The sequence below is a fragment of the Pseudomonas izuensis genome (genome assembly GCF_009861505.1).
In the GTDB taxonomy this organism is placed as follows: domain Bacteria; phylum Pseudomonadota; class Gammaproteobacteria; order Pseudomonadales; family Pseudomonadaceae; genus Aquipseudomonas; species Aquipseudomonas izuensis.
In genome coordinates this window covers 1-56664 of sequence record NZ_WTFT01000040.1, presented here as the reverse complement: position 1 = coordinate 56664, position 56664 = coordinate 1, and the positions used below count along the sequence as shown (strand labels likewise).

Below are 56664 nucleotides of genomic sequence, written 5' to 3'. Positions count from 1 at the left end.
CGGGCACTGAGTTGCGAGTTATGTCGTTACTTGCACTTCAATAAAGTGTGTTTACAAGCGGCACGCCGAGCAAGGCGTGCCGCGGTTCAATCAACCTTTCCAGACCTGCGGATTAACCAGATCCTGCGGACGCTCGCCCAGCAAGGCGCTGCGCAAGTTGCTCAGGGCACGGTTGGCCATCGCTTCGCGTGTTTCATGGGTGGCCGAGCCGATGTGCGGCAAGGTCACGGCGTTTTTCAGCTGGAACAGCGGCGATTCGGCCAGTGGCTCTTTTTCGTACACATCCAGCCCGGCACCGCGAATCCGGTTGTTTTGCAGCGCTTCGATCAGTGCCGGCTCATCCACCACCGGGCCGCGCGAGATGTTGACCAGGATGGCACCTGGCTTCATCAACGCCAGTTCGCGATGGCTGATCAGGTGTCTGGTTTTCTCGCTGAGCGGCACCACCAGGCACACGAAGTCGGCTTCGGCCAGCAGTTCATCCAGGGTACGGAACTGCGCACCGAGCTCCTGTTCCAGCTCGGTCTTGCGACTGTTGCCGCTGTAGATGACCGGCATGTTGAAGCCCAGGCGGCCACGGCGGGCAATGGCTGCACCGATGTTGCCCATGCCGACGATGCCCAGGGTCTTGCCATGGACATCACAACCGAACAACGGTGCGCCGACGGTGGCTTGCCATTGCCCGGCCTTGGTCCAGGCATCGAGTTCGGCGACGCGGCGGGCACTGCTCATCAACAGGGCGAAAGCCAGGTCGGCGGTGCTTTCGGTGAGCACGTCGGGGGTGTTGGTCAGCATGATCCCGCGTTCGCTCAGGTACGCCACGTCATAGTTGTCATAGCCCACCGAAACGCTGGACACCACTTCCAGTTTGGCCGCGTTCTCCAGTTGCGCACGACCGAGTTTGCGACCGACGCCAATCAAGCCGTGGGCGTGGGGCAGGGCTTCGTTGAACTGGGCATTGATGTCGCCGTTTTTCGGATTCGGCACGATGACGTCGAAGTCTTGTTGCAGGCGTTCGACCATTTCAGGCGTGACGCGGCTGAAGGCGAGGACGGTTTTTTTCATGGATGCAGGCTCGTCGGTGCAGAGGAGAATGCTGAGCACGCTAACATTCTTACCGGGATTTGTGCGAGTCGCTTAACAGCAGCTTGCGGCGCTTCATCCAGTTATACTGCCGCCTTTCGCGGCTCGCTGACCGGGCCCGACACATTACGCATCACCCGGAGCTTTCATGACTTCCCCGAAACAACCGCCGGTCGCCGACACCTTGAGCGACGAGCAGGCAGAGCTGCCAGACAGCGTCGACTCCAGCGCCGACGGCGAAACCAAAGCCGCGATCCCGGCATTCAAGTTCCCGTTCAAACCGGGTGAACTGGCAGGCGCCAAAGGCTCCAACCAACCGTGGTACAAGAACGGCGCCAAGAACGGTCACACCAAGACGCCAGGCATGGCGCCGCCGGGGACTCGGCGGTCGATGGGCAAGCGTTAAGCCCAAGATTATGCGGTGATGGTACCGCCGTCATCGCGAGCAAGCTTTGCTCCCACAATGAATTATGAAGATGCTCTGTGGGAGCAAAGCTTGCTCGCGATGAGGCCATCACAGGCACCAAATCCTTCGGATCAAGCCGCCCGCAACGAAATAAACCCATAGTTCGCAGGCGCATCCGTCACTACCTGCGCACCAGCCGCCACAACCTGCCCAGCGATGTCCTCACCCGATACATGAAACAGCCACTCGCTGCTCCACTGCGGCAATGTCTGGCCGTTCAGTTCATCGAAGATCCTGGCGAATTCGTTCATGTCCGGTAGATAAGCGGTAAACCCGTCACCCTTCAGCGCTGTCGTTCGAATCCCCAGCAGCGCGCACATCGCGTCCTTCATCTGAATGTCATCGCGATCCGCCTGACGGGAACGCTGGATCAATTCCGACAGGTCTCTGTCAACCAATTCACCACCGACTATCAGCTCCGGCCCTTTTTCCCACGACTGGGGCGGACATTCCTTCACAGCGGTGTTCAGGGGGATGTGCGGATTGATTTCCATCGGGTAGATGCGGCACACCAGCGGCCGGCGCTCGTAGATGCGGCACAGGTTGTTTTCGTCAAGATTCCGGCAGGCACCCAAGTTGTAAGCGGCAAAGGTGATGGCGACATACGCCTCGGCATCGGCGCTGCGGACCATGGCCGAACGACGTTCGGCATGTTCGCGTTGCTGCACCGGCAGGCCCAGGCCATTACTCAGGAAGGCTTCCACCAGCACGATCACTTGACCGCCGTCGGCTGCCCACATGCGGGCTTCGGGCAGGGTCAGGGGGACATGGTGGTCATTGCAGCATTTGCCACAGCCTACGCAGGAAAACGTCGTATTCATTGAGCGGTCAGTCGCATCCGGGAGCATGAAACGGCGACAGAATGCCACCGCAAAGACCCCAGCCGAAGCAAGTTATGCGCCACTCACTGCGCCTTGGCGGCCGCACGGATGGAGTCCCATTCGGTGACGTACGCGGTTTTGCTCTGTTTGTTGTAGAGGCACAGCTCGGTGCCTTGTGCGCCTTTCATGTGTTTTTGCGGGTACTGGCCTTGCAGCAGGAGGGCGGTGTAGCCGACGCGGTCATCGAACTGCGCGGCGTTGCCGACAGGTTTGGCGTTCTTCAGGCCACTGGCCTTGGTGCAACTGGCGAGGACGGCTTTGTCGTAGGCGGCCCAGGCGTCCGGGCTGGAGGCATGGGCCTGGGTGGCGAGGGCGATGAGGCAGAGGAAGGTCAGGGTTGCGGCTTTCATGGTTCGGGATCCTTGGGTGATGTCCAAGGCTGGAGTATGCCTGATGGATTGATGGCGCTTGAACGGGCCTCTTCGCGGGCAAGCCACGCTCCCACAGGTTTCGCGTCGTTTACAAATATTGCTGTGGGAGCGTGGCTTGCCCGCGATGGCGGTGGGTCAGGCGGGAACCAATTCCCGGCGGACCGCATACATCCCGACACGCTCATACAACCGCCGCGCCCGCAGGTTGTCTTCCAGTACCTTCAAATCCACAAACCCTTCCCGGCGCTGCTGAAACACCTTGAAAGCATGCAACAGCAGCGCGCGACCCAGTCCTTGTTGTCGGACTCGCGCATGCACCACCAGATTCTTGATGTAAGAACTCGTCCAGCACTGGCACACCGCAACCACGCCGTCGGCATCCAGCAGGATGAAGCACAGCTCGGGATCGTATTCGGGGTCGCTCTCGAACTGACGCTGCCACAGCGCCGATTCCGGCACGCGACCACCACCGTCGCTGTAACCCGACTCCATCAAATGATGCACGGCAGCGGCAAGTTCAGGACGATAGTGGGTCAATTGAATGCCGGATGGCCAGCGGATGGCGGGCACCACCTCGGCGAGGTCGCGCCGCATCAGCCAGCAATAGTCCCCGGCCAAGCCTCAATGTCCTTGTTCGGCCACAGCCTTGGCCGCGTCGATCAGGCATTTGGTCAGTTCCGGCGAAGAGAACTTGGTCAACACCGCGTTCGCGCCGGCCAAGCGGGCCTTTTCGCTGTTCATCGCGCTGTCCAGCGAGGTATGCAGCAGCACATAGAGGTGCGCGAAATCCGGGGTTTCGCGCAGGGTGCGGGTGAAGGCATAGCCGTCCATTTCGGACATTTCGATGTCGGAGACGATCAGGTTGATCTGCTGGGCAGTACCTTGCAGGTCCAGCAAGCAATCGATGGCTTCCTTGGCACTGCGCGCCGTGTGGCATTGCAGGCCGAGATTGCGCAGGGTATGCACGGATTGCTGCAACGCCACCTGGCTGTCATCGACCACCAGAATCCGCGCATTGCCCAGCACTTCGGCGTCTTCCATGCTGAGCTCGGTCGGTGCCATGTCGATTTGCACCGGAGCGATGCCATGGATGACTTTTTCGATGTCCAGCACCTGCACCAGCGTGCCATCCACCGAGGTCACGCCGGTGATGTACGAGCGCACGCCGCCGGAGCCGAAGGGCGGCGGGCGGATGTCGGTGGTCAGGCAGTGGACGATCTTGCTGACGGCCTGAACGTGCAAGCCCTGTTTGGAGCGGCTGACATCGGTGACGATCAGGCAGCCTCCGTTCGGATCTTCCAGCGGGCGCTCGCCGATGGCGCGGCTGAGATCGATCACCGACAACGAGGCGCCGCGCAGGGTGGCGATGCCTTTTACGTGGGGGTGCGATTCCGGCAGTTTGGTCAGCGGCGGGCAGGGGATGATTTCACTGACTTTGAGCAGGTTGATCGCCATCAACTTGCCACTGCGCAAGGTGAACAGCAGAAGCGAAAGTGAATCCGCGCGGCCTTTGGTGGAAGACATAAGTACCTTCTGTGGAAAAAGGTGATGGGCGACCGCGAGGATCGCCAAAAGCTATCAATGCCGGGTTATCGACTTGTTGGGGGCAGGCTTTAGCAAATCAGGTGAATGGTAGACCGCCATCGCGAGCAAGCTTGCTCCCACAGGTTTTTTGAGCGCTCACAATCTATTGTAGGAGCGAGCCTGCTCGCGAAGAGGTCCTCACTTCATCCCCAGCCTTTTGGCCATCCGCCCAAGGTTCGCCCGATCCAGGCCTAGTTCACGCGCCGCGCTCGCCCAATTATGGTGATGCCGCTCCAGGCACGCACCGATCAACTGGCGCTGATAGTTTTCAGTGGCCTCGCGCAAATCCCCGGTCACCAACGCCACAGCGGCCGCAGCCGGCTGCTCGGCGGCGACTTCGACACTGCCGTTGGGCAGGTCCAGGTCGGCTGCGCTCAAGCTAAGGATTTTCGGCCGTTCCTTGCAGTTACCCAGGGCCTTCAACGCACTCCGGCCGATCAAGTGCTCCAGTTCCCGCACGTTGCCCGGCCAGTCGTACGCCAGCAACGCCACCTGGGCGTCGCTGCTCAGGCGCAGGCTGTTGAGGCCCATGCGCGAGCGGTTCTGTTCCAGGAAGTAGCCGCTGAGCAGCAGTACATCGCGGCCACGGTCACGCAGGGCCGGCACTAATAGAGGGTAAACGCTGAGGCGATGATAGAAGTCGGCGCGATAGCGGCCGCTGCGCACTTCTTCGGCCAGATCGCGGTTGGTCGCCGCGATCAGCCGTACATCGACCTGATGTTCCTTGTCCGAACCCAGTCGCTGCAACTGACCGCTTTGCAGTACGCGCAGCAATTTGGCCTGGACCGTCAGCGACAGTTCGCCGACTTCATCGAGAAACAGCGTGCCGCCATTGGCCAGTTCGAACTTGCCGCGTCGATCATTCATCGCCCCGGTGAAGGCGCCGCGCACGTGGCCAAACAACTCGCTCTCCACCAGCGTATCAGGCAGCGCGGCGCAGTTGAGGCTGATGATCGGCTTGTCGGCCCGGGGCGAGGCGGCGTGGATGGCCTGGGCCACCAGTTCCTTGCCGACCCCGGTTTCACCGGTGATCAGCACGGTCAGGTCGCTGCCGCCCACCAGATTGATCTCTTCCACCAGCCGTTTGTGCGCCTTGCTCTGGCCGATCATTTCGCGGTTCTGCTGGCCGCTGGCCTGGCGGTAGACCTCGGCGCGCTGGTGCTCATCTTCGACGCGATTGTTCAGGCGCTCGATGCGCTCGGCGGCATTCACTGTGGCGGCGGCGAGGCTGGCAAAGGCTTCCAGGGCGTCCAATTCGATCGGTTCGAATTGCCCGGGATCGAGGGCATCGAGGGTCAACAGGCCCCATGGACGCTCGTCGATGAACAGCGGGCAGCCCATGCAGTCGTGGACTTCCAGATGGTCGTCCAGGCCTTCAACCAGACCGTCGTAGGGATCGGGCATGTCGCTGTCGGCGGCGAAGCGGGTCGGGCCGTGGCTGCTGAGCAACGCTTCGAAGCGCGGGTGTTCACTGACCTTGAAGCGGCGACCAAGGGTGTCGGTACTCAAGCCGTCGACGGCCAGCGGCACCAGCCACTCGCCATCGAGGCGCAGCAGGGCGGCCGCATCGCAGGGCAGCAGGGCGCGCATCGCTTCGAGCAAGCGTCGATAGCGCTCGCCTTCGGGGAGTTCGCGGGACAGGTCCGAGACCAGTGGCAACAGGGCGGTAAGCAGGGATTTTGCAGTCATAGTGACTCCATGTAGTCGGTGTGACTATAAAGCAACCTGTGTCGATATGACTATCTTGTTGTTAAGTTATTGATTTATATCGATAATTTATTTGGCACGGAAACTGATAAGCATAGGGCAATCGTTGGGAAAATCTCGTTGCTCAGGAGTCACTTTATGCTTAGCGTTCAAGACCGTGCCATCGTCAAATCCACTGTGCCGCTGCTGGAAAGCGGTGGCGAAGCGCTGATCACTCATTTCTACCGCATGATGCTGTCCGAGTACCCGGAAGTCCGTCCGCTGTTTAACCAGGCCCACCAGGCCAGCGGCGACCAGCCACGCGCACTGGCCAATGGCGTATTGATGTATGCACGCCACATCGACCAGCTCGACCAGTTGGGCGACCTGGTGGCCAAGATCATCAACAAGCACGTTGCCCTGCAGATTCTGCCGGAACACTACCCGATTGTTGGCTCCTGCCTGCTGCGTGCAATTGCTGAAGTATTGGGCGAAGAGATCGCCACCCCGGAAGTGATCGCAGCGTGGGGCGCGGCTTACGGCCAACTGGCCGATATCCTGATCGGTGCCGAAACCAGCATCTACGACCAGAAAGAACAGGCACCGGGCGGCTGGCGCGGGGCGCGGGATTTCGTCGTGGTGGCCAAGGTCGAGGAAAGCGCGGAAATTACCTCGTTCTACTTCGAACCTGCCGACAAAGGCCCGATTCTGGCGGCAGAGCCGGGCCAGTACATCGGCATGAAACTGATCCTCGATGGCGAAGAAATCCGTCGCAACTATTCGCTGTCGGCCTTGGCGAACAAAGGCCAGTACCGCATCAGCGTCAAGCGTGAAACCGGCGGCCGTGCCTCCAACCACCTGCATGATCAATTGCATGTCGGGGCGAGCATCCAGCTGTTTCCGCCTTCGGGCGAGTTCACCTTGACCGCCAGCGACAAACCGCTGGTGCTGATCAGCGGCGGCGTCGGCATCACGCCGACCCTGGCGATGCTCGAAGCGGCGCTGGAAACCGAGCGGCCGGTGCACTTTATCCACTGTGCCCGCAACGGCAGCGTTCATGCCTTCCGTGACTGGATCGACGGGCTGGCCGAGCGTCATCCGCAACTCAAGCGCTTCTACTGCTATGCCGAAGACGACGGTGTGAGCCCGGCGGCGCACAAGGTCGGGTTGTTGAGCCAGGAACAGTTGGGCGAGTGGTTGCCCACTGAGCGCGACGTGGATGCCTACTTCCTCGGCCCGAAAGGCTTCATGGCCGCGATCAAACGTCACCTCAAGGCGCTGGGTGTGCCTGAGAAGCAAAGCCGTTACGAGTTCTTCGGCCCGGCTGCGGCGCTGGAGTAAAGGTTGGGCGCGGTGAGCCAGTCTCACCGCGTCGCCCTCATCGCGGGCAAGTTTTGCTCCCACAGGGTTTGTGTCGTACTCATCTATCTGGTTTGACACTAACCCTGTGGGAGCAAGGCTTGCCCGCGATTGCATTACCTCGGTCTTGATTTGAAAAACGCACAAAAGTTAATCCCTTCTTAACCCGCCTATCGTCTATTTCCCCGACATCCCCCCACCACGCGCCGGGCTCTCAAAGATTCAGGTCAGCGTGTAGACTGGCGGGCAATCGATATATTGAAGGGAAACACGATGAGCGAGGAAACCATGCGGTTGGGCCGTGAACGGCGCTATCTGGTGTTGCTGGGCGTTATCTGCCTGGCGCTGATCGGCGGTGCGCTGTACATGCAAATCGTGCTGGGCGAGGCGCCATGCCCGCTGTGTATCCTGCAACGTTATGCCTTGCTGTTGATCGCGATCTTCGCTTTTGTCGGTGCGGCCATGCGCAGCCGTCGCAGCATCACGGTGTGTGAAACCCTGGTGGTGATCTGCGCGCTGGCAGGCGCGGGAGTGGCGGGGCATCACGTCTTTACGCAGTTCTATCCGGCGGTCAGTTGCGGCATCGACGTGCTGCAGCCGATTGTCGATGGCTTGCCGCTGGCGAAGATCTTCCCGCTGGGCTTCCAGGTCGACGGCTTCTGCTCCACCCCGTACCCGCCGATCCTCGGATTGTCGCTGGCACAGTGGGCGCTGGTCGCCTTCGTGTTGGTGGTGGTGCTGGTGCCGCTACTCACGGTGCGTAACCGCAAAGCGCTACGCTGAGGTCATCGGCGGCAACGCTGTGACATCAAAAACGCCCCGGTCCTTGAACAGAGGACCGGGGCGTTTTTGCATTTTCAGAGGCCAGGTAAAAAGTCCGTGACAGGCGGCAACGAAGGGTGTGGCAAGTGTGCGACATGTTGTCACATCTTGAGTGTCGCACCGGCTTTCAGTGCATCGGATTGGTACGTGGGTACGCAATGAAATTGGCCTGTTTTTCAGGATGGCCACTTGACCCTCGCCACGCTGGAGCAGGCAGTTTTAACAGGCTCTGGCAATTTGCCAGAGCCCTTGCCATATGGGGGCTACCGCCGTATCGAGCGCAGCAGCCGAGGCTTCGATGCTGTCTGAATTGCGGATGGTAGGCCTACTATTTTTGGTGTTTTTGTTGAGAATCAATTTCGATAAGATGCGCCATTTTTACGAGTTGTGTTAAGGATTGTTGCGGGGCGGGATATAAATTATTTCGGGATGAGACATGGTTTAAAAAACGCTACATAACTACAATCGCCCGCACTGAATTCCCGGCTCTGCTCACGCCCACCAGGTGTTTGGGCAGGAACAGGGTGTCGAGAGGCCGGGCGGCTTCAGGCGATGCCCAGGTGTCGGTGCCTCCAACTATCCGCACCAAATGGAATTGGTCTGTAACAAGGCCTTTGACCACGAATTCGAATAAGAACTCACGCTAGCCCAGGATTTGTCGAAACGCGTCTGACGCTCGACGGGCCAGCCCTTATTCAATCCAAGAAAAATGCCAACCCTTGGCAGGGTGAAGTGTTGGCGATCAAAACCCAACTGCATGGCGCAAGCTGCTTTAGAGGTCGTGAGATGATTAAAAACAGGTACCCCAGACTACTAGGCTTATTGCCGCTGATCGGCACGTTGCTGCTGTCAGGCTGCAACATGACCTTGCTCGATCCCAAGGGCCAGGTGGGCCTGGACGAGCGAAACCTGATCATCACCGCAACGCTGCTGATGCTGTTGGTCGTGATTCCGGTCATCGTGATGACCTTCCTGTTCGCCTGGAAATACCGCGCGTCCAACACCAGCGCTACCTACACGCCGAAGTGGAACCACTCCACCAAGATCGAGATCGCGGTGTGGGCTGTGCCAATCATGATCATCATTGCCCTGGGTTACGTCACCTACAAGTCGACCCACGCCCTGGACCCGTACCGTCCGCTGGAATCCGACGTGAAGCCGGTGACCATCGAAGTGGTCGCGCTGGACTGGAAGTGGCTGTTCATCTACCCGGAACAAGGCATTGCCACGGTCAACAAGATCGTGTTCCCGGCGCACACGCCAATCAACTTCAAGATCACCTCCGACGCTGTGATGAACTCGTTCTTCATCCCTGCGCTGGGCGGCCAGATCTACGCGATGGCGGGCATGCAGACCAAGCTGCACCTGATCGCCAACCAGAACGCTGAAATGGACGGTATCTCCGCCAACTACAGCGGCGCTGGCTTTACCGGCATGAAATTCAAAGCGACCGCGACTACCCAGGAAGAATTCGACGCCTGGGTAAGTGAAGTCAAAAAGGCACCTAAGAAGCTTGAACAGGCTGAATACGCAGCTCTTGCCAAGCAGAGCCAGAACAACCCAGTCGAGCTCTACTCCTCGGTTACGCCGAACCTGTTCCAGATCATCGTCGACAAGTACGAAGGCATGAAACCAGGTCCGAAGGTGCACCACGAGAAGAAAGAGAAAGAAGTGGCCGCTACGGACATGAACTCGCATTCAGCTGCCGGGGCAGAGGAGTAAACGATGTTTGGTAAATTAAGTTGGGAAGCGATCCCGTTCCACGAGCCGATCGTGATGGTCACCATCTCGATGATCGCGCTTGGTGGTCTGGCGTTGTTCGCTGCAATCACCTATTTCAAGAAGTGGACGTACCTGTGGACCGAGTGGCTGACGTCGGTCGACCACAAGAAAATCGGCGTGATGTACATCGTCGTCGCCATGGTCATGCTGCTGCGTGGCTTTGCCGACGCCATCATGATGCGTACCCAGTTGGCCATGGCCACCGAAGGTTCGCCTGGCTACCTGCCACCTGAACACTATGACCAGATCTTCACCGCTCACGGTGTGATCATGATCATCTTCATGGCGATGCCATTCTTCACCGGCCTGATGAACCTTGCAGTGCCGCTGCAGATCGGCGCGCGTGACGTTGCCTACCCGTTCCTGAACTCCCTGAGCTTCTGGCTGCTGGTTTCCGGCGTGGTGCTGATCAACCTGTCCCTGGGCGTCGGCGAATTCGCCAAGACCGGTTGGGTTGCCTATCCGCCGCTGTCGGGCCTGCAATACAGCCCTGGCGTGGGGATGGATTACTACATCTGGGCGCTACAGCTATCGGGTCTGGGTACAACGCTAACCGGGGTTAACTTCCTGGCGACCGTGCTGAAAATGCGTACCCCAGGCATGAAGCTGATGGACATGCCGATCTTCACCTGGACCTGCACCTGGGCCAACGTCCTGATCGTGGCTTCGTTCCCGATCCTGACCGCTACCCTGGCTTTGCTGACGCTTGACCGTTACATGGATTTCCACATTTTCACCAATGAACTTGGTGGCAATCCAATGATGTACGTCAACCTGTTCTGGGCCTGGGGTCACCCCGAGGTTTACATTCTGATTCTGCCGGCGTTCGGTATCTTCTCCGAAGTCATCTCGACCTTCTCGGGCAAGAAACTGTTCGGCCACCACTCGATGATCTACGCATCGGGCGCGATCTCGATCCTGGGCTTCATGGTTTGGCTGCACCACTTCTTCACCATGGGTTCGGGTGCCAGCGTCAACGCCTTCTTCGGTCTGGCGACGATGCTGATTTCCATCCCGACGGGTGTGAAGCTATTCAACTGGCTGTTCACCATCTACCAGGGCCGTCTGCGCTTCACCAGCCAGGTAATGTGGACCCTGGGCTTCATGGTGACCTTCGCCATCGGCGGCATGACCGGCGTACTGCTGGCCATCCCGGGTGCTGACTTCGTTCTGCACAACAGCCTGTTCGTGATCGCGCACTTCCACAACGTGATCATCGGTGGTGCTGTATTCGGTTACATCGCTGGTTTCGGCTTCTACTTCCCGAAAGCGTTTGGCTTCAAGCTGCACGAAGGTTGGGGCAAGGCTGCATTCTGGTTCTGGATCACCGGCTTCTTCGTCGCGTTCATGCCGCTCTATGTACTGGGCTTCATGGGCATGACCCGTCGTCTGAACGCCACCACCAACCCTGAGTGGGTACCGTACCTGTACGTTGCCATGTTCGGTGCGGTGATGATCGCTGTCGGTATCGCTTGCCAGCTGATCCAGCTCTACGTGAGTGTGCGTGACCGCAACAAGCCAGAGAACATGTGCGAACACGGCGACCCGTGGAATGCACACACCCTGGAATGGTCGACCTCGTCGCCACCTCCGTTCTACAACTTCGCTGTACTGCCAAAAGCCGACGTGGTCGATCCGTTCACCGAAGCCAAGGAAAACGGTACCGCGTACAAGGCTCCGGCCAAGTACGAACCGATCCACATGCCAAACAACACTGCGACCGGTGTGGTCATGGGTGCTCTGTTGACCGTGTTCGGTTTCGCGATGATCTGGCACATCTGGTGGCTGGCGATCGCTGGTCTGGCCGGCACCGTGATCTACTTCGTGATCCACGCGGCCCGTGATGATCAAGGCTACTACGTGCCGGTCGACGTGATCGAGCGCATCGAAGCCGAGCAGCACAAGCGTCTGGTCAAGGCCGGGAAAGTCCCAGCCACTGCCACCCGTGTTGAAACCTCGTTGGAACAGGCTTAAACCATGTCGAACTTAGTGACCAATGCTGGACACACCCATGTCGATGGACATGGGCATGATGACCATCACCACGACTCGGGCGAGATGACCGTATTCGGTTTCTGGCTCTACCTGATGACCGACTGCATTCTGTTTGCGTCGATCTTCGCAGCGTACGCGGTACTGGTTAACAACGTAGCGGGTGGCCCGTCGGGCCACGACATCTTCGAACTGCCATACGTACTGGGCGAAACCGCTCTGCTGCTGTTCAGTTCGATCACCTACGGCTTCGCCATGCTGGCGTTCTTCCGTGGTAACAAGAAGCAGGTCCTGGGCTGGCTGGCCCTGACCTTCGTGTTCGGTGCCGGCTTCATCGGCATGGAAATCAACGAGTTCCACATGTTGATCTCCGAGGGCTACGGCCCTAACCGTTCGGGCTTCCTGTCCGCGTTCTTCACCCTGGTTGGTACCCACGGTCTGCACGTGACCAGCGGTCTGATCTGGATGGCGATCATGATGTATCAGGTGCAGAAAAACGGCCTGACGGCGACCAACAAGACCCGTCTGAGCTGCCTGAGCCTGTTCTGGCACTTCCTGGACGTCGTGTGGATCTGCGTATTCACCGTTGTTTATCTGATGGGGACTATGTAAATGGCTAACGCTCATTCCCACAATGGCCACGACGACGGCAGCCACGGCAGCGTCAAGTCCTACGGCATTGGCTTCATCCTGTCGGTCATCCTGACCCTGATTCCGTTCGGTCTGGTGATGTACCCGACGTTGCCGAAGTCGATCACTCTGTTGATCGTCGTGGCTTTCGCCGTGATCCAGGTGCTGGTGCACCTGGTGTACTTCCTGCACCTGGATCGTTCGCAGGCGCAGCGTAACAACGTGATTGCGTTTGTCTTTGCCGCGATCGTGATTGCCCTGCTGGTTGGTCTGTCGATCTGGATCATGTTCAGCATCCACACGTTCATGATGGCGAAGTGAGGTAAGTCCGGATGTCCTTTAAGCACTTTATCCAAATCACCAAACCGGGGATCATTTTCGGTAACGTGCTTTCTGTGGCAGGCGGATTTTTCCTGGCCTCCAAAGGGCATGTCGATCTGGCCATCTTCCTGGCCGCGATGATCGGCACGTCCCTGGTGGTCGCCTCCGGTTGCGTGTTCAACAACTGCATCGACCGCGACATCGACCTGAAGATGGAACGCACCAAGAACCGGGTGCTGGTCCAGGGCCTCATCTCCCTGAAACTGGCCCTGGCCTATGCGACCGTCCTGGGTGTCGCCGGCGTTGCGCTGTTGTACAAGGTGGCCAACCCGTTGGCCGCGCTGTTCGCAGTGATCGGTTTCGTTATCTACGTCGGTTTCTACAGCCTGTACCTCAAGCGCAAGTCGGTTCACGGCACGCTGGTGGGCAGCCTGTCGGGCGCCATGCCGCCGGTGATCGGCTACGTCGCGGTGAGCAACACCTTCGACATGGCCGCACTGACGTTGCTGGTGATGTTCAGCCTGTGGCAGATGCCGCATTCCTACGCCATTGCGATCTTCCGCTTCAACGATTACCTGGCCGCATCGATTCCGGTGCTGCCGGTGAAGCGCGGAATCCAGGTGGCCAAGAAGCACATCCTGATCTACATCCTGGCCTTCCTCGTGGCGACCTTGATGTTGACCTTCAGCGGCTACGCCGGCATGAGCTACCTCGCCGTCGCCGCGGCCATGGGCATGTACTGGCTGTACATGGCCTGGACCGGCTACAAGGCAGTGGATGACACGGTCTGGGCACGCAAGCTGTTCGTGTTCTCGATCTTCACCATTACCGCGTTGAGCGTGATGATGTCCCTGGACTTCAAAGTGCCGACCGAGTTGTTGCTGACGTACGCGCCTTAAGCGTCGGATGCTGTAACGAAAAACCCCGCCCTTTGAGAGAAGGTGCGGGGTTTTTTGTTGGGGGTTTCTGGTGGGCCGAGGTGCCGCTTTCGCGAGCAGGCTCACTCCCACACTGGGTCGGTGTTGCCGCCAATTATCCGCACAACGCTGAACCCCTGTGGAAGATTCCTGTGGGAGCAAAGCTTGCTCGCGATAGCGGTGGATCAGTTGGCACTGATGCTGGATCGAACTTGGTTATCGCGAGCAAGCTTTGCTCCCACAGGGGAAATGCGTACAGACTCCCAAATAGGTCGACTGTCATGCCGCCAGTCATTGGCGCATTGAATGGAGTCTTTGTGGGAGCGGGCTTGCCCGCGAAGAGGCCGTCGCATCCAGCATCAATGTCGCCTGACACACCGCCTTCGCGAGCAAGCCCGCTCCCACAGTTACCGGCGTTATCCGTTATTTTTGAGGAGTGTCGAGCAATCGCAAGAACCGCTCGCGCACCTGGGTGTTGTCGCTGTGCGCCACGTTGAAGCGCAGGAAATGGCTGGCGTCCGGCGCTTTGCTGAGTAGGGTGCCGGGGGCCAGCACCAGGTCGATTTCCAGGCCTTTCCTCGCCAGTGTTTCGGCGTGAAACCCTTCGGGTAAGCGCGTCCAGATGTACAACCCTTCATGGGGCAGCGACGACACCGAGCAACCGGCTTCCACCAGCCAGCTCGCCACCCGGCTGCTCGACTCGTAAAGCCTGTCCACCGTGCGCCGGGTATGTTTGGCGTAGCTGCCATCGCTGAGCATCGTGCAGATAATCTGTTCCGCCAGCTCCGACGTCATGCCGCCACAGGCCATTTTCAGGGTGACCATCCGCGCCGCCAGTTGCGGCGAAAGCACCGCATAGCTGACTCGACAGTTCGCCGTCAGGGTCTTGGAGAAACCGGACACGTAGCTGACATTGTCCAGCCCGCCCGCTGCCAGGCGCGGTGACGTTCGTTGCTGCATGTCGCAATACAAATCGTCTTCGACGATGTGAAAGCCATAACGGTGACTCAACTCCAGCAAGCGATAGACCTGCGCCGGGGAAAACGAGTGCCCGGTCGGGTTGTGCAGGGTGTTGTTGGTCAGGTAGAGCACGGGACGATGGGCGATCACCAGTTGCTCGAAGGCTTCCAGGTCCATGCCGTCAAAGCCCCGGTGGATAGTGATGACCTTCGCACCATGCAGGGCCAGGTTGGTATGCATGGTGAAGTAACACGGATCGTCGAGCAGCACCGTGTCGCCGGGCTTGACCAGCAGGCGCATCAGCATGTCGATGGCCTGCACGGTATTGGCGGTGGTGACGATCTGCTCCACGGGCACTTCGATGCCCAGGGTCGCCAGTTTGACCCGCAATGCCTCGCGCAGCGGCAGGTAACCGGCGGCGACGCCGTATTCGCCCATGCGCAGGGAGGTGGCGCGAAGCGTGCCGCGCACGGCTTTGAGCAATTCGTCTGCAGGCAGCCACGAGGAGGGCAGGAAACCGGCGCCGGGGCGTAGCGCGCCAATGTCCTGCAGCACCGCGCGGCGGACCACACTCAGCGTGTCCTGAGGTTGCAGGTCAGGGACCGCATCGGTCTTGAGGGTGGTGCTGGAGCGGTGCACGTAATGTCCAGAGCCCTGTCGTGAAACCACCAGGCCCTTGGCCCGCAAGCGGTCCAGCGCATCCACCACCGTGGACTTGCCCACGTTCATCAGCTCGGAGAGTTCGCGAATCGGTGGCAGCCGCGAGCCGTGAGGCAGGCCGCCCTGGCTGATCGCCACCGACAACTGATCGACGATCTGCTGGACCAGCGGCACACCCGGCTGGAACTCGATGGCGGCGATCACTGCGCGCTGCACCTGCATTTTACTGGTCTCTCCGGCAGTAAAGTTCGTTTGATTCTATACGAACTTGCTCTGATGAAATCAAGCGTCCCTCTCTACCATCACCTTACAGACTTTCCTGATTGTTCGCGCCGGGCGCCTGAACAATCGCCGGTTCCAGAGGTGCTGCATGAGTGTTCAAACAACGGTCGCCGTTGCCAAGCCGGTGATCAATATCCGCCTGTTCATGATCCGGATCATCACCGCCGTGTCGTTGTTCGCGGTGTTGGGCAAGGCCAACGTCTGGCTCGACACCGCGACCAACAGCATCCTGGCCCTCGGTTACAGGGCCTTGCTGCTATTGCTGCCGCTGACCTTGCTGGTCCTGGGGCGCCGCTCCCTGAGCGTGACGCTGCTCTGCGCCTCCCTCGGGCTGGTGCTGCTGGCCGTCACCAGCAACCAGGGTGTTGTGATGTTTGCGGCGGCGTTGTTTGCCTACGGTATTGCGATTGCCGGTTACCTGATCAAGAGCGAAGCGGCGCAAACCAAGGAAGGCGCGGCGTACAACCGCGTGGCCATGAACATGGGCAGCCTGCTGGCCGGTCTGATCCTGCTGTCGCCGCTGCTGACTCCGACGATGTTCTTCCTCGGCGCCGCGAGCTTCGTATTGCTGTGCCTGCCCATCGCCATGGGGGCGACCTTCACCTCGGAACCGGTGGCGGCCAGCCCGGTCCGCCACGACGGCAGCGGCTGGCGCAACAAACTGCCGTGGGTGATCGCCGGGATCATCATGGGCATCAAGTTGTTCGGGGTGTTCTCGATCCTGCCCCAAGCGATCCTGCTCAAGACCGGTGAACTGCCGGCCTGGTACGGCCTGATGCTGATCCTCAACAGCGCCGTGGTGGTGTTCGCCCAGGTGCCGATGATGAAGCTGATCGAGCGCACCGGGCGCTTCAAGGTCGTCGCGGTGATCGGGATTATCGTCGGTGGTTTTGCAGTGCTGTCGTCACCGGCCGCGTTCCATGTCGAAACCCTGGTCGGCGCGCTGATCTGGGTGGCGCTGCTGTCGCTCGCCGAATGCGCCTTCAGCTACCTCGACTACTTCTCGGTCAAGCAGAACAACATGTTCGTCAAGGAGGTATCCCTGGGCGTCGGTGCCGGGTTGACGGTGCTGGTCATGCGGGTCGTGCCGGCGCCGTACAACGCCCTGGTGCTGGCGGTCATCGGTGCCGGCGGGATCCTGGCCTGGTACTGGTTCAACCGTAAATCCAGTGCGTCGTTGCACGACTGAGTCATCGCAGCTTGGGTTTTCACTTTGCAGGTCGAGGGCATCATGAATACGACTTCATGTGTAGTAGTAGTCGGGTACAACGGCAATCGGGTTCACGACATCCAGAAGTTGCGCGACCTGTGCAAGTCGCTCTACAACGCCCGGCTGATTCTGCTGGTCGAGCAGATTCAGCCCCATGACGAGCAGGTGGCCGATCACGTCTGCAGCACATCGCTGGCCGAAAAGGACGTGGCGGCCTCCCTTGAACTGGTGGTCGGCTGCCTGAGCGGCGACCGCTGGAAACTGATCGGCGTGCTGCCGTTTTCCGATCGCGGTGTCTTGCTCGGTGCGGCCCTGGCCGGCCACTTCGGTTTGCCCGGCATCACCCGCGCCGAGGCGCGGGCAGGGTTGGACAAGCAGGTTTTTCGCCATCTCGAAGCGACGGCTGCAACGTCGCCGGAAGATTATCGGCCGGTGGTTTCCGGGCGGGTCGAGAGCCTGCCGGAACTGCGCCAGCGGGTGGTCGAACTGGGTGGCAAGGCCTTCATCAAACCGGCCTGTGAAGGTGCCAGCCGCGGCTGCCGCGTGATCCATCACCCGTCGGAATGCGATGAGGCCTGGCACGCGCTCAAGCCTTACCGCGAGGGCGGCATTGTCCTCGAAGAGTTAATCCAGGACGCCCGGGAATACAGTTGGGACTGCGTGGCCGGCAGCACCTGGGTCACCGAGAAAACCACCACCGAAGGCGCCTATCGTGCCGAAATCCAGCAAGTGGTGCCCGCGCCGCTGCCGGCGGATGTGCAGACCCGATTGATGGCTGCCGGTCGGCATATGGCCGGCCTGGTCTCCCAGAACAACGGCGCGTGGCACAACGAAGTGTTCCACAGGGCCGACCAGTTGACCTCGGCCGTGGAAACCAACATGCGTCCCGGTGGCATGCACATCTGGGACCTGGCCAAGCGCGCCTTCGTCGATTTCAACCCGTGGGAGCGCTGGGTGCGCTGGGCCGTGGAAGGCCGGATCGAGCACCACGAACCGGTACCGCGCGGCTATTGCGGCATTCGTCTGCTGAGGGCGCCGGCGGGTGGAATCCTGCGCTCCACGCCCGATATCGAAGCCCTGGCCCGCGTGCTGGACATCGAAGTGGTGGAAGCCACCTTCGCCAAGCGCGTCGGTGATTCAGTCAGTGCGCTTGTGAAAGACAACTTCTCGTTTATCGGCCACATCGTGTTGTTCAACGAACACTACGGGCAGCTCAGCAATGACCTGTTACGCCTGGCCGAGGCCATCGAAACAAGGGTCGGGATCACCAGCCTGGCACCGCCCGTGAGAGCCGTGGGTTAAGCCCGGGGATCGATGTTTTTTGCAGTATTGATCAAGAGGATTTGGAAAATGATTGAACACATGACCTGTGATGAACGCTTCATCGCCCTCGCAAGGGAATTCGGTTATGACATCTACGGCGAAAACACCGCCGGCGGTCATTACGCCCCCCTGATTCGCCATCACGACGAACTGTATATCAGCGGCATGGTGCCGCGCATGAACGGCAAAATTCACTACCCCGGTCGGGTCGGGCTCGACCTCAGCCTGGCGGATGCGCAAGCGGCGGCCAGCATCAGCGCGATGCGCGGCCTGGCACTGATGGTCGATGCCATTGGTTCACTGGATAAAATCAAATCGCTGATCCGGGTCACGGTCTACGTGAAATCCACGGCGGACTTTGTCGATCTCAGCGAAGTGGCCAACGGTGCCTCGGATGTCTTCAGTCATGTGTTGGGCGATGCCGGGAAACATACAAGAACCACCGTGGGTGTTTATCAGTTACCGAAAAATGCTGCCGTGGAAGTTGATATGATCGCGGCATTGCGGCCCTCGGTTCTGTAAGTGGCTTTACAGGGCGTTATTGTTTATCTAGTGTCTGCTTACTTAAATGGCCAGTAAGTCGGGATTCGCGGATGAATAATACTAAAGGTGAGTTTTTTTCTTATAAGGACTTTCGCGAGAGTTTGCAGTCTCCGCCTGTCAGTGCGCGCGTGTGGAAACAAGGTGAACTTGCCGACATGCGCCAGAGCCTTGCGCACAGCGAGGTCGATATTGTCGCGCTGGCCCACGACAATAGCCTCGAAGGGTGCAGGTTGACGCCGGGAATGGCAGTGTCCATGCAATGGTTGATACCCGGCGCGCAGCTCAATGGCCATGCACATTCCTGGTGGCACCTGTTCATCATTCAGTCCGGCAGCGGCGCGTTGACCCTGGGCGATGCCGATGCCGTGAACGTCGCGCCAGGCGACGTGTTGCTGGTGCCGGCCTGGACCCGGCATGGCTTCGTCAACACCAGCGCCACGGAGCCGCTGGCCATGCTGAACATGAGCAACATGCCGCAAATGGCGATGCTCTCCAACCTGGCAGCCGCCACGGGCTGACCCTCCCCAAATTTCCCCCACCCCTGTAGGAGCGAGCTCTGCTCGCGATGAAATCGAAGACGCCGCGGGCTGTCAGGCTTCCCGCGTTATCGTTGGCGACCATCGTCGGAACGCCGCCCGGAGCCGAGCTCGCTCCTACAGGGGCGCAGATTTCCCTGCGTCATCAACTTTCTGTATCCGTAGAAACAGATAATTTCTGTATCTGTTCAGCGTTTATTCAACTTAATACGATCGCTTCCAATGCAACGGATTCATGTGGTTAGTGCAAGGGAGCGTTCTATGGAAAGTACGAGGCTGCAATTGTATGTTGGCGCGGATTTTGTCAGTGCTTTTGCGATGTCGGCATTTGTGGCGTTGAAAGAAAAGCAACTTTCATTCGAGTTGGTCACTGTGAATTTGAAAGCGCGGGAGAATTATAAAGCGACTTATCATGATCTTTCCCTGACCAATAAAATTCCAACGTTAGTTCATGAAGATTTTGCCCTGTCGGAATCCTCCGCCATCGCCGAATACCTGGATGAATTATCACCAGGGACCAAAAAACTGTTCCCCCAAGACATCAGGCAGCGCGCCCGTGCCCGTCAGCTTCAGGCCTGGTTGCGCAGCGATCTGTTGGTGGTGCGCAAAGAGCGCCCCTTTGACCTGGTGTACTTCGGCAAGAAAGACAACCCGCTCTCCGATGAAGCCCGTGCCGCGGTCGACCGCTTGTTCTTTGTGGCGGACCGCTTGCTGCAAGAGGGGGCCGAGCATCTGTTCGGTGACTGGAGCATTGCCGACACCGACCTGGCAATCATGCTCAACCGACTGGTCGCCAATGGTGATCCGGTGCCTGCGCGACTCGCGGCCTATGTACACCGCCAGTGGGATCGCGACAGCGTTCGGGCATGGATGGACATAGAGCGCGTAGCGCCAGCCATCCAGTGACAACTGCCAGCCAACACCAGGAGCGCTGCCATGCAGGGAATGTCGGAGCAGGAAAGATACAAACCCTATAACTCACGCACCATCCGTGACACGCCGTACTGGCACCAGCTGACGCCGGCCTTGCAGGAAGCCATGACCGTCGTGGCCAGGGTCATGCCATTTCGCACCAACGACTATGTACTGGGGACGCTGATCGACTGGAACAACATTCCGGACGATCCGATTTTCCGCATGACCTTTCCCCACAAGGACATGCTGCTGCCAGACGAATATGCATCGCTCAAGCAATTGATCGAACAGGATGACGCCGCTGCCATCAAGCGGCGGATCGAAGCGATCTGGCTGCGCATGAACCCCCATCCGGCCGGGCAGCTGACACACAACAACGCCACCCTCGACGGAAAAGTCCTGCCGGGCATTCAGCACAAATACCGCGAGACCGTGCTGTTTTTTCCCGGTGCCGGTCAGACCTGTCATGCGTACTGCACCTTCTGTTTCCGCTGGGCACAGTTCATCGGTGAGGAAGAGCTCAAGTTCAACGCACGGGAATCCCAGGAGCTGGTGAGTTACCTGCGGGTGCACCCGCAAGTGACCGATGTGCTGATCACCGGCGGGGATCCGCTGATCATGAACACCCGTTCGCTGGCCGGATACATCGAGCCGTTGCTGGAACTGCCACATCTGAAAAGTATCCGCATCGGCACCAAGTCCGTGGCGTATTGGCCGCAGCGCTTTGTCAGCGACAAGGACGCGCCCGAGTTGCTCGATCTGTTCCGGCGGATCGTCGCGGCCGGGAAAAACCTGTCGATCATGGGCCACTACAACCACCCGGTTGAGATCCGCCAGGACATCGCCCGGCAAGCGGTCGAACGCATTCGTTCCACCGGCGCCACCCTGCGCATGCAGGCGCCGGTGATCCGCCACATCAATGAAAACCCTGCAGATTGGGCCGAGCTGTGGAGCGAAGGCGTACGGCTTGGGGCCGTGCCGTACTACATGTTCGTCGAGCGCGATACCGGCCCCAGCCATTACTTCGCGATGCCGCTGGCGCGGGCGTTCGAGATCTTTCAGGCGGCGTATCGCACGGTGTCCGGGTTGGCGCGCACGGTACGCGGGCCCTCCATGAGCACCTTCTACGGCAAGGTATTGATCAACGGCATCGAGACCGTCGCCGGGGAAAAAGTCTTCGTGCTGCAGTTCCTCCAGGCCCGGGACCCGCAGTGGGTCTTGCGTACCTTCTATGCGCGCTTTGATCCACAGGCAACCTGGTTCGACGAGTTGCGCCCGGCGTTTGGCGAACGAGCATTTTTCTTTCAGAACGAGCCTGAGCTGTTGCTGGCACTTAAGCCGGAATTGATACCGGTGCTGCTGCAAACGGCGTAGGACGACGCTTGAGTATTGGGGAGACAAGGACATGAGCAGTATCCCGTTTGATCAACGCGAAGGATGGATCTGGCTCGACGGCGAGTTCGTCGAATGGTCCCAGGCGCGCCTGCATGTGCTGAGCCACGGCTTGCATTACGCGAGCACGGTGTATGAAGGTGAGCGCGTGTACTACGGCAAGGTCTTCAAGTTGCGCGAGCACACCGAGCGGCTGTATCGCTCGGCGCAACTGATGGATTTTGCCATCCCGTTTGAACCGGCCGAACTGGAAGCGGCCAGCCACCAATTGCTGCAACGCAACCAGGTGGTCGAGGGTTATCTGCGGCCGGTGGCCTGGCGTGGCAGCGAGATGATTTCCACCTCGGCGCGTTTCAACCGCGTGCATGTGGCGATCGCCTGCTGGCAATGGCCGAGCTACTTCGATCCGGCGGCACGCATGGCCGGCATTCGCCTGAAGACGGCAACGTGGCGCCGCCCGCCACCGAGCAGCAGCCCCTTCGAAGCCAAGGCGTCGGGGCATTACCAGATCGCCACGCTGAGCAAGCACGACGCGGAAAACTACGGCTATCACGATGCGTTGATGCTCGACTGGCGGGGCCACGTCGCCGAAGCCACCAGCGCCAACGTGTTCTTCGCCAAAGGTCGGACCTTGTACACGCCGGTGCCGGATTGTTTCCTCGACGGCATTACCCGTCAGACCGTCATCGAACTGGCCAGGGCCCTGGATTACCAGGTGATCGAGACGACGATTTTGCCTACGCAACTCGGCGACTTCGACGAGTGTTTTCTGACCGGCACCGCCGCCGAAATCACTCCCGTGCAGAGCATCGATGAACAGCGCTACCGACCGGGCATCGCTTGCCGCGAATTGATTGCCGCTTACACCTCAACCGTCAACGCCTGATCAACCGCCAGGAATCTCACCATGCCAAATCAAGGGATTGTTGCGTCCAAACCTTACGTATCGCTGGGCCATCGCCATGAAGAATTGTCGAGCCGCGGCTGGACGGTTCTGACCCCCGGCGAATTCGCCCACGATGTTGTCGGCACATTGCATGAGTTCGGTCCGGTCATTCCGCAATTCAACGGGCAGACGGCTTTTGCCATCACCCGCAAGCCCGGCTACGAAGACCTGCCGTACTCCCAGAGCATGAACGGCATCGGCCCGCACACCGAAGCGCCGGTGTATGGCCCGCCGCCACGTTACCTGGCATTGCATTGCCATCGGCAGGCAACCTGCGGTGGCGGGCACACTGGCTTGGTGGATGGTTATGCGTTTCTGAAGTCGCTGGAGCGCACCGAGCCTGAGTTGCGCGAATGGCTGGATGATACCCCGGTGGAGTTCGTCGCCACCGCCAAACCCGGCGAACCTGCGCAGACTCGGGTCAAGGAATACATCCTGACGCCTACAGAGGACGGCGACATTTTCCGCTTCAGCTACAACCAGTTTCACTACGGCGACGTGAACCCGTCCAAGGAAGCCTTGCAGCAGTCTCAGGTTGCCAACAACGACTCGCCGCTGGCCAGGTTTGCCGTGCTCGGAGAAGCGTATTTCGTCGAGCACAATGTTCCGGTGCTGATTCCCGACGGCTGCCTGCTGATTTGGGACAACTGGCGCATGATCCACGCCCGCAGTCGATACACTGACCCGGCGCGGCACCTGACTCGCTACTGGCTGGCCTGATTCTTCCGTCGCTTTTCATTCCATTGGCGTACCCGTGAGCGGGTACGCGTCCTACAGGTATCGCGTCATGCAAACAGCAATCGAGATCGCCCAGGTCGATCATCAACTGATCGTGCGGCTCAATCAGGCCTGGACCCGACGCGCAACGGTGTGCTCGCCGGAGAAGATGTCGGTCGACGAGGTGTTCGACCCGTCGCGCCCGGACTACCCGGAGCGCATGGTGCCGTTTTTTCACCACCCGAAATTCCAGGCCTTGAGCGAGGCGCTCAAGAGCAGCGTGGTGACCTGGGGCTGGATCGGCTACAACCTGCGCACCGTGACCGCCGAGGAGCACGTGGTGAACCCGGCGCTGAGCGTCATTGCCAATCAATACCTGGGCAAGGATGACTGGCATTTTCGCGAGGCCATGCAGCAGACCTTGATCGACGAGCACTACCACACGCTCATGCACCTGCGGGCCATCGAGCGGACCAAACTGGAGCGCGCGCTCGATCAGGATCTGGACTTGCCGCCGTCAGTCACCTATCTGCGGCTGCTGGCCTTGCGAGAAACACTGGCCGAGCAATGGCAGAAAGATCTGGCGGCAATCACCTTTGCGGTGGTGGCCGAGATTAGCGTCAACGCTTATCTGGATCTGTTGGCGGATGACCAGAGCATCCAGCCGCAAAACCGCCGCGTGGCTGAAATGCATAACCGCGACGAATATGCCCACAGCAAAGTGCTCGCCGAAGTGGCCAAGGTCATGTACGCCAACATGCAGCCCGTGCAGCGGGAATTTTTCGCACGCACCTTGTCGGTAGCGCTGAGTGCGTTTGTCGCCCAGGACTACTCGATGTGGGAGGCGATTCTGACCCAGCTCGGGGTGGAGGAGGCCGCGTCGATCATTGCCGACACCCGTGAGAGCAACAAGAACGCGACGATCATGCGCGACTACAGTGGTCTGCATAAATTGGCGCAGGATCTGGGCATCAGCGAGCTGATCGATTTCGATTTTCGCCCGACCCTCAAAGCCAGCGCGGCCGCCTGAACCTGGAGGTTCGTATGACTGTTCCCGTGTACGAAGTATTCGCCATCCGTGTCGGCGCCAACGCCCAGCGCACCGCCAGGGAGAATTTTCTCTACGACGCCTGCTGCGGTGATCCGAATGCGCCGATGCCGCTGGATTATTACTTCTGGGTGATCCGTAACGAGCAGCAAGTGATCGTGGTCGATACCTGTTTTCAACCGGCCACGGCGGACCGGCGCAATCGTCAGATGTATCGCCTCCCGGAAGAGTCCCTGCGGCAACTGGACATCGATCCGGCACAGGTCGAGCAGCTGATTCTCACTCATTTGCACTGGGACCATGCCGGCAATCTCGGGCTGTTTCCCAATGCCACCGTGCATTTGCAGGAAGCGGAGCTGCGCTTCTGCACCGGGCCGAAAATGGCCCATCGCACGGTGAACAAAACCTACGAGGTCGAGGACGTGATGTCGGCGCTGCCGCCGCTGTTCGAAGGGCGCATGCGCTTGCACAGTGGCACGGCCCAAGTGCTTCCCGGTGTCACTGTGCATGCGGTGGGCGGGCATACGCCCGGCAGCCAGGTGGTGCGGGTGAACACCGGGCGCGGCTGGATCGTGCTGGCGTCGGATGCCGCGCACCTGTGGGTCAACATCCGTCAGCGCAGCCCGTTTCCGATTCTCGATGACCTGGCCCAAACCCTTGAAGCCTTCAGCGAAATCGACCGCCTGGCCGATAGCGAAGACCACGTCATCCCCGGCCACGATCCACTGATCGCCGAGCGCTTCCCGCACTGGAATGATGATCCGCATATCATCTGCCTGCACCAGTCCCCAACCTGAGAGTCACCCCTACCCGTAGGAGCTGGCTTGCCAGCGAAGGCGCCCGTTCAGACGATAAACAGGTCGACTGACCCACCGCTTTCGCTGGCAAGCCAGCTCCTACAGGATCGCGTCAGCTTTGGTTTTTGAGGAGTTGGCCAAGGGTCCGCAGTGCCTCATCAACCCTCGCCGAATACGGCGCGCCACAGCCAATCCGCACAAAATGACCGAAACGCCTGGCATTGGAAAAGATATCCCCAGGGGAAATCAGGATGCCGACCTTCAGGGCCTCGTGAAACAACGCCATGGACGAATGTTCACGGGACAATTCCACCCACAGCAATGTCCCGCCCCGAGGATTGGTCACGCTCGTGCCCTGGGGAAAGTAACGCTGGATCGCCTCGCTCATGTGCTGGCGCTGTAGCGTCAGGGTTTTGCGCAAACGACGCAGGTAACGTTCGTAGGACGGTGTCCCCAGGTAGGCACTGACTGCCAGTTGCGACAAGGCTTCGCAACCATGGGACTGGGTGTGCTTGAGCATCTCGACGCGCTCGTGCCATTTCCCGGCGCTGATCCAGCCCAGGCGCACGCCCGGTGCCAGGGTTTTGTTCAAGGAAGCGCAATAGATCAGGTTATCGGTGCGGTCCCAGTGCTTGAGCGTGGACAAGGGTTGCTCGGTTTCCACCAGATCGCCATAGGTGTCGTCTTCGATCAGCACGGTGTCGTGCCCGGCGCACAGTTGCACCAGTCGCGCCTTGTTGGCGTCGGGCATGATGCTGCCCAACGGGTTATGCAGGTTGGGAATGACGATCAATGCCTTGATCCGCTCGGGGCCTTGCAACAATTGTTCGAGGGCCAGCAGATTGATCCCGCTGTGGGACGAGGCCGGGACTTCCAGGACCCGCAGGTTCAGGCTTTCGAGAATCTGCAGCAAACCGTAGAAGGTCGGCGACTCCACCGCCACGGTATCGCCTGGACAGGTCACCGCGCGCAACGCCAGATTGATCGCTTCGGTTGCGCCGTTGGTGATCACGATGCGCTCGGCGGTGAGGTGGGTTTTGGTCGTCAACGCCCGGCGTGCGAGGATGTTGCGCAGCGCGATATGGCCGCAGGTCGAGCCCGCGGTATCGAGCAAATGCGGGTCCTGGCGCAACGCCCTGAGCATGTTGTCCTGCAGGGTCTTGAGCGGATAAAGCTGCGGTGCACAGTAGGCACTGGCGAAGTTGACCTTGATCGTCGCCTGTTGACTGGCCTTGAGCACCGATGACACCTGTTGGTGGATGCCCACATAGGCCTCGGCATCCAGCGGCGGGGGCAGGGCGATCGGTGCAGGTCTGGCCGGCGTGTCGGGCTGGCGAATGTAGTTGCCGGAGCGTGGCCGCGCCTCCAGCACACCGTAGTCCTCAAGCTCCCGGCATATCTGCACCGCAGTCGACAGGCTGACGGCGTGTTTTTCCATCATCAGGCGAATCGAAGGGAAGCGCTCGCCGGTTTTCAGGGTGCCGCTGCGGATGGCGTCCAGGTAGTGGTTCGCCAACTGACGGTATAAAGGGGTCGTGTTCATGATGACCTCAGCAGTTGCACCACTGAGGTCTCTGGCTGGAAAGTGAGGTTGACGCTCCACGACCTTCATCAGAGCAGGCGGACCCGTGGTGCTGAAGGGTTAAGGGAAGGTTGTTTCTGGCGTCGATACTGGAAGAGTAATCGCGGATTTGCCCGAATCACGGGCAATAAAAAGCCCCGCGCTGGGCGGGGCTCTTAAGTGAGGCTGTGTGGCGAGGGGATTTATCTCCGTTGGGTGGCGCAGCCGCCCCAAATAGGTCATCTGTGTTTTTTCAGGAAGATCGCAGGTATCGGATCTGCGACGGCTTCGCCGCCGAACGGGGATAAATCCCCTCACCACAAGTATCTCCTCCAGCCACAGATTTTCTGCTCACCACAATGGGGCTGGGTTACTGCGCGGCGATGCTGTAGCCGTCGAACGCAGTCTGCTGTTGCAGGGCGGTGATGATGTTCTTGCGGTTGGCGGCTTGTTCGGCGCCGGTATTGTCCAGGAAGGTCTCGCTTTCGAGCTCGGCTTCTTCACCTTCGCCGACGAAAGTGAAACCAAGGAACTCCAGGGCTTCGCGGTCAACATTAAGGCGTGAGCGCGGCGTGCGCAGCGGCAGGGTGACGCTCATGCCGTCCTTGCTGATGGTGAACACTTCGGCTTCTTTCTTCACCCGCGCAGCCTTGCTCTTGCCGCCGCTCGGGTTGCTGATCGCCTGATGCGTCTGGTTCAGCACCTTCAATGCCAGACCGTAGACGATTTCCTGAAACGCCGGGTCGTCCTTGAAGCTAGAGAGAATGCGGCTGATCGGGAACTTGCTGCTCAAGTCCTCCAGGGCGGCAATATCGGCGGCCTCGGCATCCTTGAGTTGCTTGAGCTGGCCCATCAGCTCATAGGCCTTGTCGTCGTCGAAGCTGTCATGTGCCTGGCGGATCGCGGTGCGCAGTTCACGGATCTGGTCGCTTTCGCGGCTCGACTGGAAAGCGTCCAGCACCATCTCGCTGATGGTTTTGGCCTGTGGCACGTGCTGTGAAAGATTGATGGAGTTTTCGTATTCCGCTTTGGACGACAAGGTGACTACGGATTCAGCGGTGTTGGAATCGGACATTGAAATTTCACTACTTCTTTAAACTTGAATAGAGGCGAGAAAGCACGGGGGCCTTTTCAGGCCGACTAATCTATTGGACCGGGACGGCATTGTCACGGTCCAACAGGCGGATGGGCAAAATCCTTGTCGCTCCGTGCAACCGTGAACCCCTGTAGGAGCTGGCTTGCCAGCGAAAACGGTAAATCAGTCAATGCAGATGTCATCAGATACACCGCCTTCGCTGGCAAGCCAGCTCCTACAAAGGCGCGGTCTTCAGGAATCGGAACACCTGATAAAACCGGATCGCCCGTCCGCAAAACAGGCCGCTGGCAAAGCCTGACGCACACGCCTTGAGCAAGACCATCGGCAGCGTCGCCGCATATTGCGGATGCACTTCGGCCTGATAGGCAAAGTAGTAGTTGATGAAAAAAAACAGCAGGTAGAGCGCCAGGGTCTTGGCTGTTCCCCGCAATATCAGCCCGGATCCCCGTTCGTCCAGCACAACGCCCTGGCGTGAAAAGATCACCTGTGCCGCGACGCTGGCCACGATCACGGCGGTTACCCAATAGCCCAAGGTCAGCAGTGGATGGTCCGTCAAATCCAGCGAATACAACGACCAGACCAGCAGAATCGGCGGGGTGAGCATCAACGAGGTTTTGCTTTCGCGGGTCGGGAAGAGGGCTTTGATGCCCAGGTAACAGAGCAACAGAAAAACCGCGTAAGCCCATAACGGTGTGTTTTGCAGGGTATTGATCATCAGGCAGTATCCTTTGCCAACAATGTGTGGCCGGATTTTACCCGTTTCGCTGAAGATCGCCGCAAAAAAATGCCCCGTGTTCGTAGCAAACACGGGGCATTTTCCGTTCGGTCGCGAGATAGCGCGTTTAGGGGTTCAACAGCTTCTGCGCCCGCTTGTCCGCCAGATGCTGAACCACCAGCCGCCCGATCAGCACCACCAGGGTCAGGGTGATCAGCAGCACCGAAATCGCCGCGACGCTCGGATCGACGTTATCGCGCAGGCCGCTCCAGATGCGTTTGGGCAGCGTGTCGACGTCGACGCTGGTGATGAACAGCGTCACCGCGACCTCTTCCCACGACAGGGCAAAGCCCAATAGCGCAGTGGAGGCCAGGCCCAGTTTCAGGTTCGGTAGGATCACCATGAAGGTGGTCTGCATCAGGCTGGCGCCGAGGTTGCGCGAGGCCAGTTCGATGCGTCGGTCAATCTGGCTCAAGGCAACCAGCATGGTCACCACGCCGTAGGGTACGACCATGATCACATGGGCAATCACCACGCCGGAAAGCGTGTCGTAACCCATCCCCGGTGCGAAACGACCGAGTTTGGTCTCCATGAAGTACAGGACCAGCGCGGAAATCACCGGCGGAATCGCCATCGGCAGCAGTACCAGGCCGATCAGCGCCGTGGCCAGTTTCGAACGCATGTACCAGATGCCGAGGCTGAAACTGGCCGCCAGCAAGGTAGCGATCACGCTGGTGGCGAAGGCGATGGTCAGGCTCTGGCTGATGGCGTGGAACCAGTCAGGGTTGCTGATCAGCGCTTCGTAGTGACGCAGCGACCAGTTGCCTTCGGGCATCGAGAGGAACCGCTTGCTGGTGAAGGACACCGGAATGACCGTCAGCAGCGGGAACAGCATGAAGGCCATGGCGACCACGGCCAGCAGCCGGGTGCTCAGGCTAGTGCGATGAGTGTTCATAGTTGTCTCAGCCTACCAGTCGGTTCACGCGGGTCATTTTCAGCAGCACCCAGATCAATGCGCTGACCAGGGCCAGTAGTACCACGCTCAGTGCAGCCCCCAGGCCCCAGTTGCTGGTCTGGAACATTTGCAGGAACACATACTCAGCGATCATCACCGTTTGCCCGCCGCCCAACAGTACCGGGGTGATGAAGAAGCCCAGGCAGAACACGAACACCATGATGAATGCGCCCAGCATGCCCGGCAGGGTCTGGGGCAGCAGCACTTGCCAGAAGGTGCGCAAGGCACCGGCGCCCAGGCCGCGCGAGGCCATGAGCACGCGTTGATCCAGTTGACGCATGGTCGACAGCAGCGGGAACACCGCGTACGGGATCATCACGTGGAGCATGCCGATGACCACGCCGATTTCATTGCGGCTCAGTTGCAGCGGTTGATCGATCAGGCCCATGCCCATCAGACCGTTGTTGAGCACGCCATTGCTGCGCAGGGCGATCAGCCAGCCGAAGGCCCGGACCAGCACGGAAATCCAGAACGGAATGAAGATGCAGATCTCCACTACCCGCTGCCAGAACGGCGGGCTGAACACCCAGCAGTAAGCCAGCAGGTAACCGATCACCAAGGCCAGGCAGCTGACCGTCATGCACAGGCGCAAGGTGCGCCAGAGCATTTCGTGAATCGCCGGGTCGGTGGCGATGCGCTGGTACTGTTCGATGCCCGGCGTCGGCAGCGAGAAACTCCAGCCGACCACGCCGAGAAACGGCAACACATAGAAAATCAGCAGCAACACGGGTAGCGGGAACAGCAGCAAGCCACGCTCCAGGCCCGGCGAGCTGAAGCGGGGCTTGGGGGCGGTCAGGGTTGAGGTCAGGGTCGTCGTCATGGTCGATGGCTCACTTGGACAGCCGCGTCAGATACTCTTCCAGAGCCTTGGAATAGTTGTCGGCGTACCACTGGGCATTGAGGGCGATCTGTTTTTTCAGGTTCGCTTCGGAGGCGCAGTTGGCTTCCAGCTGCCTGGCCGACATCAGTTTTTCGGTGGCGCTGTTCGACGGCCCGTTGCCCAGCAGTTCGAACAGTTTGAGTTGGCCTTCAGGCGCAAACGCATTCTGGATGAACTGCATGGCCGGTTGCGTGCCCGCCGGGTTGCCTTGCAACACGGCCCAGCTGCTGGAGTTGATGAAGCCGTTGTCGAAACTCCAGCGCACGCGGTTGTCGGTGTCTTCGCTGAGCAGCTTGGCGCGGGTATGCCAGATCGCCCCCACCGAGACTTCGCCATCGACCATCAGTTGTTGGCTCTCGGCCCCCGAGCTCCAGAACGACAGCACGTGAGGTTTGATCTCGTCGATCTTCTTCATCGCCCGTGGCACGTCCAGCGGGTAGAGCTGATCGGCCGGAACGCCGTCGGCCAGCAACGCCGCTTCGAGCATTCCGTTCATCCATTTGTACAACGTGCGTTTGCCGGGGAATTTCTTCACGTCCCAGAAATCGGCCCAGGTCTTCGGTCCGTTGTCGCCGAACTTGGCACTGTCCCAGGCCATCACGTAGCTGAACTGATAGCTGGCGATGCCGAAGTCCGAGGCGAGCGCCGGGGCCACCTGATCGCGCTTGATCACGTTGTAGTCCAGCGGTTGCAGGATCTTTTCGCGGCCCAGCACGAGGGCGCTGTAGCTTTCGACATCGACCACGTCCCAGCTCGGCTGACCGCTGGCCAGTTGCGAGCGGATCGCGCCTTCGGTGGGGCCGGCGCCGTCGATGCGCACTTGAATGCCGGTGTTCTTGGTGAAGGTGTCGGTCCAGGCCGAGCGGAAGGCATTCAGGGCATCGCCACCCCAGTTGACCACCACCAGCGGCTTGTCGGCCGACCAACTGATGCCACTGCGCAGTGCCAGCGGCACCGCGGCCAGCAGGCCCATGGCCTGGATGAAGGTGCGACGGTTTATCTGACCGCCACGGGCCTTTTCGATCAGCACTTCAATACAGTCTTGTTGGTGATTCTGGCGCATGGGCAAGTCCTCGTTCAGCGGGCGTCGCGGTGGACACCGGCCTTTATTGTTGTCAGGGGAAGAGCGCTATTTGATGCAGGTTTTTTGCGGCTTCAGGCCGGCAGCAGGAAGCTCTGCTGCACCGGCCAGCTCAGCCACACGGGGGCGCCGCCAGGCATCAGTGCACCCGGGTGATTGCCGGGCACGGACAGGTTGATCGGCAGGGTATCGCCACCGACCTTGAGCGCCAGATGGGTGCTTGACCCCTGGTAAACCTTGTCGGTGAGTTGCGCGGGCATCACGTTATAGCCGTCGCGGGTCGGGCATTCGCTGTGCAATTCCATGTGCTCGGGGCGCACGGCCAGCACGATCGGCTCTCGGCCCAACGGCGCGGGGGCGAGGGCGTGCAGAACGCTGGTGCCGCAGCGTCCGCTGGCGGTCGGGCCATTGCGGGACAAGTCGGCCAGCGGGAACAGGTTCATCTTGCCGAGGAACTCGGCGACGAAACGGCTCTCGGGGCGGTTGTAGATGTTTTCCGGGGTGTCGACCTGGGTCAGCTTGCCATGGTTGAAAATCGCGATGCGCGACGACAGCGCCAGGGCTTCGTTCTGGTCGTGGGTGACGAAGACGAAGCTGGTGCCGACCTGACGGTGGATGCGTTGCAACTCGGTTTGCAGTTGTTCGCGCAGGTTCTTGTCCAGTGCCGACAGCGGTTCATCGAGCAGCAGCAGTTCCGGTTCGAACACCAGTGCCCGGGCAATCGCCACACGCTGTTGCTGGCCACCGGACAGTTCGGCAGGTTTCTTGTGCATGTGCGCACCGAGGCCGACCACTTCCAGAATGCGCTTGACCCGGCGCTGGCGCTCTTCGGCTGCGACTTTGCGGATGCGCAGCGGATAGGCCACGTTGTCCGCCACGCTCATGTGCGGAAACAGCGCATAGCCCTGGAACACCATGCCGTAGTTCCGCTTCTCGGCCGAGCGCTTGATGATGTCGACACCTTGTTCCATCAGCTTGCCCGAGGTCGGGCTGAGGAAGCCGGCCAGGATCATCAGCAGGGTGGTTTTGCCCGAGCCGGAAGGGCCCAGCAAGGTAAGGAATTCACCTTGGCGAACGTCGAGATCGACATTATCCAGCGCCGCGAAACGACCGTAATACTGGCTGATACCTTGTGCGCTGAGCTGAATCGCTGAACGGCTGGACACAATGAGGTTCCTCTTTTTATTGCCCACATGACGTACGAGGACGGATGTAAATCCGATGTGGGCTTTGGGCTCATTATTGTTAAAAATATCGCTACATCAATGGAATTATTTTGCTCGTATTGGTTAGTTTTATTACTCAATTTCCAATGATTAAACCCACCCTGTAGGAGCGAGCTTGCTCGCGATGGTCGCCAACGATTACGCGCGAAACCTGGCACCCCGTGGTGGCCTCAGGTTTTTCGCGAGCAGGCTCGCTCCTACAAAAAACGGAACTTGTAGGAGCGAGCCCTGCTCGCGATGGTCGCCAACGATTACGCGCGAAACCTGGCACCCCGCAGTGGCCTCAGGTTTTTCGCGAGCAAGCTCGCTCCTACAAAAATCGGAACCGTAGGAGCGAGCCCTGCTCGCGATGGTCGCCAACGATAACGCGCGAAACCTGGCACCCCGCGGTGGCCTCAGGTTTTTCGCGAGCAGGCTCGCTCCTACAAAAAACGGAACCTGTAGGAGCGAGCCCTGCTCGCGATGGTCGCCAACGATAACGCGCGAAACCTGGCACCCCGTGGTGGCCTCAGGTTTTTCGCGAGCAGGCTCGCTCCTACAAAAATCGGAACCTGTAGGAGCGAGCCCTGCTCGCGATGGTCGCCAACGATTACGCGCGAAACCTGACACCCCGCAGTGGCCTCAGGTTTTTCGCGAGCAGGCTCGCTCCTACAAAAATCGGAACCTGTAGGAGCGAGCCCTGCTCGCGATGGTCGCCAACGATAACGCGCGAAGCCTGGCACCCAGCGGTGGCCAAGGTTTTTCGCGAGCAGGCTCGCTCCTACAGGTTACGGGGTGTCAGAGGGGGTCCTGCCAGGTCTGGTGCGACGATTGCAGCTGGGTCTTGACCCAGTTACTGAACGCCTGAACCACCGCGCGCTCGGCTTTTTGCGGGTCGGCGGCCAGGTAATAGCCACGGTGCAGGTCGATGCTGATATCGAACGGGCGCACCAGCAAACCCTTGGACAAGGCATCGCCGCTGATCAGGTTGTCGCCAATCGCGATGCCCTGGCCGGCAATGCAGGCGGATTGCGCGCAGTGCGCATCGGAGAACAGGATGCCGCTCACCGCATTGACCCCCGAGGCGCCGGCCGCGGTCAGCCAGACTCGCCAGTCCGTATAGTCGGTCATGTGCAGCAGCGGAAAGTGACTGAGTTCCTGCGGGCTCTTCAGGCCGCTCAATGCATTGATCAGGCGCGGGCTGCACACCGGAAAGAAGCGCAGCGCGACGATCTCTTCAACCCTCATTTCCGGCCAGTCGCCAATGCCGTAGGCGATGAAAAGGTCGACGTTGGAGTTGTTGGTATCGTCCGGCGTGCGCGGGGAAATCAGTTGCAACTGCACCTGCGGGTACTGACGCAAAAACGCGCCGATGTGGTGGCACAACCAATAGGTGGCGAACCCCGGCGCGCAACTGACACACAGGCGACCGGAGATTTCCTGGTCGTCGATGAGCTGCCCGGCGTCGAGCAGGTTCAACAGAATCCCATGCACCTCGCGCGCATAGCGTTCGCCTTGATACGTCAGGCCAATCCCCCGGCCAATGCGCTCGGTGAGGGCGAAGCCGACACATTCCTCAAGCTTGCTGATCTGATGGCTGATGGCGCTGCGAGTCAGGTTCAGTTCACGGGCGGCGACCGACACGCTGCCCAAGCGGGCAACCGCGTCCAGCGCGCGAAGGGCTGTCATCGAAGGAAAACGCATAACTCATTCCGCTGTGGGTGGAGGGGGGTAGGTATGGTGACGGAAATTGAACAGTCAGGCCAAAAAAAATCGATTGTTGTATCGGTTGATTCAACAATACTAACCCGACTTGTCATCGGGCCGGTCCGGCCCATCTCCAATGAGGTGCTGCATGACCCGTTGTGCCCAGGCGCTCGTTCAGTTGCTCGAAAGCTATGGCGTCGAACACGTCTTCGGCATTCCCGGTGTGCACACCGTCGAGCTTTATCGTGGCCTGCACGGCAGCCGCCTGACGCACGTCAGCCCACGTCACGAACAAGGTGCGGGGTTCATGGCCGACGGTTATGCCCGTGCCCGTGGCAAGCCGGGGGGGTGCTTCATCATCACCGGCCCCGGCATGACCAATATTCTCACCGCCATGGGCCAGGCCTACGCCGATTCGGTGCCGATGCTGGTGATCTCCACCTGCAACCGGCGTGAACACCTGCGTCTGGGTCATGGTCACCTGCATGAACTGCCCGATCAGCGTGCGCTGGTCGCCGGGGTTTGTGCCTTAAGCCACACCGTGCAGCACCCGGACCAATTGCCGGAAGTGCTGGCGCGGGCCTTTGCCTTGTTTCGCTGCACGCGGCCACGACCGGTGCATATCGAGATTCCGCTGGATGTGCTGGAAATGTCCGCTGATGGCCTGGATTTGAATCCTCGACCACTGCCGACTGCTCCGGCTCCTGCGCCAGAAGCGATAAATGCGGCAGTCGATCTGATCAACCGCGCGCAACGTCCCTTGATCCTCGCCGGTGGCGGTGCGCGTCGTTCCAGCGAAGCCCTGACGCTGCTCGCCGAACGCTTGCAGGCACCGGTGGCGCTGACCACCAACGCCCGAGGTTTGCTGGCGCCCGAACATCCGCTGCTGCTCGATGGCGTGCAGTCGTCGGCTCACGGTCGCGAACTGTTCGCCGAGGCGGACGTGGTGCTGGCCATCGGCACCGAGCTGGGTGAAACCGACTACGACTTTTTTGGCCTCGGTCCCTTGGCGTTCAAGGCGCCACTGATCCGTCTCGACATCGATCCGATGCAAGTGCTGGGCGCCCAACCGGCCCGGGTCGGTTTGCTGGGTGATGCCGAACACGGCTTGCGAGCGCTGCTGGTACGTCTGCCGCAACGTCAGGCCGATCCTGCCTGGGCGAGTGAGCGGGTGACGCGGGTCAATGCACTCGAACACGCCGGCTGGAGCGCGAAACAAAGCCGCCTTCAGGCGCTGCTCGATACGATACGCGACGCCCTGCCGCAGCCGCTGATCGTCGGCGACTCGACCCAACCGGTGTACCAGGGCGCCCTGGGCTATCGCGCGCCAACACCCAACAGCTGGTTCAACGCCGGCAGTGGCTACGGAACCCTGGGTTACGGTTTGCCCGCCGCCATCGGTGCCAAACTGGCCCGGCCGCAACGTCCAGTAGTGGCATTGGTGGGGGACGGCGGCCTGCAATTCTCCAGCGCCGAACTGATCGCCGCCAAAGAGGCCGGCGCCGGCGTGATCCTGCTGCTGTGGAACAACGCCAGCTACGCCGAAATCCGCGATTACATGAACGCCCGGTCGGTGCCGTTGCTGGGGGTGGACATCCTTACGCCGGACTTCGCTGCCCTGGCGCAAAGTTGCCACGTCGCCCATCACCGGGCGCGCAGTCTGGACAGCTTGCGCGAGTTGCTTGGCCAACTCGGCACCGGCGGCGAGCCTGTGATGATCGAGCTGGATGCCGCGGATTTCCTCGAATAGAACAACAAAAATTTTTCAGGTCCTCCAGCTGCGCAAAGCGCGAGGGACCTTTCTACTGCCCTGAACTCAAGGTGGCTTACATGGCTGAGTCCGACAACTTTTCCTCGACCCATTCCACACAAGGAACCCATGCCGATCTGATCCTCGGCAACGGTCGCATTTACACCCAGGATCCGGCGAACCCCTGGGCCGAGGCCGTGGCGATCCGCGACGGCAAGTTGATCGGTGTCGCCAGCCTCGGCGAGCTTGAGGTATTCAAGGGACCGAACACCCGGGTGCATGACTTACAGGGCGCGTTCTGCATGCCGGGCCTGCACGACATGCACACCCATCCCGATCTCGCGCTGGCGCCGCGTTACAGCGACGATCTCGACGTGGGCATCGAAGACCCGACGCCGGAACAACTGCGCGAGAGCATCCTCGCCTATGCCGACAGGCATCCGGGCGATGGCTGGATCTACGGTCAATACTGGGTGCGCTACACCTTCCGCGAAGCCGGTCTGACCCCGGGCCGGGCGTGGCTCGACAGCGTCATGCCGGACCGTCCCGTGGCGCTGCTCGACCGCATGTGGGGCACCATGATGGTCAACTCCAAGGCCCTTGAACTGGCCGGCATCGACCGCCATACGTCTGACCCGCGCAACGGGTATTTCGAACGGGACGAACTGACCGGCGAGCCCACGGGCCTGATGATCGACGGCGCCTACGCGATGATTCACGCCGCGATGCCGCCGACCCCGGTCAGCGTGTTGCGTCGCGCCTATCGTGATGGCGTGCACTTCCAGAGTTCGCGCGGCGTCACGGCGAGCAAGTACGTGCACGTGTGTGAACAGCGCTTGCAAGCCTTGAAGGAACTCGACGACAGCGGCGAACTGACGGTACGGATCGAAGCCGCGATCAGTTGGCAGGACGATATCTTTCCGGTGCGTCGTCGCTGGGAACTGCTGGCAGGTGAACGTCACTACTACCGCAGTGCACGGCTGAGTGCCAACGCGGTGAAATTCCACTTCGACGGCACGGTCGAGCCGAAGTCTTCGTACCTGCTGACCCCATGGCCGCAGGAGTCGAGCTGGCGTGGCAAGCTCAACCTGACTCCCGAGCACATCACCGACATGGTGGTGGACATGGACCGCAAAGGCATCCGCGTGATCGCCCACTGCACCGGTGACGGCGCCTCCGACGTGTTCCTCGATGCCGTGGCCGAGGCCCGTCGCCGCAACGGTTTCAGTGGCGTGCGCCACCAGTGCGCCCACAGCACCTTGCTGCATCCGGGCAACCTGCCGCGCTTCAAGGAACTGAACGTCATCGCCGAATTTTCCCCGGCCGCCTGGTATCCGACGCCGTTCGCCAGCGGCGCGCGTTCGGGCTATGGCCAGGAGCGACTCAAGCGCATCTACGACTTCAAAGGCGTGCTGGAAGCGGGCGGTACTGCTGTCATGGGCACCGACTGGCCGGTGGCGTCCATCGACCCGTGGCTGGCGCTGGAAACCATGGTCACCCGCCAGAACCCCTGGAACGACGACCCGGCATGCTTCGGCGAGCCGATCAGCCTCGAACAGGCACTGAACGTGGTCACTCGCAACGGTGCCGTGGCCATGGGGCTGGAAAAAACCACGGGCAGCCTGGAAGTCGGCAAGTCGGCGGACCTGATCGTGATCGACCGCGACCTGTTCGCCGAACCGGCGCGCAATTACATCCATCAGACCCAAGTGCTGCTGACGTTCGTTGAAGGACAACTGGTTTACGACCGCCATTCGACACTGGCGTCGGCAGGGTTGAAAGCAGTCTGGCAGGGTGAACCGCCGGTGCTGGAGGGCAAGGCGTAATGGACACACAACGCATCGCAGTCACCGTGGTGTCCGGATTTCTCGGTGCCGGCAAAACCACTTTGCTCAACCGCATGGTGCGCCGCGCCGAAGGCAGTCGGCTGGCGGTGATCGTCAACGATTTCGGCGAGCTGAACATCGATGCCGCCATCGTTTCCGAAGTCACCGATGCGGTGTACAGCCTGCAAAACGGCTGCATCTGCTGCACCGTGCAGGAAGACCTGCTGGCGCAGCTCGGCAGCCTGGCGCAATTGCAGCCGCGGCTGGAACGCATCGTTATCGAGTGCAGCGGCGTGTCCGATCCGCAGCGCATCGTGCAAACCCTGGCCTACCCGCAATTGCGCAGCCAGATGCAGCTGGACATGGTCATCACCGTGGTCGACGCCACCCGTCATCTGCAGCTGGAAGGCGAGTATGCGCGACTGGCCCGGGCGCAGGTGGCCGCTGCCGATCTGTTGTTGTTGAACAAGACCGATCTGGTGGACGAGCAACAATTGCGGGCGCTGCGCGAGGCATTGGGGTTGCGGACCCGGGTGCACGAAAGCGTGCAGGCCGAGTTGCCCGATGCGCTGTGGCTGGACACGGACCTGGAGCTTGAACATCGGGCGGTGAAGCCGTTGACGCGGGTGTCGCTGGACGATCACGGCGAGATGTTCAGCAGTTGGCTGTGGCAGAGCACTGCGGCGCTGGATGTCGAGGGGTTGCGAGGCTGGTTGCAGACGCTGCCCAGCGATGTGTTTCGGGTCAAGGGGCTGGTGGTCCTGGCTCAAGGCAACAAGGCCCACTGGTTGCAACATGTTGGCACCCGCAGTCAGTTTTCCCCGGCAACCGATGAGGCGCAGGCCAGTGCGACGCGGTTAGTGTTTATCGCTCGCCGTGGTTTTGAGGGATGGGATGCATTGGGGCGTGGGTTGGATGCCTGCCTGACGGAGAGCGGGAGAACATGAGCCCGACCGAACGACGGTTACGTGAAGAACTGGCAGCCTGTTATCGACTGGTTGCGCACTTTCGCATGACCGACCTGATCTTCACCCATATCTCGGTGCGCCTGCCGGGGCCGGAGCATCACTTTCTGATCAACCCTTATGGGCTGATGTTCGACGAGATCACCGCATCGAATCTGGTGAAAATCGACTTGAGTGGCCAGGCGGTCGAGCCGTCGCCCTATCCGGTCAATCCGGCGGGGTTCGTCATCCACAGTGCGATTCACGGCGCCCGGGAAGACGCGCAATGCGTGTTGCACACCCACACCAAATCCGGCTGCGCGGTGGCTGCGTTGAAGTGCGGGTTATTGCCGGTGAATCAGATTTCCATGGAGTTCTATGGACGGGTCGCTTACCACGACTACGAAGGCGTGGCGCTGGACATGGGCGAGCAACAACGGTTGGTGCAGGACCTCGGCGACAAGCCTGTTTTGATGTTGCGTAACCATGGTTTGCTGACGGTTGGCGAGACGGTGGGCCAGGCGTTCATGCGCATGTACTACCTGGAAAAGGCCTGTGACATTCAGTTGGCGGCCCAGGCTGCCGGAGAGTTGGTGCTGCCGTCGGCTGAGGTGTGTGAGCACACTGAGCGGCAGTTCAATGATCCGGGGCGGCCGCTGGATGACGGGGAACTCGGTGATCCGGATGCGATGCAGCTGGCTTGGGCGGCGCTGTTGAGATTGCTGGAGCGGGTGGCGCCGGGGTATCGGGATTGATCCAGACCCTATGTTGTAAGGGCTGACGCCATCGCGGGCAAGCCTTGCTCCCACAGGGATTGTGTCGTTGTACAGATTCATGCCCGACACTGATTCCCTGTGGGAGCAAGGCTTGCCCGCGATGGCGGTCTGTCAGGCCTGCCCCGGTGTATTGAGGTTCATCGAACGCTCGGCCAGTGCCGAAGCCGTGGCTTCATCCACCGCCAGCGAGAAACGGAACGTCGCCCCCCGCCCAGGCACATCGATCAACTGAATCTCGCGACCATGCAATTGCAAAATGCGGTGCACAATCCTTAGCCCCAACCCGCCATCACGTCGCGCGCCGCCAATGTTGAACGGACGCAGGAACAGCCCTTCGCGCAGTTCGGGGGCGATGCCGGGGCCGGTGTCGCTGACGGTCACTTCGATAAACGATCCCTGGGGCCGCAGGCTGAGTTCCACTTCTCCACCTGGCGGGGTATGGCGCAGGGCGTTGTCGAATAAATTGGTCAGCACCCGCTCGATCAACCCCAAATCGGCACAGGCCGCCGATACGTTGGGGGCGAAGGTGGCCTTGAGTTCGACCTCTCGCGCTTCGGCGGTGAGCTCGAATTTCTGGAAAATGTCCTGGGCCAGGTCGGTCAGGGAAAATCGCTCCAGCACCGGTTGCACGAAGCCGTGTTCCAAGCGAACCAGTTCCAGCAACGACTGCGCCAGCCCGCCGACCTTGCGGCTTTGATCCAGCGCGATGCCCAGGTAGCGGCGGCGGTCGGCGGGGGACAGCGTGGCGTCCTTGAGCGACAGGGTTTCCAGATAACCGTGCAAGGACGCCAGCGGCGTGCGCAGGTCGTGGGAAATATTCGCCACCAGCTCGCGGCGTTCCTGATCCTGGCGGGTCAACGAGCGCCACTGCTCACCAAGGCGCACCTGCATTTGCCGGAACGTGGCATCGAGGATGGCAATTTCATCGTGGCTGGCGGCTTTTTCCACCAGTGTGGTGGCCGCTGGCGCGACCGGGACGCCGTCAATGTCGAAGTGGCTGACGGAGTCGGTCAGGCGTCGCAACGGCCGGGTGATCAGGGCAAACGCCGTGAGACCGGCAATCAGGCACAGCAGCGCCACCAGTCCGATGGACAGCAGGGCGGTATTGAGCGCGGCGCTGGTGGCGCCGCGTTCGGCGATGCGGTCATGGTCTTCCCCGAGCAGGACCACATAGAGATAACCGGCCGGCTTGCCATCGACCTTCAGCGGTGCGGCGCTGAATACCTTGCGCGCATCGACGCTGCGCGGATCGTCGCCGAGAATCGGCAAGGCATCGCCCTTGAGCAGGCGCCGGACCGGCGCCAGGTCGACCTGTTCCCGACGTATCCGCCCCTCGGGCGCGGCGCTACCGACGATCTTGCCCTCGGTGTCGAGCAGGTACACCTCGACGCTAGGGTTGACCAGCATCAGTTGGCTGAACAGGTCACGCACCGCATTGGGCATCAGGCCCTGGGTGTCCATCAGCACGGTGTCGCGGGCGATGTGTTGCGCCAGATCCCGCGACAACCCTTGCACCACTTCCTGTTCATGCATCTGGTTGGAGCGCACCTGCATCCACGCCGAGGTGCCGCAGCACACCAGCAGCAGCACCGCGAACACCAGCGACAGGCGTTGTGTGAGGGTCAACCTCATGGTTGCGGCTCCTCGCTGGCGGCGAATTTGTAGCCGCGGCCCCAGACCGTGAGGATGCGCACCGGTTGCGCCGGATCGGTCTCGATTTTCGCGCGCAGGCGATTGATGTGGGTATTGACCGTGTGTTCGTAGCCTTCGTGGCTGTAGCCCCAGACGGCATTGAGCAGGTCCATGCGCGAAAACACCTTGCCGGGCTGGCGCGCGAAGAAGTACAGCAGATCGAACTCCCGGGGCGTGAGGTCCAGGCGGCGACCGTCGAGGGCGACTTCGCGGGTGATCGGGTCGATGGCCAGGCCGTCGATGTTCAGGCTGCCGGCGTCCATCTTCAGGTTGCGCGCCATGGCATCGACCCGGCGCAGCAGCGCCTTGACCCTGGCGACCAGTTCGAGCATGGAAAACGGTTTGGCCAGGTAATCGTCGGCACCGAGTTCGAGGCCGAGAATCCGGTGCACTTCGCTGGAGCGGGCACTGGTGATGATGATCGGGGTATAGCGGGCCATGGCGCGGGCGCGCCGGCAGATTTCCAGGCCGTCGACGCCTGGCAGCATCAGGTCGAGAATCAGTGCATCCCAGCTACCTTGCTGCAGCAGACGCATGCCCTCGTTGCCATCGGCGCAATGCACCACCTCGAACTGCTCATCGCGCAGATGCAGGCAGATAAGGTCGGCGATATGCAGGTCGTCCTCGACCACGAGGACGCGTTTGTTCTGTTCCATCCACTTATCCTTTGGCTATTGCGCTGTAGCTCTTTACCTGTAGGAGCGAGCCTGCTCGCGATGAACTCAAGAGCGCCGCGTTCAGTCCGGTAGCCACGCGTCATCGTTAACGACCATCGCGAGCAGGCTCGCTCCTACAGGCATTGTGCGGTGTTTTCGGGCGTCGAGTTATCACGAATTGTTTAACTTCCCGTGAGGATTTGGCGATCACCCCAAGCTTAGGCTGAGTTCCATGAAAGGCCTCAGGACTTCGGAGACGACCATGTTTTCAAGACGACAATTTCTTTGGGCGAGCGGCGGGCTGGGGGTTGCAGCCCTGGCGATGGGTGTATTGCCAAAATTTGCCGCAAGGTCTGCGCTGATCAGCGATGCCGACGCGGCGGAGGTTTTCGAAGTGACCCACAGCGACAGTGAATGGCACACCATCCTCAGCGATGAACAGTATGAGATTCTCCGCGAAGAGGGCACCGAGCGGGCCTACAGCAGCCCGCTGAACAACGAGCACCGGGACGGTACGTTCGCCTGTGCCGGCTGTGGCCTGCCGCTGTTTTCCTCGGCGACCAAGTTCGATAGCCGCACCGGTTGGCCGAGTTTCTGGGCGCCGCTGGACAAGGCCGTGGCCACTCGCCAGGACCGCTCCTTCGGTGTCGTACGTGAAGAAGTGCACTGCCGGCGTTGCGGCGGGCATCTGGGCCATGTCTTCGACGACGGCCCCAAACCGACCGGGCTGCGCTACTGCATGAATGGCCTGGCGATGAAGTTCCAGCCGGTCTGATTCCGGACACCTTCCCACTCACTTTTGCAGGTCGACGTTATGTGGCTTCTGGTCCTCGCTTACCTCGGCGGTGTACTGACGATTGTCAGCCCATGCATATTGCCGGTCTTGCCCTTTGTCTTCGCCCGCACCGGGCAGCCGTTCGTGAAGAGCGGCTTGCCGTTGCTCGCGGGCATGGCGCTGACCTTCGCTTTTGTCGCCACGCTGGCGGCGGTGGGCGGTGGCTGGGTGGTGCAACTCAATCAGTACGGGCGCTGGCTGGCGCTGGTGTTCGTGGCGCTGTTCGGTCTCACGCTGCTGCTGCCGCAATTGGCCGAGCGCCTGACCCGACCGCTGGTCGCGGCGGGCAGTCGTTTGTCCGAGGCAGCAGGTGCCGATGCCCGGCCACGTCCCGGCGCTTCGTTCCTGATCGGGGTCGCCACGGGACTGTTGTGGGCACCCTGCGCCGGGCCGATCCTGGGCCTGCTGTTGACTGGCGCGGCGCTGCAAGGCGCCAGCATCGCGACCACGTTGTTACTGCTGGCGTATGCCGCTGGTGCCGCGACCTCGCTGGCGGTGGCGTTGCTGCTGGGCGGCAAGGTATTCGCCGCGATGAAACGCTCGATCGGCGCTGGAGAGTGGCTGCGTCGCGGCCTCGGCGCGGCGATGCTGGCCGGCGTGGCGGCCATTGCCCTGGGGTTGGACACCGGGGTTCTGGCGCGATTTTCGACGGCGTCTACCGGAGGCATCGAGCAGGCGTTGGTGGAGCAATTGGCCGGTAAATCCCCCCGCAATAGTGCGGCGATGATGGCGCAAAGCCCGTCGCCCGAAGGCGCGGTACAAGTGGCCGAAAAAACGCCAGGCACCTTGCCAGTCGAAGGCAACCTTCCGCCGCTGGATGGCGCCGTGCAGTGGCTCAACTCGCCACCGCTCGATGCCCAGGCACTGAAGGGCAAGGTGGTGCTGGTGGATTTCTGGACCTACTCCTGCATCAACTGCCTGCGTTCGCTGCCCTATGTGAAAGCCTGGGCCGAGAAATACCGCGATCAGGGCCTGGTGGTGATCGGCGTACATGCCCCGGAATTTGCCTTCGAGCGTAACGTCGACAACGTCACGAAGGCCATGAAAGACCTGGGCATCCATTACCCGGTGGCCATCGATAACGAGTTCAAGATCTGGCGCGCGTTCAACAACGAATACTGGCCGGCGCACTATTTTGCCGACGCCCAGGGACGCATTCGCTATCACCACTTTGGCGAAGGCGAGTACGCCGAATCGGAGCGGGTCATCCAGCAACTGCTGCGTGAAGCCGGTGCCGGCAAAGTGTCGGACGGCCTGATCAACGCCAGGGCCGAAGGCGTGCAAATGGCGCCGGACAACAACGAAGTGCAATCGCCGGAAACCTATGTCGGCTACCAGCGTGCCGAGCATTTTGTACCCGACACCGCGTTGGTGCCGGACAAGGTGGCGGCCTACAGCCCGCCGGCGCAATTGGCCCTCAACGACTGGAGCCTTGGCGGGCAGTGGCACGTCGGCTCGGAGCGGGCCACGGCCAGCGCGCCGGCCAGTCGCATCGTCTACCGCTTCCACGCTCGCGATCTGCACTTGGTGCTGGGGCCCGGCGTCGATGGCAAACCGGTGCGCTTCAAGGTGCTGATCGATGGCAGGGCACCGGGCGATGACCACGGCATGGATGTGGCACCCGATGGCAGCGGCACGGTGACTGACCAGCGCCTGTATCAGCTGGTGCGCCAGAACGGCGGCGTGCAAGACCGCACCTTCAGTATCGAATTTCTTGATCCAGGCGCATCGGCCTACGCCTTTACCTTCGGCTGATCATCCCTTCAATCATTCAGGAGTGCGCACCATGAAAACCCTGTTCACCTGGCGCCGTACGTTGTTGGGGCTGATGGCTGCCGGCATCATCGGCCAATGCACGGCATTCTCTTTCGGCCGTGCCGAAGAAGCGGTCATCATTCCGCCGCCAACCCTTGACGAAACCACCCAAGCCCACAGCGAAACCGCCGTCTTTGCCGGCGGCTGTTTCTGGGGCGTTCAAGGTGTGTTCCAGCATGTCAAAGGCGTGAAAAATGCCGTTTCCGGATATGCGGGCGGTGCAGCCAATACCGCCCAATACGAACGTGTCAGCAATGGCAATACCGGCCATGCGGAGTCCGTGGAAGTCACGTTCGATCCGAGCCAGGTCAGCTACGGCACCTTGCTGCAAATCTACTTTTCGGTGGCCCATGACCCGACCGAACTCAACCGGCAGGGACCGGACACCGGCACCCAGTATCGCTCGGCCATTTTCACCAAAAGCAGCGAGCAGCAACGGGTCGCACAGGCCTACATCGCCCAGCTCGACGCCACCCATTCGTTCAACAAACCGATTGTGACCAAACTGGAAACCTACAACGGTTTCTATCCGGCGGAAGAGGAGCATCAGGACTTTCTGACCGAGCACCCGAACTACCCCTACATCGTGATCAACGATCTGCCGAAGGTGGCGCAGCTCAAGCAACTGTATCCGGATCGCTATCAGGAAAAACCGGTGTTGGTGAAGGCGGGGATGTAAGTGTGGGGGATGGCGGTTATATGGAGATCACATTCTTGCCGGCGATCTTGGAGCGATACAGCGCCTGATCGGCACGGGCCATCAGACCGGTCTGTTGTTCTTCATCAAAGCGCTGGACCACGCCAAAACTCATGGTCACCTGGAAGTCGCCCACAGGCAGCAAGTCCGCCAGGCCATGGCGGATGGCCTCGGCGAGGGTGCGGGCGTCGGCCAATGGGGTGTTGGCCAGGATCATGATGAATTCGTCGCCGCCCCAACGGGCCAACAGATCGCCTTCGCGAACGAAACGTTTGATGTTCTCGACCACGTGCACCAATGCCGCGTCACCCAGTGCATGGCCGTAGTGATCGTTGATGTTCTTGAAGTCATCGACGTCCATGGCGATCAACGACAGGGGTTCGCGGAAACGCTGTGCGCGTTCGCAGGCCCGGGGCAGCACCTGTTCCAGGCGATAACGATTGGCGATGTCCGTCAGGGTGTCGGTGTGCGCCAGTTTGCGGTTTTCTTCGAGCTGAAGTTGCAGCTGCTGATTGACCCTGGACAGTTCCCGCGTACGCTCCTGGATCATCGCTTCCAGCGAGTGATTGCGCCGTTCGAGTTCTTCGACCAGGCGTCGCTTGTCTTCGATGCTTCGGTGAACGCCAACCATGCGCGCCACCGAGCCGTCAGCATTGCGTACCAACACCTGACCGCGGTCTTCGATCCAGACGTAGCTGCCGTCCTGTGTCCGACAGCGATACTCGACCTGATAATCAGGACTGTGCCCGCTCAGGTGATCATCGATCCGGGCCATGACCCGTGGATAATCTTCGGGGTGAATGACGCTTTCCCAGGCCAGCACCGTGTTGTCCAGGGCGTGGGGTGAATAGCCGAGCATTTCGTACCAGCGGGTGTTGCGGTAGACGACACCGGTGTTGGCATTCCAGTCCCAGATGCCGTCGCTGACCAATTCGAGGAGGGTGTGCAGCATGCCGTCGTTCATGTCCGACACATTGAACTTCATTGGTTCGATGTTCGATGCCTCGCCCATCGCTGCTCTCCCTGCTGCCCTGATATCAAAATGACTTAATTGCCACGGAGATTAGATCATGGCGCACCCGCCCGGCTAGTGCTTGCCCCACATCCCCATGGCGAAGTCGACGAAACGACGCAGTTTCGGCAGACGGTAGCGATCCTGGGCGTACACCAGGTGCATCGGTCGGCTCGGCAGTTGATAACGCTGCAACAGAGGCACCAGTGTGCCGTTTTTGAGGTCCTGCTCTACCAGCGCATCGGGCACCATCACGATACCCATTCCGGTTCGGGCTGCTTGATGCAGGCCGGCTGAGCTGTTGATCACCATCGGACCGCTGACCGCCACCACGATTTCGCTCTCGGGACCATTGAGGCGCCATTGCCGTGCCACCGATTGCCAGTCATCGCCGGCCGGATAGGCGAATGCCAGGCAGTCGTGCTGTTGCAGGTCTTCGGGTTTTTCCGGGGTACCCCGGCGCGCCAGATAATCCTTCGAGGCGCACATGGTCAGGGTGTAGTCGATCAGCGGGCGTGCGATCAGGTTGGAGGGTTCGAGTGCGCCCAGGCGGAAGGCCACGTCGAAGCCATGATCCAGCAGGTCCGGGCGTCGATTGGTCAGTACCACGTCCAGTTTCACCCGCGGATTGTTCAGGCTGAATTCACTCAAGGCCGGCGCCAGGCGTTCGGTGCCGAAGGTCAGTGGCGCGGTGATGCGCAGGGTGCCACTCGGCTCATCCAGGGTCTGCTCCGCCAGGCGTTCCGAGTCCGCCACCAACCCCAGCACTTCCAGGCAACGCTGGTAATACGCGCTGCCGAATTCCGTGAGGCGCTGGCGCCGCGTCGTACGGTTGAGCAGGCGTACACCCAGATGCTGCTCCAGCGCCTTGAGGTGATTGCCGACCATGGTTGTGGACATTTCGCACTGCTGCGCGGCGGCGGTCATGCTGCCGGCTTCCACTACCCTGACGTACACAGTCATTGCCTGGAACAGATCCATTATCAAGCCTGGCTTTTAAATGATAGAAGTTTTGCGCAGTTTATCCAGTTCAGGTGGCTAACCATACTGCCAAAATACCGACAATTGATGGAGCCTGATGTCATGACCGCCGCCTGCCTGATGAGCACTTACCAACCCTTGGCCTTGAGTTTCGACAGAGGCCTGGGCACGCGCCTGTGGGACCGGGCCGGTCGTGAATACCTGGATGCGGTGGCTGGGGTGGCGGTGACCAACGTCGGTCATTCCCATCCGAAAATTGTCGCCGCCATCAGCGAGCAGGCCGGGCTGTTGCTGCACACGTCCAACCTCTACAGCATCGACTGGCAGCAGCGGCTGGCGCACAGGCTCACCCGGCTCTCCGGCATGGACCGGGCGTTTTTCAACAATTCCGGGGCCGAGGCCAACGAAACGGCGCTGAAAATCGCGCGCCTGTACGGCTGGCACAAAGGCATCGAACAACCCCTGGTGGTGGTCATGGAAAACGCCTTTCACGGGCGCACCCTTGGCACCTTGTCCGCCAGCGATGGCCCGGCGGTGCGGTTAGGTTTCAACAAGCTGCCGGGGGATTTCATCAAGGTGCCGTTCGGCGATCTCAAGGTGCTGGAGAGGGTGCAGCAGGCCCACGGCCCGCGCATCGTGGCGATTCTGATGGAGCCGATCCAGGGCGAAAGCGGCGTTCAACTGGCGCCACCCGGCTATCTGAAAGCCGTGCGCGAACTGTGCAGCCGGCGCGGGTGGCTGATGATGCTCGACGAAATCCAGACCGGCATCGGCCGTACCGGCCAGTGGTTCGCCTGCCAGCATGAAGGCATCGTCCCTGACGTCATGACCCTGGCCAAAGGATTGGGCAACGGCATACCTATCGGTGCATGCCTGGCTCGCGGTAAAGCCGCCGAACTCTTCACCCCCGGCAGCCACGGCAGCACCTTCGGCGGCAACCCTTTGGCGTGCCGCGTCGCCTGCACCGTGCTGGACATCATCGAAGAACAGGGCCTGCGCGAAAATGCCCAGCGCCAGGGCGAACGGCTGCTCGACCGATTGCGCACGGAATTGGCCGACCACCCGAACGTCCTGGCGATTCGCGGCCAGGGCCTGATGATCGGCATCGAACTCAAGCAACCCATCCGCGACCTGACCCTGATCGCCGCGCGGGATCATGGCTTGCTGATCAATGTGACCAGGGGCCAGACCATCCGCTTGCTGCCGCCGCTGACGATTGATGAGAGTGAGGTGGAGATGATTGTGAGAGGGGTGAGTCGGGCGATTGCAGCAGCTTGAAATGCATCCCCTGTAGGAGCTGGCTTGCCAGCGATGATCGTTAACGATCTCGCGTTTCAACCGGGTAAACGCGGCGCTTTCGAATCCATCGCTGGCAAGCCAGCTCCTACAGGTGCCTGATGAATGCTGTGATTTCAGGCCGCGCCATCAGCTGGAGCTTCGAGCCGCCAAACGCGTTGAACAGCCGTTGATGCGCAGCACACCCACTGGCCCCGTCACGTGTTCGATAGCTGTCGGCCCATTCCAGCAACGCAATCAACAACTCATCGCTCTCGTCCCGATCCACCTCCCGTTGGCGAATGTTGGCGAGGCACTGCTCATCTTCCACCTTCAACCAGATCAGTGCAGTCGCACGGGGCAAGAGCTCGGTGATGATCCAGTCGTAAACACCCTCGATCACCCAACGCTCTTCACTGGCCGCAATGCGCGCCATGGCCAATGCTTCGTTTCGGGGACGGGCGATGCTGTGTTCGTCGGATAGCCAGTGGACTTGATCGAGATCGACCCAGGGCGACTGCAACTGCTCGGACAGCCGTCGGGCCAACCAGCTTTTGCCGGAACCGGAGTTGCCGATGATCAGGGTTCGGGTGAGATCCATGGATGACACCAATCAACTGTGGGAGCGAGCCTGCTCGCGATGGCGGTATGACACTCACCACTGTAGGGACTGACAGATAGCATTCGCGAGCAGGCTCGCTCCCACAGGTTTCGCGGGTCATGCCCTTAATCCGATTGCTCAGGCGCCACCATCCGCGTCCTCGGCGCACCATTGGCATTGTGCTGGAAGATATCCTGCGGTTGCCCTTTTTCATTAAAGAACACCTGCCCGATCCCCGCCGAATTCCACAACCGCTCACCCGTCTCGGCATGTTCAGGGGTGTGCGGCACGATGCGCATGCGCCGGCGTTTGGTCAGCCAGTTGAGCGGCGAGCGGGGTGAGTAGAGCCAGCGGTTGAGGCGGTCGAACCATTCCAGCAGGGTCGGCGGGAATTCGTTCTTGATCCCACTGCTGGTGATCTGCCAGATGCGCGGGCCGGCCTTGCGGTGTCGGATCAGTACTTCATAAACGAAGGAATAATGCACATCGCCGGACAGCACCACGTAGTTACCCGGTGTACGTGAGTGTCGGAAAATGTTCAGGATCACCTGCGCCGCACCGCGATGGGCCATCCAGTTTTCCGCGTCCACCAGCAGTGGATAACCGCACCAACTGAACACCCGTTGCACGGTTTCGATCAGCTTCACGCCGAACACCGGCGCTGGAGAAACGATGATCGCCGACGGGTGATCCAGCAGTTCCTGTTGCAGCTCGCTGAGGGCTTCCCAGTCCAGCAAACCCGAGGGTTGCTTGAGGTTCTCCTCGCTGCGCCAGCGCCGGGTGCGGGTGTCGAGCACGACCATGGCCGGGGTGGTGGGCAGCACGTAATGCCAATGCTGAAACCTCAGAAGTTCGTCGATCAACGCATCCTGGGCCCCGCTGTCGAGGTACCGGTCATTCCCGGTGACACTCAACAAACGGGCCTTTTCCAGCACGCCGCTAAAGGCATCCGGGTTATTGCCCCAGCCCTGGCACAGCATATAAGCCAACAACGCGTTGCCGATGATGCGTTTGGAGAACGGATGGCCGTAGGCCGTTTCCTCCCATTGCGCGGAAAGATTCCAGTCATCGGTAATATCGTGGGGATGGCAGTCGATATGGAGGTATGTATGGACAATGCCTGAAGAGCCGAATGCACAAGGCTTATGGAACTCCCAAAGCATGTCCGTATGGACATGATATTCACATGGACAGATGTGCCATCGGTGTCCATATCCTGTCCGGGTTGCGAGCCAGGTGCTGCCTGCAATTGGTCGCAAAACCTAACGCAGCCTTCATCCAGGTTGGCACTCGGCACGCCAGCAGTGTTTTAAGTTCGTTCTTACTGAGCGAATTTTTCAATATGTGTATCAATCTCCAAAGACGAACCATCTTTTCCGAGATGTGGTGAGGAGCCGTAAGTGCAACTCGTACCTAGCTGTCAGCGGTAGAGTTTTAAAAACGTTACATCGCAAACTCGGGGAGTGTCTAGAAAACCCGTGGCGACCAGTAGTCATGCAACAGTTACGTGCTGTGTGTTTTAAACACATTATTAATTTAAATATTTTTCTACGGTAATAGTTCCGCAGGGCCACAGCCCAGATTTTTGGCAATCTGGTACAGCTTTTCGACCGTAATATTGACTTCGCCCCGTTCAATTCGCCCCATATAGCTACGGTCTACTTGGCAAATCAGAGCGAAGACGTCTTGCGATAGACCTTTCGCTTTCCTCGCTTGCCTGATCTTTTTCCCCAATTCTTTCGCCAGATTCCCCATACCTGACAAGCGATCACAGCCTCTATGTTCGTCGCAAAGACACATGGAAAAAGACGAACATCGACAAGCACATTGCGCATGTGACTGCGGCGGGGAGGCAACAGGAAATCCGGATCATCAAACTGTGGCGCAATCAGAAATGTCTGGATTTTCCCTCATTTTATGTCGAACTCGCCGTCATCAAGGCGTTGCAGTTTGAATTCTTGTCGCCCCTCTCTCGTCGCGTTGTGAAGTGCTTGGAGTATTTTCGAGACTCTTTGCCAACGGCGCAGATTGTCGATCCAGCGAACACAAATAACAGCATTTCAGGTGATCTGACCGCAGCTGAAAAGCAGATAATCCGCAAGGCAGCCGCGACGGCTCTACAGGGATCTTGGGAGAATTTGGTTCGATGAGTGAATGGTCCCTTCAAACGCTACTGTCAGGTCTGCACGATAAAGTGCAGCAAAGCCTTGCCGTGTCGCGGCAGTCATTCGGCCATCCCGGAACCATGGGTGAGGCGAGCGAAAAAGCATGGCTGGAGCTGCTTGAAACGTACCTGCCGCGCCGTTATCAAGCGGCAACGGCGCATGTCGTAGATAGCAGGGACGGGTTTAGCCAGCAAATGGACATTGTCATTTTTGACCGGCAGTACACGCCGTTGATCTTCGAGCACAACGAACAACTGGTCATCCCGGCCGAAAGCGTATATGCCGTTTTCGAAGCAAAGCAGTCGATCAACGCCGGACAGGTGAAATACGCTCGGGAGAAAATAGAGAGCGTCCGGCGCCTGGAGCGCACGAGCATGCCCATTCCCTGGCTCAAAGGCGTCGCGGCGGCCAAACCGCTCCACCACATTATCGGAGGTCTGCTGACATTTGAAAGCGACTGGAACCCGCCCTTGGGTCAACCGCTGGTCGAGGCGCTTCAGGTTCAACCGGAGAATATGAACAACCGGTTGGATTTCGGTTGTGTTGCGTCACACGGCCTGTTCAGCTTTGACGATCAAGGGGTAGTGACAATTTCACCGCAGAGCAAGCCCGCAACAGCCTTCCTGCTGGAACTCATCGCGAAGTTGCAAGAGATCGGCACGGTGCCGATGATCGACATCCGGGCTTACGCTCATTGGCTTGCGGACTAGCGTCAGAGTCCGACGCCCGCGTTTAAGTGGATTCGGATTCTATATCGGTGCTGGCAGACCAGGACGCTCTACGATGAAACGACCTATTTGAATGCCTTGAGGAAGCGCGGTTCACCGCTCCTGAAGAACCTCGATTTAGGTTGACTGACTTCCTCAGGGCGTGAAGCAGCCGGTCAGCACCGGGAAATAACAGCTAGAAGCCATCATGCTGTTGTATTGGTCTGATGAAGAACTTCGATTACTCACAATATCGGCATACGACGCCTCACCGAGGCTTCTGCAATGCCAGCGTAGGCTAATACAGCACCAGCGGCGTCACCATGAACTCTGCCTTTTCGGGCGGAACATCACTCGCGAATTAGACGGCAGATTTCGCCCGATGCAAACAATGCGGATTCGGCCGCATGCCAGCGTCTCAAACAGGCTGTCCGAGCGCCGCCATCGTGAGACTGAGTTGTAACGCCATCAACTGCCTGAGGTCCTTGCCATCTTTGGCCGCGAGCTTGAAACCTCGCATCGCCGACATCAGTGTGCGTGCCAGCTCGCAAGCAGTGGTCTTCAATCCGGATTGTTTTACCGCGTCTTCCAGTAAATCGCTCAGGTAAACCTGCAGCTTGCCGTACACCCGATGCAGCTCCGGCATCTGGCCGTCCATGGCCACAAGGTCATAGGCATCGGGATTTGCCTTGACCTCTTCGAAAGGCTTGGCGATGCATACCTCCAACACATGCAGGAGCTTGCGTTCGAGCGGCCAGTCGGCCTTCAGGTCGGTCCGGAAGGACTCAAGCATGTTGTCGCTCATCCAGTCTGCAACAGCCTGGAAGACCTCCAACTTGCCGGGATAGACCAGGTACAGCGCCGGACGTGACATTCCTGCCGCTTTCGCAAGGTCCCCCATTGTGGTGCGGGCAAAACCGTACCGGAAGAAGACACCGTACGCAGCCTCGATCACTTGATTTTCTTTATCAGTTCGCATGGCGTCATGCTAACCATTTGTCAAAAAACGTCAAGATGACATTGACATAATGACGATAAATGTCAGAGTGACTTGGAGCGGCAAAACGTCCGTGGTTGCCAACCGGAGGGCGACTGCACGGCGAAGTCGCAAACTGCGGAAAACGCTGCGCGTTGGCAACGAATCTGCGAATTGTTCAACTTTTCCTGGAAAGAACGATCATGTCTCTCTCTTCATATGTTTCCCTCGGCCGCTCCGGTCTCCGAGTCAGCCCATTTGCCCTTGGCGCGATGACCTTTGGCGAGGAATGGGGCTGGGGCGCCAATGTCTCTACTTCGCAGGCCATCCTTGCGCGCTACCTCGACCTTGGCGGCAACTTCATTGACACGGCCAATGGCTACACGTGCGGACACTCCGAGAAGATCATCGGCGACTTCATCGACGGTGATCGCAACCTGCGCGATCGCCTGGTCATCGCGACCAAGTTCGGCATCAACATGTACCCCGGTGACCCCAATGGTGGCGGGGCAAGCAGCAAGGCCATCATTCGTGCATGCGAGCATTCGCTGCGCCGGCTGCAGACTGACTACATCGACCTGTACTGGATGCACGTGACGGACAAGTTCACGCCCTTGGAGGAGACCATGCGCACGCTCGAGCAGCTGGTTTCCTCGGGCAAGGTCCGCTACATCGGCTTCTCTGACACCGCGGCGTGGCGGGTAGTGCAGGCGCAGTCGATCGCCGCCTTGCGCGGCTGGGCACCGCTCATTGCAGTGCAGATCGAATATTCGTTGCTGGAGCGCAGCGTTGAGACCGAACTTATCCCGATGGCGCAGGAGCTGGGCCTCGGCGTGGTGCCCTGGTCGCCGCTGGCCAACGGTCTTCTGTCTGGCAAGTACACGCGCGCCAATGGCGGCAACGTCGGCGGCGCCCGTGCGAGCCATTTAGGTGTGCCGTTGGGAGAGCGCGAATTCGCCCTCATCGACGCGCTGTCCGAGATCGCGCTGCATCGCGAGACCACAGTGGCAGCCGCCGCGCTGGCCTGGGTGCGTTCGCGCGCCGGTGTCAGTTCCACGCTGCTTGGCGCGCGCACGCTCGCCCATCTGGACGCCAACGTCAAAGCACTGGATGTGCAGCTGTCGGCAGAAGACATCGGCAAACTGGATGGCTTGTCGACGCCGTCGACGACCTTCATATCCCGGCTTGCAGATCTTGCCGATATGATCATCCAGCACGGCACGACGGTGAATGGCCAGAGCCAGCCTGCCTGGTGGGGGGCACCAGCTAGCGACAGCGCGCGGTACTGAGGCAGGCGAGCAGAGATCCTTCAAGGCTATTCGCGGCAACATCGAGGTAACGCTCGACATTCGCCGAGGAGTTGTCATACGCGCAGAAGCCCGCGCGCCGTTCCCGGCGCGCGGGCTTTTTTTGTGGGCAGGTCAGTCCCTGTTGCGAGACCGGATGGGCGAGGGGGATGGAGTTTGCTGGCGGACGGCAAATTCCAGTGCTGCCCCCAAGAAGGTGACGATGGTGAAATGCGCTTCAGCAATATCAAGTAAAACCCAGTTCAACATCAGGCGCCAACAGCCCCGATGCGCCGGTGTTGCAGAGTAGCCAGGTAAAAATGTACCAGGGCACGCCACGTGTTTTTTGCGCGTCGTCCTATAATCAGATCGACGAAAATCTGCTCGCGCTCTTCAGGGGGTAGCTGTGTGAGTGTCACTGTTTGAATTCAAGCGGAGGCATCTATGTCACAAGAACTCGACTTTGGGCGGCGCCGTTTTTTGGCCGCTGCACTAATAACCCTCGCGTCCGCCGAACTCGACATCGGTTCCGCGCAAGCACAATCTGGCGAGACAAAATCGCCAAGTGTGCCGACGGTCAAGGCGGGGACGAACACCTCCTTCGATTCAGTCAAGCGAATCGACGCTGGCGTCCTGAATGTTGCATACGCTGAAACTGGTCCGGCCGGTGGCCGCGTCGTGATCCTGCTTCATGGCTGGCCCTACGACATTCACAGTTTCGTTGATGTCGCGCCGATGTTGGCGTCGGCGGGCTACAGGGTGATCGTCCCGTATCTGCGCGGCTATGGCGGAACGCGCTTTCTGTCGGGCGAAACCATTCGCAACGGTCAACCGACGGCTGTTGCCTCCGACATCGTCGCCTTCATGGATGCGCTCAAGATCGACCAGGCGATTCTGGCCGGGTTTGATTGGGGTGGACGCACGGCCAATATCATCGCGGCACTCTGGCCGGAACGCTGCAAGGCGTTGGTGTCCGTTAGCGGGTATCTGATCGGCAGCCAGGAAGCCGGCAGGACACCGCTGCCGCCGAAAAATGAGCTCCAGTGGTGGTACCAGTTTTATTTCGCCACCGAGCGCGGCCGTGCGGGGTATGAAAAATACCACCGCGACTTTGCGAAGCTGATCTGGCAGAACACGTCGCCGCAATGGAAATTCGATGACGCCACGTTCGAGCGCAGCGCGGCGGCCTTCGACAATCCGGATCATGTCGCTGTAGTTGTCCATAACTACCGCTGGCGGCTCGGACTGGTAGCAGGCGAATCAAAGTTCGATGAGCTGGAAAAGCGGCTTGCAGGGTTTCCCGTAATCACCGTGCCGACGATAACCCTTCAAGGCGACGCCGACGGTGCGCCGCATCCAGACCCCAGTGCTTATGCGAAAAAATTCTCGGGAAAATATTCGCACCGGCCGATTGAGGGCGGCATCGGGCACAATCTGCCGCAGGAAGCACCACAGGCGTTTGCCCAGGCTGTCGTGGATGTCGACAAATACTGATCGCGAGCTCTGCGGACCTGAACAAAGGCTCAAGCAGAGAGATGCCCCTGCACTGCAGGCCTTTAGGCAAAGGGTGTCACCCGAGCGTAGTGCAGGCGACGTAATGCACCAGAGCATGCGGCGAGAAACGAACACCCCAGGCCCTTATACGAGGGAGGAAAGAGGCAGATTTACTTTCCTGCGCTAAACGTCCGTATATGGCCGTTTTCTGCCTGTCGGGAAGGGCCGCATCCGACCCTTTGCAGGCATTGAAACTGAGGCGTCCGCGCTGCCGAAGCGTCTCGACCTGCTGCTGCAAAGCGCTGATGCAGGTGTTGACCGCCAATGTCTGCTTGCCCAGCCGACCCTCTTCCTTGTTCGCAATGATCGCTAGTTCGCTGTCACTGTCTTGCTGCGCCTTAACCATGGCGCTGGGGCATCGGCGATCTTTTGGTCAAGCCAACGCGGCCATTTCGTCGTAGAAGGCCATATTGGCTCCAGATCAAATCACTGGTTTAGGTGAGAAAGCCCCCTAGAGGTGAGGGCTTTCTAACTCTACGTTCTTCAATCATGTTGTCTGCAATACCAGCTGCTTGTTTGATCACCTCAGCCCATGAGCCGTCAACATTGCTGCTTTTTGCCAACCCCTCTGCTTTTGCCAGCGGCAATGCTGCCGAAAAAAACAGATCCCAAGCCTTTTGTTCGTCATCATTG

At 60.1% G+C, this 56664-nt stretch carries 53 protein-coding genes and 1 pseudogene; 29 read left to right on the top strand and 25 right to left on the bottom strand.

The annotated features are described in order from the left end of the window. Positions 1–90 precede the first annotated feature (90 nt). Positions 91–1065 carry a 2-hydroxyacid dehydrogenase gene (locus GPL81_RS26330; RefSeq protein WP_160109098.1) on the bottom strand — a complete coding sequence of 325 codons (975 nt, stop codon included), beginning with the start codon at positions 1063–1065 and terminating at the stop codon, positions 91–93. Between the two features lie 166 nt (positions 1066–1231). On the opposite strand from GPL81_RS26330, the gene GPL81_RS26325 reads away from it, so the two are divergent. Continuing rightward, the gene (locus GPL81_RS26325; protein WP_121105028.1) at positions 1232–1489 is read left to right on the top strand and encodes a hypothetical protein; all 258 of its coding nucleotides are present in this window, start codon (positions 1232–1234) and stop codon (positions 1487–1489) included. A gap of 131 nt (positions 1490–1620) precedes the next feature. Here GPL81_RS26325 and GPL81_RS26320 read toward each other — a convergent pair whose 3' ends face one another. The 5 genes from GPL81_RS26320 to norR all read right to left on the bottom strand — a co-directional run bounded on the left by GPL81_RS26320 (position 1621) and on the right by norR (position 6074). Then, positions 1621–2370 (bottom strand): YkgJ family cysteine cluster protein, encoded by a 750-nt coding sequence (locus GPL81_RS26320; protein WP_160109097.1) that lies wholly within the window; start codon positions 2368–2370, stop codon positions 1621–1623. 83 nt (positions 2371–2453) lie between these two features. Continuing rightward, positions 2454–2780 (bottom strand): hypothetical protein, encoded by a 327-nt coding sequence (locus GPL81_RS26315; RefSeq protein ID WP_160109096.1) that lies wholly within the window; start codon positions 2778–2780, stop codon positions 2454–2456. A gap of 156 nt (positions 2781–2936) precedes the next feature. Further along, entirely contained in the window at positions 2937–3419 is a 483-nt protein-coding gene (locus tag GPL81_RS26310; protein WP_160109095.1) for a GNAT family N-acetyltransferase, read from the bottom strand. Positions 3420–3422: 3 nt separating this feature from the next. Next, positions 3423–4325 carry a chemotaxis protein CheV gene (locus GPL81_RS26305; protein ID WP_096513379.1) on the bottom strand — a complete coding sequence of 301 codons (903 nt, stop codon included), beginning with the start codon at positions 4323–4325 and terminating at the stop codon, positions 3423–3425. A 198-nt stretch (positions 4326–4523) separates the two neighbouring features. Further along, the gene (gene norR / locus GPL81_RS26300) at positions 4524–6074 is read right to left on the bottom strand and encodes a nitric oxide reductase transcriptional regulator NorR (protein WP_160109094.1); all 1551 of its coding nucleotides are present in this window, start codon (positions 6072–6074) and stop codon (positions 4524–4526) included. A 156-nt stretch (positions 6075–6230) separates the two neighbouring features. On the opposite strand from norR, the gene hmpA reads away from it, so the two are divergent. The 7 genes from hmpA (at position 6231) to cyoE (ending at position 13876) form a co-directional block, all read left to right on the top strand. After that, positions 6231–7412, top strand: coding sequence for an NO-inducible flavohemoprotein (hmpA, locus tag GPL81_RS26295; protein ID WP_160109093.1), 1182 nt, complete (start codon positions 6231–6233; stop codon positions 7410–7412). A 291-nt stretch (positions 7413–7703) separates the two neighbouring features. After that, positions 7704–8213, top strand: a complete 510-nt coding sequence (locus GPL81_RS26290; RefSeq protein ID WP_160109092.1) for a disulfide bond formation protein B — start codon at positions 7704–7706, stop codon at positions 8211–8213. An 825-nt stretch (positions 8214–9038) separates the two neighbouring features. Further along, on the top strand, positions 9039–9974 hold the full coding sequence (cyoA, locus tag GPL81_RS26285) for a ubiquinol oxidase subunit II (protein ID WP_160109091.1): 936 nt from the start codon (positions 9039–9041) through the stop codon (positions 9972–9974). A 3-nt stretch (positions 9975–9977) separates the two neighbouring features. Then, positions 9978–12008 carry a cytochrome o ubiquinol oxidase subunit I gene (gene cyoB / locus GPL81_RS26280; protein WP_096513373.1) on the top strand — a complete coding sequence of 677 codons (2031 nt, stop codon included), beginning with the start codon at positions 9978–9980 and terminating at the stop codon, positions 12006–12008. A gap of 3 nt (positions 12009–12011) precedes the next feature. After that, positions 12012–12638: a cytochrome o ubiquinol oxidase subunit III gene (locus tag GPL81_RS26275; RefSeq protein ID WP_096513372.1), complete on the top strand. Its 627-nt coding sequence runs from the start codon at positions 12012–12014 to the stop codon at positions 12636–12638. Continuing rightward, a complete protein-coding gene (cyoD, locus tag GPL81_RS26270) occupies positions 12639–12977 on the top strand; it encodes a cytochrome o ubiquinol oxidase subunit IV (protein ID WP_096513371.1) in 339 nt (112 codons plus the stop codon). An 11-nt stretch (positions 12978–12988) separates the two neighbouring features. After that, positions 12989–13876 carry a heme o synthase gene (gene cyoE / locus GPL81_RS26265; protein ID WP_150769487.1) on the top strand — a complete coding sequence of 296 codons (888 nt, stop codon included), beginning with the start codon at positions 12989–12991 and terminating at the stop codon, positions 13874–13876. Positions 13877–14317: 441 nt separating this feature from the next. Here the strand turns inward: cyoE and GPL81_RS26260 are convergent, their stop codons facing one another. Next, on the bottom strand, positions 14318–15736 hold the full coding sequence (locus GPL81_RS26260) for an aminotransferase-like domain-containing protein (RefSeq protein ID WP_160109090.1): 1419 nt from the start codon (positions 15734–15736) through the stop codon (positions 14318–14320). Between the two features lie 148 nt (positions 15737–15884). On the opposite strand from GPL81_RS26260, the gene GPL81_RS26255 reads away from it, so the two are divergent. The 10 genes from GPL81_RS26255 (at position 15885) to GPL81_RS26210 (ending at position 25223) form a co-directional block, all read left to right on the top strand. Beyond that, complete coding sequence (locus tag GPL81_RS26255; RefSeq protein ID WP_160109089.1) at positions 15885–16985, top strand: hypothetical protein; 1101 nt, start codon at positions 15885–15887, stop codon at positions 16983–16985. A 42-nt stretch (positions 16986–17027) separates the two neighbouring features. Beyond that, a complete protein-coding gene (locus tag GPL81_RS26250) occupies positions 17028–18308 on the top strand; it encodes a biotin carboxylase (protein WP_160109088.1) in 1281 nt (426 codons plus the stop codon). 48 nt (positions 18309–18356) lie between these two features. Beyond that, entirely contained in the window at positions 18357–18851 is a 495-nt protein-coding gene (locus tag GPL81_RS26245; RefSeq protein ID WP_096513366.1) for a RidA family protein, read from the top strand. A 71-nt stretch (positions 18852–18922) separates the two neighbouring features. Then, complete coding sequence (locus GPL81_RS26240) at positions 18923–19390, top strand: cupin domain-containing protein (RefSeq protein ID WP_160109087.1); 468 nt, start codon at positions 18923–18925, stop codon at positions 19388–19390. Between the two features lie 279 nt (positions 19391–19669). Beyond that, complete coding sequence (gene yfcF / locus GPL81_RS26235; RefSeq protein WP_160109086.1) at positions 19670–20314, top strand: glutathione transferase; 645 nt, start codon at positions 19670–19672, stop codon at positions 20312–20314. Positions 20315–20344: 30 nt separating this feature from the next. Beyond that, positions 20345–21697 carry a KamA family radical SAM protein gene (locus GPL81_RS26230; protein WP_160109085.1) on the top strand — a complete coding sequence of 451 codons (1353 nt, stop codon included), beginning with the start codon at positions 20345–20347 and terminating at the stop codon, positions 21695–21697. 31 nt (positions 21698–21728) lie between these two features. Next, positions 21729–22601, top strand: a complete 873-nt coding sequence (locus GPL81_RS26225; RefSeq protein ID WP_160109084.1) for a branched-chain amino acid aminotransferase — start codon at positions 21729–21731, stop codon at positions 22599–22601. 21 nt (positions 22602–22622) lie between these two features. After that, on the top strand, positions 22623–23381 hold the full coding sequence (locus GPL81_RS26220; RefSeq protein WP_160109083.1) for a TauD/TfdA family dioxygenase: 759 nt from the start codon (positions 22623–22625) through the stop codon (positions 23379–23381). 67 nt (positions 23382–23448) lie between these two features. Then, complete coding sequence (locus tag GPL81_RS26215) at positions 23449–24408, top strand: diiron oxygenase (protein ID WP_160109082.1); 960 nt, start codon at positions 23449–23451, stop codon at positions 24406–24408. Between the two features lie 14 nt (positions 24409–24422). Further along, a complete protein-coding gene (locus tag GPL81_RS26210; protein WP_160109081.1) occupies positions 24423–25223 on the top strand; it encodes an N-acyl homoserine lactonase family protein in 801 nt (266 codons plus the stop codon). Positions 25224–25335: 112 nt separating this feature from the next. Here the strand turns inward: GPL81_RS26210 and GPL81_RS26205 are convergent, their stop codons facing one another. The 8 genes from GPL81_RS26205 to GPL81_RS26170 all read right to left on the bottom strand — a co-directional run bounded on the left by GPL81_RS26205 (position 25336) and on the right by GPL81_RS26170 (position 34480). Next, complete coding sequence (locus GPL81_RS26205; RefSeq protein WP_160109080.1) at positions 25336–26766, bottom strand: aminotransferase-like domain-containing protein; 1431 nt, start codon at positions 26764–26766, stop codon at positions 25336–25338. Between the two features lie 388 nt (positions 26767–27154). Further along, positions 27155–27859 carry a hypothetical protein gene (locus GPL81_RS26200; protein WP_160109079.1) on the bottom strand — a complete coding sequence of 235 codons (705 nt, stop codon included), beginning with the start codon at positions 27857–27859 and terminating at the stop codon, positions 27155–27157. A 235-nt stretch (positions 27860–28094) separates the two neighbouring features. After that, positions 28095–28595 carry a hypothetical protein gene (locus tag GPL81_RS26195; protein ID WP_160109078.1) on the bottom strand — a complete coding sequence of 167 codons (501 nt, stop codon included), beginning with the start codon at positions 28593–28595 and terminating at the stop codon, positions 28095–28097. A 127-nt stretch (positions 28596–28722) separates the two neighbouring features. Further along, positions 28723–29550 carry an ABC transporter permease gene (locus tag GPL81_RS26190; RefSeq protein ID WP_160109077.1) on the bottom strand — a complete coding sequence of 276 codons (828 nt, stop codon included), beginning with the start codon at positions 29548–29550 and terminating at the stop codon, positions 28723–28725. A gap of 7 nt (positions 29551–29557) precedes the next feature. Next, positions 29558–30430, bottom strand: a complete 873-nt coding sequence (locus GPL81_RS26185) for an ABC transporter permease (RefSeq protein WP_160109076.1) — start codon at positions 30428–30430, stop codon at positions 29558–29560. 10 nt (positions 30431–30440) lie between these two features. Next, positions 30441–31553, bottom strand: coding sequence for an ABC transporter substrate-binding protein (locus GPL81_RS26180; protein WP_160109075.1), 1113 nt, complete (start codon positions 31551–31553; stop codon positions 30441–30443). 92 nt (positions 31554–31645) lie between these two features. Next, entirely contained in the window at positions 31646–32737 is a 1092-nt protein-coding gene (locus GPL81_RS26175) for an ABC transporter ATP-binding protein (protein ID WP_160109074.1), read from the bottom strand. Between the two features lie 837 nt (positions 32738–33574). Continuing rightward, positions 33575–34480: a LysR substrate-binding domain-containing protein gene (locus tag GPL81_RS26170; RefSeq protein WP_160109073.1), complete on the bottom strand. Its 906-nt coding sequence runs from the start codon at positions 34478–34480 to the stop codon at positions 33575–33577. Positions 34481–34631: 151 nt separating this feature from the next. Between GPL81_RS26170 and GPL81_RS26165 the strand changes: the two genes are divergently transcribed. The 4 genes from GPL81_RS26165 (at position 34632) to GPL81_RS26150 (ending at position 39758) form a co-directional block, all read left to right on the top strand. After that, on the top strand, positions 34632–36233 hold the full coding sequence (locus GPL81_RS26165) for a 5-guanidino-2-oxopentanoate decarboxylase (protein ID WP_160109072.1): 1602 nt from the start codon (positions 34632–34634) through the stop codon (positions 36231–36233). An 80-nt stretch (positions 36234–36313) separates the two neighbouring features. Beyond that, the gene (locus GPL81_RS26160) at positions 36314–38059 is read left to right on the top strand and encodes an amidohydrolase (RefSeq protein WP_160109071.1); all 1746 of its coding nucleotides are present in this window, start codon (positions 36314–36316) and stop codon (positions 38057–38059) included. Next, positions 38059–39006, top strand: coding sequence for a CobW family GTP-binding protein (locus GPL81_RS26155; RefSeq protein WP_160109070.1), 948 nt, complete (start codon positions 38059–38061; stop codon positions 39004–39006). The genes GPL81_RS26160 and GPL81_RS26155 overlap by 1 nt, the downstream gene beginning before the upstream one ends. Beyond that, positions 39003–39758 carry a class II aldolase/adducin family protein gene (locus GPL81_RS26150; protein ID WP_160109069.1) on the top strand — a complete coding sequence of 252 codons (756 nt, stop codon included), beginning with the start codon at positions 39003–39005 and terminating at the stop codon, positions 39756–39758. Before GPL81_RS26155 ends, GPL81_RS26150 begins: the two co-directional genes overlap by 4 nt. 132 nt (positions 39759–39890) lie before the next feature. On the opposite strand, the gene GPL81_RS26145 is transcribed toward GPL81_RS26150, so the two are convergent. Continuing rightward, positions 39891–41411, bottom strand: coding sequence for a sensor histidine kinase (locus GPL81_RS26145; RefSeq protein ID WP_160109068.1), 1521 nt, complete (start codon positions 41409–41411; stop codon positions 39891–39893). After that, positions 41408–42127 (bottom strand): response regulator transcription factor, encoded by a 720-nt coding sequence (locus GPL81_RS26140; protein ID WP_121105068.1) that lies wholly within the window; start codon positions 42125–42127, stop codon positions 41408–41410. The genes GPL81_RS26145 and GPL81_RS26140 overlap by 4 nt, the downstream gene beginning before the upstream one ends. A 262-nt stretch (positions 42128–42389) precedes the next feature. Between GPL81_RS26140 and msrB the strand changes: the two genes are divergently transcribed. Genes msrB through msrA form a run of 3 tightly spaced genes read left to right on the top strand, consistent with a single transcriptional unit; the run spans position 42390 to position 45456 of the window. Next, a complete protein-coding gene (gene msrB / locus GPL81_RS26135) occupies positions 42390–42902 on the top strand; it encodes a peptide-methionine (R)-S-oxide reductase MsrB (protein WP_160109067.1) in 513 nt (170 codons plus the stop codon). Positions 42903–42941: 39 nt separating this feature from the next. Further along, positions 42942–44717, top strand: a complete 1776-nt coding sequence (locus GPL81_RS26130) for a cytochrome c biogenesis protein DipZ (protein ID WP_160109066.1) — start codon at positions 42942–42944, stop codon at positions 44715–44717. A 31-nt stretch (positions 44718–44748) separates the two neighbouring features. Continuing rightward, positions 44749–45456 carry a peptide-methionine (S)-S-oxide reductase MsrA gene (msrA, locus tag GPL81_RS26125; RefSeq protein WP_160109065.1) on the top strand — a complete coding sequence of 236 codons (708 nt, stop codon included), beginning with the start codon at positions 44749–44751 and terminating at the stop codon, positions 45454–45456. A gap of 16 nt (positions 45457–45472) precedes the next feature. On the opposite strand, the gene GPL81_RS26120 is transcribed toward msrA, so the two are convergent. Together GPL81_RS26120 and GPL81_RS26115 are read right to left on the bottom strand one after the other, a co-directional pair. Beyond that, entirely contained in the window at positions 45473–46486 is a 1014-nt protein-coding gene (locus GPL81_RS26120) for a sensor domain-containing diguanylate cyclase (protein WP_160109064.1), read from the bottom strand. Between the two features lie 75 nt (positions 46487–46561). Continuing rightward, positions 46562–47467, bottom strand: coding sequence for a LysR family transcriptional regulator (locus GPL81_RS26115; RefSeq protein WP_160109063.1), 906 nt, complete (start codon positions 47465–47467; stop codon positions 46562–46564). A 102-nt stretch (positions 47468–47569) separates the two neighbouring features. Between GPL81_RS26115 and GPL81_RS26110 the strand changes: the two genes are divergently transcribed. Next, entirely contained in the window at positions 47570–48745 is a 1176-nt protein-coding gene (locus tag GPL81_RS26110; RefSeq protein WP_160109062.1) for an aspartate aminotransferase family protein, read from the top strand. Positions 48746–48851: 106 nt separating this feature from the next. Here the strand turns inward: GPL81_RS26110 and GPL81_RS26105 are convergent, their stop codons facing one another. From GPL81_RS26105 to GPL81_RS26095, 3 genes and pseudogenes are all read right to left on the bottom strand, one after another. Next, positions 48852–49343, bottom strand: a complete 492-nt coding sequence (locus GPL81_RS26105) for a P-loop NTPase family protein (protein WP_160109061.1) — start codon at positions 49341–49343, stop codon at positions 48852–48854. A 125-nt stretch (positions 49344–49468) separates the two neighbouring features. Continuing rightward, a pseudogene (locus tag GPL81_RS26100) lies at positions 49469–50428 on the bottom strand (metallophosphoesterase family protein); the annotation flags it as partial. A gap of 463 nt (positions 50429–50891) precedes the next feature. After that, entirely contained in the window at positions 50892–51098 is a 207-nt protein-coding gene (locus GPL81_RS26095) for a helix-turn-helix domain-containing protein (RefSeq protein WP_160109060.1), read from the bottom strand. Positions 51099–51489: 391 nt separating this feature from the next. On the opposite strand from GPL81_RS26095, the gene GPL81_RS26090 reads away from it, so the two are divergent. Next, the gene (locus GPL81_RS26090; protein ID WP_160109059.1) at positions 51490–52218 is read left to right on the top strand and encodes a DUF6602 domain-containing protein; all 729 of its coding nucleotides are present in this window, start codon (positions 51490–51492) and stop codon (positions 52216–52218) included. 415 nt (positions 52219–52633) lie between these two features. Here the strand turns inward: GPL81_RS26090 and GPL81_RS26080 are convergent, their stop codons facing one another. Continuing rightward, positions 52634–53194, bottom strand: a complete 561-nt coding sequence (locus GPL81_RS26080) for a TetR/AcrR family transcriptional regulator (protein ID WP_160109058.1) — start codon at positions 53192–53194, stop codon at positions 52634–52636. Positions 53195–53394: 200 nt separating this feature from the next. Here GPL81_RS26080 and GPL81_RS26075 point away from each other — a divergent pair, with 200 nt between their 5' ends. Then, positions 53395–54480, top strand: coding sequence for an aldo/keto reductase (locus GPL81_RS26075; protein ID WP_160109057.1), 1086 nt, complete (start codon positions 53395–53397; stop codon positions 54478–54480). A gap of 441 nt (positions 54481–54921) precedes the next feature. Next, complete coding sequence (locus tag GPL81_RS26070) at positions 54922–55971, top strand: alpha/beta fold hydrolase (protein WP_160109056.1); 1050 nt, start codon at positions 54922–54924, stop codon at positions 55969–55971. A 76-nt stretch (positions 55972–56047) separates the two neighbouring features. Here the strand turns inward: GPL81_RS26070 and GPL81_RS26065 are convergent, their stop codons facing one another. Next, positions 56048–56377 carry a hypothetical protein gene (locus GPL81_RS26065; RefSeq protein WP_160109055.1) on the bottom strand — a complete coding sequence of 110 codons (330 nt, stop codon included), beginning with the start codon at positions 56375–56377 and terminating at the stop codon, positions 56048–56050. 88 nt (positions 56378–56465) lie between these two features. Then, the coding region (locus tag GPL81_RS26060) for a hypothetical protein (RefSeq protein WP_160109054.1) at positions 56466–56664 on the bottom strand (199 nt) is incomplete at its 5' end.

Bases quoted from the DNA above. Each gene is read 5' to 3' on its own strand.
- GPL81_RS26330 (WP_160109098.1), bottom strand. From the start codon at position 1,065: ATGAAAAAAACCGTCCTCGCCTTCAGCCGCGTCACGCCTGAAATGGTC.
- GPL81_RS26325 (WP_121105028.1), top strand. From the start codon at position 1,232: ATGACTTCCCCGAAACAACCGCCGGTCGCCGACACCTTGAGCGACGAG.
- GPL81_RS26320 (WP_160109097.1), bottom strand. From the start codon at position 2,370: ATGAATACGACGTTTTCCTGCGTAGGCTGTGGCAAATGCTGCAATGAC.
- GPL81_RS26315 (WP_160109096.1), bottom strand. From the start codon at position 2,780: ATGAAAGCCGCAACCCTGACCTTCCTCTGCCTCATCGCCCTCGCCACC.
- GPL81_RS26305 (WP_096513379.1), bottom strand. From the start codon at position 4,325: ATGTCTTCCACCAAAGGCCGCGCGGATTCACTTTCGCTTCTGCTGTTC.
- norR (WP_160109094.1), bottom strand. From the start codon at position 6,074: ATGACTGCAAAATCCCTGCTTACCGCCCTGTTGCCACTGGTCTCGGAC.
- hmpA (WP_160109093.1), top strand. From the start codon at position 6,231: ATGCTTAGCGTTCAAGACCGTGCCATCGTCAAATCCACTGTGCCGCTG.
- GPL81_RS26290 (WP_160109092.1), top strand. From the start codon at position 7,704: ATGAGCGAGGAAACCATGCGGTTGGGCCGTGAACGGCGCTATCTGGTG.
- cyoA (WP_160109091.1), top strand. From the start codon at position 9,039: ATGATTAAAAACAGGTACCCCAGACTACTAGGCTTATTGCCGCTGATC.
- cyoB (WP_096513373.1), top strand. From the start codon at position 9,978: ATGTTTGGTAAATTAAGTTGGGAAGCGATCCCGTTCCACGAGCCGATC.
- GPL81_RS26275 (WP_096513372.1), top strand. From the start codon at position 12,012: ATGTCGAACTTAGTGACCAATGCTGGACACACCCATGTCGATGGACAT.
- cyoD (WP_096513371.1), top strand. From the start codon at position 12,639: ATGGCTAACGCTCATTCCCACAATGGCCACGACGACGGCAGCCACGGC.
- cyoE (WP_150769487.1), top strand. From the start codon at position 12,989: ATGTCCTTTAAGCACTTTATCCAAATCACCAAACCGGGGATCATTTTC.
- GPL81_RS26260 (WP_160109090.1), bottom strand. From the start codon at position 15,736: ATGCAGGTGCAGCGCGCAGTGATCGCCGCCATCGAGTTCCAGCCGGGT.
- GPL81_RS26255 (WP_160109089.1), top strand. From the start codon at position 15,885: ATGAGTGTTCAAACAACGGTCGCCGTTGCCAAGCCGGTGATCAATATC.
- GPL81_RS26250 (WP_160109088.1), top strand. From the start codon at position 17,028: ATGAATACGACTTCATGTGTAGTAGTAGTCGGGTACAACGGCAATCGG.
- GPL81_RS26245 (WP_096513366.1), top strand. From the start codon at position 18,357: ATGATTGAACACATGACCTGTGATGAACGCTTCATCGCCCTCGCAAGG.
- GPL81_RS26240 (WP_160109087.1), top strand. From the start codon at position 18,923: ATGAATAATACTAAAGGTGAGTTTTTTTCTTATAAGGACTTTCGCGAG.
- yfcF (WP_160109086.1), top strand. From the start codon at position 19,670: ATGGAAAGTACGAGGCTGCAATTGTATGTTGGCGCGGATTTTGTCAGT.
- GPL81_RS26230 (WP_160109085.1), top strand. From the start codon at position 20,345: ATGCAGGGAATGTCGGAGCAGGAAAGATACAAACCCTATAACTCACGC.
- GPL81_RS26225 (WP_160109084.1), top strand. From the start codon at position 21,729: ATGAGCAGTATCCCGTTTGATCAACGCGAAGGATGGATCTGGCTCGAC.
- GPL81_RS26220 (WP_160109083.1), top strand. From the start codon at position 22,623: ATGCCAAATCAAGGGATTGTTGCGTCCAAACCTTACGTATCGCTGGGC.
- GPL81_RS26215 (WP_160109082.1), top strand. From the start codon at position 23,449: ATGCAAACAGCAATCGAGATCGCCCAGGTCGATCATCAACTGATCGTG.
- GPL81_RS26210 (WP_160109081.1), top strand. From the start codon at position 24,423: ATGACTGTTCCCGTGTACGAAGTATTCGCCATCCGTGTCGGCGCCAAC.
- GPL81_RS26205 (WP_160109080.1), bottom strand. From the start codon at position 26,766: ATGAACACGACCCCTTTATACCGTCAGTTGGCGAACCACTACCTGGAC.
- GPL81_RS26200 (WP_160109079.1), bottom strand. From the start codon at position 27,859: ATGTCCGATTCCAACACCGCTGAATCCGTAGTCACCTTGTCGTCCAAA.
- GPL81_RS26195 (WP_160109078.1), bottom strand. From the start codon at position 28,595: ATGATCAATACCCTGCAAAACACACCGTTATGGGCTTACGCGGTTTTT.
- GPL81_RS26190 (WP_160109077.1), bottom strand. From the start codon at position 29,550: ATGAACACTCATCGCACTAGCCTGAGCACCCGGCTGCTGGCCGTGGTC.
- GPL81_RS26185 (WP_160109076.1), bottom strand. From the start codon at position 30,430: ATGACGACGACCCTGACCTCAACCCTGACCGCCCCCAAGCCCCGCTTC.
- GPL81_RS26180 (WP_160109075.1), bottom strand. From the start codon at position 31,553: ATGCGCCAGAATCACCAACAAGACTGTATTGAAGTGCTGATCGAAAAG.
- GPL81_RS26170 (WP_160109073.1), bottom strand. From the start codon at position 34,480: ATGCGTTTTCCTTCGATGACAGCCCTTCGCGCGCTGGACGCGGTTGCC.
- GPL81_RS26165 (WP_160109072.1), top strand. From the start codon at position 34,632: ATGACCCGTTGTGCCCAGGCGCTCGTTCAGTTGCTCGAAAGCTATGGC.
- GPL81_RS26160 (WP_160109071.1), top strand. From the start codon at position 36,314: ATGGCTGAGTCCGACAACTTTTCCTCGACCCATTCCACACAAGGAACC.
- GPL81_RS26155 (WP_160109070.1), top strand. From the start codon at position 38,059: ATGGACACACAACGCATCGCAGTCACCGTGGTGTCCGGATTTCTCGGT.
- GPL81_RS26150 (WP_160109069.1), top strand. From the start codon at position 39,003: ATGAGCCCGACCGAACGACGGTTACGTGAAGAACTGGCAGCCTGTTAT.
- GPL81_RS26145 (WP_160109068.1), bottom strand. From the start codon at position 41,411: ATGAGGTTGACCCTCACACAACGCCTGTCGCTGGTGTTCGCGGTGCTG.
- GPL81_RS26140 (WP_121105068.1), bottom strand. From the start codon at position 42,127: ATGGAACAGAACAAACGCGTCCTCGTGGTCGAGGACGACCTGCATATC.
- msrB (WP_160109067.1), top strand. From the start codon at position 42,390: ATGTTTTCAAGACGACAATTTCTTTGGGCGAGCGGCGGGCTGGGGGTT.
- GPL81_RS26130 (WP_160109066.1), top strand. From the start codon at position 42,942: ATGTGGCTTCTGGTCCTCGCTTACCTCGGCGGTGTACTGACGATTGTC.
- msrA (WP_160109065.1), top strand. From the start codon at position 44,749: ATGAAAACCCTGTTCACCTGGCGCCGTACGTTGTTGGGGCTGATGGCT.
- GPL81_RS26120 (WP_160109064.1), bottom strand. From the start codon at position 46,486: ATGGGCGAGGCATCGAACATCGAACCAATGAAGTTCAATGTGTCGGAC.
- GPL81_RS26115 (WP_160109063.1), bottom strand. From the start codon at position 47,467: ATGGATCTGTTCCAGGCAATGACTGTGTACGTCAGGGTAGTGGAAGCC.
- GPL81_RS26110 (WP_160109062.1), top strand. From the start codon at position 47,570: ATGACCGCCGCCTGCCTGATGAGCACTTACCAACCCTTGGCCTTGAGT.
- GPL81_RS26105 (WP_160109061.1), bottom strand. From the start codon at position 49,343: ATGGATCTCACCCGAACCCTGATCATCGGCAACTCCGGTTCCGGCAAA.
- GPL81_RS26095 (WP_160109060.1), bottom strand. From the start codon at position 51,098: ATGGGGAATCTGGCGAAAGAATTGGGGAAAAAGATCAGGCAAGCGAGG.
- GPL81_RS26090 (WP_160109059.1), top strand. From the start codon at position 51,490: ATGAGTGAATGGTCCCTTCAAACGCTACTGTCAGGTCTGCACGATAAA.
- GPL81_RS26080 (WP_160109058.1), bottom strand. From the start codon at position 53,194: ATGCGAACTGATAAAGAAAATCAAGTGATCGAGGCTGCGTACGGTGTC.
- GPL81_RS26075 (WP_160109057.1), top strand. From the start codon at position 53,395: ATGTCTCTCTCTTCATATGTTTCCCTCGGCCGCTCCGGTCTCCGAGTC.
- GPL81_RS26070 (WP_160109056.1), top strand. From the start codon at position 54,922: ATGTCACAAGAACTCGACTTTGGGCGGCGCCGTTTTTTGGCCGCTGCA.
- GPL81_RS26065 (WP_160109055.1), bottom strand. From the start codon at position 56,377: ATGGTTAAGGCGCAGCAAGACAGTGACAGCGAACTAGCGATCATTGCG.